Source organism: Paracoccus rhizosphaerae (genome assembly GCF_026162645.1).
GTDB classification, from domain to species: domain Bacteria; phylum Pseudomonadota; class Alphaproteobacteria; order Rhodobacterales; family Rhodobacteraceae; genus Paracoccus; species Paracoccus rhizosphaerae.
In genome coordinates this window covers 1-56,168 of record NZ_JAOTBE010000007.1, presented here as the reverse complement: position 1 = coordinate 56,168, position 56,168 = coordinate 1, and the positions used below count along the sequence as shown (strand labels likewise).

Below are 56,168 nucleotides of genomic sequence, written 5' to 3'. Positions count from 1 at the left end.
GCCTGATCGACGCGCACGAAGAAGAACGGCACACCTTTCGCGCCGGGACGCTGCATCGTCGACAGGCGGTGGGCCACCTGCTCCAGCGAGGCGCCGAACAGATGCGACAGCCGCTCCAGGTCGTGCCGCTCTTCGTGTGCGGCGGCCAGAAAGGCGCGATAGGGCATCAGGGCCGCGCCCGCAAAATAGTTCGCCATCCCCAGCCGGGCGATTTCCCGCGCCGTCTGGCTGCGAAACCGCGCAAGGTCCAGCGTCGCGTCCAGCAGGTCGGACTGACGCTCGAGCGCAACGAGATGCAACAGCTGGAACAGGCGCGTTGGCGCCTCGGCCGCGGCATTGACCAGCAGGCGATCGCCGTCGCGGCGATAAACCGAATTGGCGGGCAGTTCGGTCAGCCGCACCTGGATGCCCTTGGCCGCCAGCGCCGCAACAGCCATCTGCCAGGGATCGCCGCGCCGGCCGTCGGGGGCTGCGAAACGCTCGGCCGCGCGGTCGACCGCATCGATGTAGTTGTCGCAATAGTGGAAGAAGTCGCGGACCTCCTCCCACGGGGTCGTCAGGCTGTTCTGCCCGGCGGCGCCGATGGCCTGATCGAGGGCCGCCAGCCGTTCCTGACCTTCGCGATGCGCGCGATAGAGGTTCAGGAAGGCCCGCGCCAGAACCGGCGCATTGGTCGCGGCAAGGCGCAGATCCGCAAGGGGCGGTGCGCTGTCGAACAGCGGGTCGGCCAGTGCCTCTTGCATGTCGATGACCATGCGTTCCGCGTCGCCGGCGGCCAGCGTGGTCAGGTCGATGCCGAATTCCTGTGCCAGCCGCAGAAGCACACCGGCGCTGATCGGGCGGTGGTTGTTTTCCATCTGCGACAGGTAGGGCAGCGACACGCCGAGCGTTTCGGCAAAGCGCCGCTGCGTCAGGCCGGCACGGGCGCGGGTTTCGCGCAGTGCGCTGCCGGCATAGATCTTCTGCGTGGCCATCCCGTCCCCTCCGCTTTGCAAATCAGGCTTAGCGGTTGCAAAGGCGGGGCGGCAAGAACCTAGTGTGCGGTGATCAGCTGCGATTCGCGCCGATAGACCCAGGCAATTGCCAGAAGCGAGCCCGCCGCCGAGGCGCACATGATGGCCAGAAGCGGCGTCGCGCCACTGCCCGGCTGAAGAAGCGCACCGGCCAGCGCCGACAGCGCCGCGCCGCCCGCCACGGCCAGCGCGCCGCCCAGCCCCGACGCGGTGCCGGCAAGCTCGGGGCGCACGCTCATCATGCCGGCATTGGCGTTGGGCAGGACCATGCCGTTGCCCAAGCCCATCGTCGCAATGGCGCCGAAGAAGACGATCGGGCGCACCAGCCCCGAGAGATCCGCCAGCAGCGCCAGCGACAGCGCAAGAAAGCAGATGATTGCGCCGAAGAGGATCATCCGGTTCATGCCCAGTTGCGCCGAGAAGCGCGCCGACAGGAAATTGCCGAGGATATAGCCGATCGAGGGGGCGGCGAACCAATAGCCGACCTGCGCCGGCGTCAGGCCGAAGACACGCTCGCCCACGAATGGCGCACCGCCGAGATAGGCGAAGAAGGCGCCAGAGGACAGCGTGGCCGCCAGGCAATAACCCCAGAACCGGTGCGAGCGCGCGAGGATGGGATAGTTCACCATCTGGCGCCGGAGGGGCAGGCCACCGCCGCGCACGGTCTCGCCCATGTCGCGGAAGGCGAGGACCAGGACAAGGACGCCCAGAAGGCCCATCACGGCAAAGTTCGCCTGCCAGCCGAAGAGCTCGTCCAGAACGCCGCCGGCGACCGGGGCCATCATCGGCACCACCGCCATGCCCATCGTGACGTAGCCCAGCATCGACGCCGCCCGGTCGCCGTCATAGAGGTCCCGGACGACGGCGCGGGGCACCAGCATACAGACGGTGATGACCGCCTGCAGAAGCCGGAAGACCAAGAAGACGCCCGCGGTCGTGGCCAGAAGCGTGCCGACAGTGGCCAGCAGGAAGCCTGCCAGCCCCGCCAGCACCACGGGACGGCGACCGAAGCGGTCGCTGAGCGGGCCGCCGAGCAACTGCAGGACCGCACTGGCGCCGATATAGGCCGACACCGATAGCTGCATGACCGCGTAGTCTACCCCGAATTCCCGCGCCATGCCGGGCAGTGACGGCAGGAACACGTTCATGGAAAGCGCCGACACGCCCGAAAGGGCCACCAGCGTCAGAAGATGAGGGGGCGTGCGCATCATCGGCCTTTCGATCCCGCGGGATTGCACGATATGCAGAGCCAGGTGCCGCCGTCCAGAGCGCCCTGTCCGAAACCGTCAGTTTGCGTCCCGCGGCGGCGGGGGGCCGGCCCCCCGCACCCCCCCTAACGGTAAGGGGCTTCAGCCGAAGTCGTGGAAGATGAACTAGGCGCCGAGGCAGATCAGCGAGAAGCCGACGCCGTGCTGCCAGCCGATCTTTTCGCCCAGGTAGACCCAGGAGAAGATCGCGAAGACCGAGAGGCTGATCACCTCCTGAATGGTCTTCAGCTGCGCGGCGCTGAATTGCCCGTGGCCGATGCGGTTGGCTGGCACCTGCAGCACATATTCGAAGAAGGCGATCCCCCAGCTGACGAGGATCACGGTGATCAGCGGCGCCGCCTTGAACTTCAGGTGCCCATACCACGCGACCGTCATGAAGACGTTCGACGCCAGAAGCAGGCCGATCGTGACCAGCGGGACGGGCAGGTTCAACCGGTCAGTCCCACTGGCTCTGGCGGTCGCGGGCGAGGTTGCCGAAGCGGGTGAACTGGCCTTCGAAGGCCAGCTCGACCGTGCCGATGGGGCCGTGGCGCTGCTTGCCCAGGATCACCTCGGCCTTGCCGTGGACGCTCTCCATCACCTGCTGCCACTTGGCCATCGCATCCAGATCGCTGTCGGACGGCTTTTCGCGTTCCTTGTAGTATTCCTCGCGGAAGACGAACATCACGATGTCGGCGTCCTGTTCGATCGAGCCGGATTCGCGCAGGTCCGACAGCTGCGGTCGCTTGTCCTCTCGGTTCTCGACCTGGCGGCTAAGCTGCGAGAGCGCGATGACCGGTATGTTCAGCTCTTTCGCGACGGCCTTGAGACCCTGGGTGATCTCGGAGACCTCGTTCACGCGGCTGTCCTTGGCGGTGGCGGCCTTCAGGAGCTGAAGATAGTCCACCATCAGCACGTCGAGCCCGTGCGTCCGCTTGAGCTTCCGCGCTCGCGCCGCCAGCTGGTTGATCGGCAACGCCGGCGTGTCGTCGATATAGAGTGGGCAGTTCTGCAGCGCATGGGCGGCTTCGACGAAGCGGCGGAACTCGGCCTCGTCCATGTTGCCCGAGCGGATGCGCTCGGACGGCACCTCGGCGGCCTCGGACAGGATCCGGGCGGCCAGCTGTTCGGCCGACATCTCGAGGCTGAAGAAGCCCACGACGCCGCCCTCGACGCTGCCCTGCGTGCCATCGGGTTTCTCGCCCAGCTTGTGCGCGCGGGCAATGTTGAAGGCGATGTTGGTCGCCAGTGAGGTCTTCCCCATCGAGGGACGGCCGGCCAGGATGATCAGGTCCGAGTTGTTCAGCCCGCCCATCTTGGCATCAAGGTCGATCAGCCCGGTCGAGATGCCCGACAGCTTGCCGTCGCGCTGATAGGCGGCGTTCGCGACCTGCACGGCTCCGGTGACCGCCTTGAGGAAGCTCTGGAAGCCACGCTCGGCCACGCCGGCCTCGCCCAGCTTATACAGCGTCTGTTCTGCGGCCTTGATCTGTTCCTCGGCATCGTCGCCGACCTCGACCGTGGCCGCTCGCGAGGAGATGTCCTGACCCAGCTGCATCAGCTCGCGCCGCAGCGCAAATTCCCGAATCATCTGCGCATAGTCGCGCGCGGCATAGGCGCTGATCGCGGCCGCCGCCATGCGGGCCAGATAGGCCGGGCCGCCCAGCTCCTTCAGCCCTTCGTCATGTTCCAGGAAGGCCTTGATGGTGACCGGGCTGGCCAGCGCGTTCTTGCGGATACGCTCGGCGCAGATGTCGAAGATGCGGGCGTGGACCGGGTGATAGAAGTGATCCGACTTGATGATCTGGCTGACCCGGTCGAACACGTCGTTGTTGGTCAGAAGCGCGCCCAGCAACTGCTGTTCCGCCTCGAGCGAGAAGGGGATGGCGGGCTTGTCCTCGCCGTCCGTCTGGCCGGGGGTGATCACGCGCAATCCGCTCATGGTTCTGTCCTTTCGCTGCAAGTTGTCAGCATAAAGGAAAGGGGCAGGCGTGAAAATTGCCCGCCCCCAGATTTCGGTGCATCAAGCTGTGGACAGCCTGTGGATAAGATGCCGCTGCAGGCTGACCGACCGAAGACTCACGGCTTTGGTCTTGGCGCCCGGTAATCCTTGAGCCTGTCCCATAAAGCTGTACGAAAACCCGGCCCTACATCTGCGACGCCTGCACTTCTCCCGCAACCGGGGAGGATCAGCCCTGACGTCCTGTCCCTGTCCGCCGTGCCGAAAGCAGGCGTCAGGGATTGGCGGCCTGCCAGGCGCGGGGGTCGGTCAGGAAGGCCTCGACCTCGGCCAGGGTGGTGTCGTCGAAGGCGGCTTGGGCGCGGGCCTCGGCCAGGACATCCCACCAGGTGCAGAGGTGGTGCAGCGTCACGCCGTGATCGGCCAGCCGCTGCGTCGTCTCGGGAAAGATGCCATAGTAGAAGATCACCGCGGTATGGGCGCAGGTGGCGCCTGTTTCGCGGATCGCGTCCACGAAGGACAGCTTGCTGCCGCCGTCGGTGGTCAGATCCTCGACCAGCAGCACCCGCTGGCCCTCGGTCATCACGCCCTCGATACGGGCGTTGCGGCCATAGCCCTTGGGCTTTTTCCGCACATAGGTCATCGGCAGGCCCAAGCGCTCGGCCACCAGCGCGCCGAAGGGGATGCCTGCCGTCTCGCCGCCCGCCACGTTGTCGAAGGCCTCGAAGCCCGCGTCGCGCATGACGGTCGCGGCCATGAAGTCCATCAGCGTGGTGCGGACGCGTGGAAAGCTGATGATGCGGCGGCAGTCGACATAGGTCGGCCCCTTGAGGCCGGAAGCATAGGTGAAGGGCTGCGCCGCGTTGAAATCGACGGCCTTGATCTCCAGCAGCATCCGGGCGGTCAGGCGGGCGATCTCCTCGCGTGCGGGGAAGGTCAGGTTCATTTGTCCTCCAGGTGCCAATAGAGCGGGAAGCCGGGGTCGAAGACTGTCACGACCTCGGACCCGGCTGCGATCTGCGCGGGATATGCGGCCGGCGCGTCGCGGCGGGTCAGGGTGATGCGATCCTCGTTCGCTGGCAGGCGATAGAAGGCCGCACCGTGCAGCGCGGTGAACCCTTCCAGCCGGTCCAGGGCGCCTTCGTCTTCGAACACTTGGGCCAGGATCGACATGGTGTTCGGGGCAGTGAAGCAACCGGCGCAGCCGCAGGGCTGCAGCTTGGCCGCATCCGGATGCGGCGCGCTGTCGGTGCCCAGGAAGAACCGCGCATCGCCCGAACTCGCGGCCTCGCGCAGGGCCAGGCGGTGGGATTCGCGCTTGGCGACCGGCAGGCAGTAATAGTGCGGCCTGATGCCGCCAGCCAGGATCGCGTTGCGGTTGATGACCAGGTGATGCGTCGTGATGGTGGCGGCCAGGTCGTCCCCGCCGGCGCGGGCATAGGCGACGCCGTCGCTGGTGGTGATATGCTCCATCACCACGCGCAGGCCCGGCGTGCGGCGGCGCAGCGGGTCCAGCACACGGTCGATGAAGACAGCTTCCCGGTCGAAGATGTCGACTGTGGGATCGGTCACCTCTCCGTGGACGCAGAGGGTCACGCCAGCCTCGGCCATCGCCTCCAGCACCGGCTGGACGCGGGGGAAATCGGTCACGCCCGAGGCGCTGTTGGTCGTGGCCCCCGCCGGATAGAGCTTGACTGCGCGGATGATCCCGTCGCGGAAGGCCTGCACCACGTCGGCGGCGTCCGTCGTGTCGGTCAGGTAAAGCGTCATCTGCGGGTCGAGCGCGGCGCCAGCGGGCAGGGCTGCGCGGATGCGGTCGCGATAGGCGGCGGCCTGGGCGCCGGTCGTGACCGGCGGCACCAGATTGGGCATGATGATCGCGCGGCCGAATTGCGCGGAATGCGGCGCCACGGCAGCCAGCATCGCGCCGTCGCGCAGGTGCAGGTGCCAGTCGTCCGGACGGCGAAGGGTCAGCGTCTGTGTCATGGCCATGCCTCTATCCACGGCAGGCCGCCTTGCCAAGCGGCGCCGTCAAAGTTTCGGGAACCATGATCGAAAGCCGCCGTTGTATCGCTGCGCCGCAGCAAGCAAGCTGACACGGCCGGGCCGCAGACAGGCGGCACCGAGGAGGGACGCTGAGATGAAGCCGATGATGCCGATGTTTCTTCCCGCAGCGCAGATGCGCCTGGCCACGCAGTTCGCGCGCATGGCGATCGAGGCCAACATGGTCATCGGCCTGCGCATGGCGGGGATGATGGGCCTGATGGCCCAGGCCCCCGGAGAGCCGTTCCGCATGGTGGCGGAAAAACAGGCAGCCGTGTCCGAGTCGCTGTTCGCGATGGCGCAGGCCGGGATGCGGGGTCACAGCACCGAGCGGTTGCTGTCGGCGGGCCTGCGCCCCTACGGCCGGCGGACGCGCGCCAATTCCCGCAGGCTGTCCTTGAAACGCTAGCTGGAACGCTCGTCATCGCTGTCGGTTGTCCGTGCGAACAAAACGATCGAAAGGCGGCTGAAGATGAAGACGGCAATCGTGACCGGCGGTGCGCAGGGCATTGGCAAGGCGACGGCCATGCGCCTGAGGGCGGACGGGTGGCGCGTCGCAGTCTTCGATCTGGACGACGAGGCGCTGGGCGAAGTGGACGACGACATACTTGCCCTGCATGTGGACGTGGGGAACGAGAACGATGTCTCGGCGGCGTTTGCCTCGGTGCGTGATTGGCTAGGGGATTCACCACTGGATCTGTTGGTGTCCAACGCCGGAGTCGCCGATCCGGTCAGTGGCCCCATCGAGGAGCTGTCTCTGGAGGGATGGCGCCGTTGGCAGGACAGCCACGTGACGGGCGCGTTCCTGTGCATCCGCGCGGCGGTCCCGCTGCTGCGGGCGGGAGGGGGCAGCATCGTGACGATGGCATCCACCAGGGCCCTTCAGTCCGAGCCTGAAACCGAGGCCTATGCCGCAGCCAAGGGGGCGCTGGTGGCGTTGACGCATGCCTTGGCGGTCAGCCTTGGCCCCGAGATCAGGGTCAACACGATCCTGCCGGGATGGATCGAAACCGCCCCTGGGAGAAGCGGTCGAAGCGGCAGGATGTCGAGCACTCCGATGCTGATCGAAATCAGCATCCCGTGGGACGGGTTGGGCGGCCTGAGGACGTGGCAGGGCTGGTGGCGTGGCTTGCATCAGACGAGGCCGGGTTTGTCACGGGACAGCGCTTTGTCATCGATGGCGGGATGAGCGTCCGCATGATCTATGCCGAGTGAGAGCAGCAGCCCCCGGGGCGGGATGCGCTGCGGCAGAGCGGAGCATTCTGGACCGGTTTTTGCATCGCGGGGGCTGCCCGCCTGACGGCGGGCGGGACCGGCCGCACCCGGCCGCGCATGAAAAAAGCGGCGGGAGGACGCCCGCCGCTTCGATGCCTTGTGGGGGGGTCAGATCAGCTTGCCCATGGCGACGGCGGTGTCGGACATGCGGTTCGAGAAGCCCCACTCGTTGTCGTACCAGGTCAGGATGCGGACCATCCGGCCCTCCATCACCTTGGTCTGGTCCATGTGGAAGATCGACGAATGCGGGTCGTGGTTGAAGTCGGACGACACCAGCTGTTCCTCGGTATAGCCAAGGATACCCTTCAACGGGCCATCGGCGGCGGTCTTGATCGCCTCGTTGATCTCGGCGACCGAGGTGTCGCGGCTGGCTTCGAAGACCAGGTCCACGACCGAAACGTTCGGCGTCGGCACGCGGATTGCGACGCCGTCCAGCTTGCCCTTCAGTTCCGGCAGCACCAGGCCCACGGCCTTGGCCGCGCCGGTCGAGGTCGGGATCATCGACAGCGCAGCGGCACGCGCGCGGTAGAGGTCCTTGTGCATCGTGTCCAGCGTCGGCTGGTCGCCGGTATAGCTGTGGATCGTCGTCATGAAGCCCCGGTCGATGCCGATCGTGTCGTTCAGCACCTTGGCCACCGGCGACAGGCAGTTCGTCGTGCAGCTGGCGTTAGAGACGACCAGGTCATCCTTGGTCAGCGTGTCGTGGTTCACGCCATAGACGATGGTCTTGTCGGCGCCTTCGCCGGGGGCCGAGATCAGCACCCGCTTGGCACCGGTCGACAGGTGCGGCTGCACCTTTTCCTTGGACGTGAAGATGCCGGTGCATTCCATGATGACGTCGATGTCGCCCCAGGGCAGCTCGGCGGGGTTGCGGATCGCGGTCACCTTGATCGGGCCCCGGCCGACGTCGATGCTGGAGCCATCGACCGTGACCGTGGCCGGGAAGCGGCCGTGGACGCTGTCATAGCGCAGCAGGTGGGCGTTGGTCTCGACCGGGCCCAGATCGTTGATGGCGACGACCTCGATGTCGGTGCGACCGGATTCGATGATAGCGCGCAGGACGTTGCGACCGATCCGACCGAAGCCGTTGATGGCGACCTTGACTGCCATGGGTATCCCTCGTGTGCAGGTGACGGTTGCCATCCTCTAGCCTGCCCTCCGGGGCGATGCAAACGCCGTCTGGATGATGGCCGCTAACGGCTTCAGCGCCAGAAGGCCAGGTATTCGATGAAGTCGTCCAGCCCCCGCGCCGCCGTCAGCGGCAGCGTTCCGCCAAACCAGATCTGGTCGGCGGCGAAGACCGCGCAGATCAGCAGGAACAGGGCGATCGCGATCTGGTTCGTCATCGGGGGCCTCCGCCGGCGGGTCTATCCTGCGCGGGCGTGCAGGGGCAAGCGACCTATTCGTCGTCCTGCGGCAGGCGCAAGGTCAGCTGGCTCGTCTCCTCCAGCCGGCGGATGGCGCTGACGACCTCTGTCATCGCCTCGTCGACGTCCTTGGGGCGCAGCCTGCCAAGCGCCTCGCGTTCCTCGCGAAGGCCGTCTGCCATGCGTTGCGACAGGTTCGACAGGATGAAGTCGGCGGCGGCGACGTCGGCTTCGGCAGTTCCCGACAGCGCGCGGACGAGGACCGGCTGGTCCAGTTCGCGCACGATCCGGGGGACGTCGCGCGGCTCGATCCGGTCGGGGATATGCGCGAAGATGAAGATTGCCCGACGGACGCCGTCAGCGAAGTCCACGTCGCGTTCGTCCAGGGCGCCCAGCACCTCGTCCCGCAGATCGGCGGTGGCGAAATTCAGGATCGCCCCCATGCGGTCGGTGGCGGGGGTCGGGATCGCGGGCTTGGGCAGTGCCTCGGCCGCCTGCAGCAGGACCAGGCCCACGCGGCGCAGCGCCTCGGGCGTCACGCCCGAGGTCATCGACATCGCCTGGGCGACGGCACGGGCGCGGTCACGGGACAGGCCCATGAAGGTGGCGGACGCCGCCTCGACCGGAAGCTTCGACAGCATCAGCGCCACAAGCTCGATCGATTCGGATGTGGCGAGCGCGATCAGCGAATCCTTGGGCAGCTTGCAGAGGCGTACCCAGGGGTCGGATTTGCCCGCGATGGCTGCGGCGCGCTGCAGGCGGTCGCTGCTGTCGTCCGACAGCCGCGTGCCCAGCATTGCCAGCGTCCCGTCCAGACCCCCCGGAAAGGTGACGCCGACGGATTCGAGGCTGTCGCAGAACTCCGTGATGACGGCGTCGCGGGTGTGGCGGTCGACCAGCTGCATCCCAACCATTTCCTGCGCCAGCAGCGTCTGGTCGTCAGCGGTCAGCCGGTCGAGGCCCGACACCTCGTCATCGTCCAGCAGAAGCCGCACGATGACGGCGGCCTTCTGCCGCTGGCTGAGCCCGATCTGGTTCGACATGGCGCCCTCTGTCCTGTTCAGTCAGGGGGCACCATGCCACGACAACCCTAACGCAAGGTTGACGGGGGCCGCCTTTTACAGCGGCTGGATGTCGAAGACGCGGGCGAAGATCGTGTCCACATGCTTGGTGTGATAGCCCAGGTCGAACTTCTCCTCGATCTGGGCAGGGGTCAGGGCGGCGGTCACCTCGGGGTCGGCCAGAAGCTCTTCCTTGAAGTCGGCACCCTTCTCCCAGACCTTCATCGCGTTGCGCTGCACCAGGCGATAGCTGTCCTCGCGGCTGACGCCGGCCTGCGTCAGGGCCAGCAGCACCCGCTGCGACATGACCAGGCCCTTGAACTTGTTCATGTTGGCCAGCATGTTGTCGGGATAGATCACCAGCTTCTCGATGACGCCCGCCAGCCGATTCAGCGCGAAGTCCAGCGTGATCGTCGCGTCAGGCGCGATGCCGCGTTCGACCGACGAATGGCTGATGTCGCGTTCGTGCCACAGCGCCACGTTCTCCATCGCCGGGATGACGGTCATGCGGACAAGGCGGGCCAGACCGGTCAGGTTTTCCGTCAGCACAGGATTGCGCTTGTGCGGCATCGCCGACGAACCCTTCTGGCCGGGGCTGAAGAACTCCTCGGCCTCCAGCACCTCGGTCCGCTGCATGTGGCGGATCTCGATGGCGATGTTTTCCATGCTGCTGGCGATGACGCCAAGGGTGGCGAAGAACATCGCGTGCCGGTCGCGCGGGATCACCTGCGTGCTGATCGGTTCGGGGCGCAGGCCCAGCTTGGCGCAGACATGCTCCTCGACCGCGGGGTCGATGTTGGCGAAGGTGCCTACGGCGCCCGAGATCGCGCCGGTGGCGACTTCCTCGCGAGCGGCCTGAAGTCGGGCCTTGCCGCGCGCCATCTCGGCGTAGAAGCGGGCGAAGGACAGGCCCATCGTGGTGGGTTCGGCGTGGATGCCGTGGCTGCGCCCGATGCGGACCGTGTCCTTGTGTTCGTAGGCGCGGGTCTTCAGCGCCGCCAGCACGCGGTCCATGTCGGCCAGCAGGATGTCGGCGGCGCGCACCAGTTGGATGTTCAGCGTCGTGTCCAGCACGTCCGAGCTGGTCATCCCCTGGTGGACGAAGCGCGCCTGATCGCTGCCCACATGTTCGGCAAGGTGGGTCAGGAAGGCGATGACGTCGTGCTTCGTGACGGCCTCGATCTCGTCGATGCGGGCGACGTCGAATTCGACATCCTTCGCCTTCCACACGGCCTCGGCGTTTTCGCGCGGGATCACGCCCAGGTCGGCCTGGGCGTCGCAGGCATGGGCCTCGATCTCGTACCAGATGCGGAACTTGGTCTCGGGCGACCAGATGGCGACCATTTCGGGGCGGGCGTAACGCGGGATCATGCTGGGCTCCTTTGCGGTTGGCGGGGGCATAGCCGGGACCTGCCGCGGGGGCAAGTTTTCATGACGCCTGCCGGGGCTGCGCGGAACGATCCCATGTGCCAAGGGGTTGATCCTGCAGGACCAACCCGCCAGCCGAGGACCGTCATGCGCCCCCAGGACCCCCATTCCCCGCCGGCCGAGGCCGATCGCACCAGCCAGACGCGCTTCGGGCCACGCCCGGTCCCGGACGGGCATCTGACGGATGACCCCACTGCCCGCCGCCGCAACCTGCCGAGAGAGGCGTCGACCGCCACGAAGGTCATCGTCTGGGGCGGTATGGCGCTTGGCGTCGCGGGGCTGACGGCAGCGGCCACCATGACGGCGCGCAAGCTGATCGGCCCTAGGCATCCGGCCCCTCGCATCCACGGGCCCGTCCACGCCCCGCGCTTCGCCGAGATGACCGAGGCCGAGCGCGACGAGGTCCGCCGCCGGGTCAGGGCGCAGGCGCTTGAGGACGACCGGGAATCCGCGCGCCTGCGGGCCGGGGCGGCCGAGACGCGGCACCCCCGCGGAAACCTCGCCCAAGACCTGACGCGGACCGCGACGGAGCTGACCGACAGCCTGAACGGCGTCGCCCGGTCGATCTCGGATGCGTTTGAGTCGTTCCGGGGCGTGTCGCGGCAGGCGAATTCGATCCTTGGCGATTTCGTGGTCGCGGCCGACCAGTTGAAGGCGATCCTGAACGGCAGCCCCGGCCCGCGCCCCGTCGCGCCCGAAGACCGCCGCCCCGCACCCAAGCCCGAGGATCCAGATCGCATGCATCGCCTGTAGGGGAGGAACGATGGCGGACCGCAAGCCCAAGCCCGGTGTCCTGTCGGCGCTGTTCGACCCGCTGGATGACAGTACCCGGCGGCGCTTCGGCCTGCCTGCCCCCGAGGAAGCAACCGCCCCGCCGCGTCCGCAGGCGCGAGTCCTGAACCGCCGCGGCCGGATGCCCGGCCTGCGCGACATGCGCCGCAGGGACGTGATGAAGGTCGCACAGTCGGTGCTGACGCAGATCGGTGCTGACAGGGTCACCTCGGTCGCGGGCGGGGTCACGTTCTTCGGCCTGCTGTCGCTGTTCCCGGCGATCACCGCCTTCGTGTCGCTCTATGGGCTCTATGCAGATCCCGCGACCATCCAGACCGACCTCGAGTTGCTGAGAAATCTCCTGCCCGAGAGTTCGCTTGACATCATCCGCGGGCAGGTCGTCTCGATCGCCTCGGCCTCGAACGGGGCACTGTCGCTAGCCGGGATCGTCGCGCTGATGGTGGCGTTCTGGTCCGCAAATGGTGGCATGAAGGCGCTGCTGTCGGCGCTGAACGTCGCCTTTTTCCAGCGAGAGACGCGCAGCTTCGTGCGCCTGAACCTGGTGGCGATGCTGTTCACCCTGTCGGGGCTGGCACTGATCGCGCTGATGCTGGCGGTCATTGCCGTCATCCCCGCCATGCTGCGCCTGCTGCCGATGAGCTGGGGTGGGGAAATGCTGGTCACCGTCATCCGCTGGCCGATCATGTTCGGCGTCCTGGTGCTGGCGCTGGCCGCGGTCTATCGTTATGGTCCGGCGGCGCCCAAGTCGCGCTGGCGCTGGATCTCTCCGGGCGCGATTTTCGCCGCGGTGGCGCTGGTGATCACCTCGATGCTGTTTTCCTGGTATGCCGCGAACTTCGGCAACTACAACGAGACCTACGGCTCGCTTGGGGCGGTCGTTGCGCTGATGATCTGGCTGTGGCTGAACGCCACGATCCTGCTGATCGGCGCCGAGATCAATTCTGAGATTGAGCTTCACCTGAAGCGCATGGCAGGATTGGACGTCCCCCGTGCATCGACCGAGGCCCATTCGTGATCCAGTCCCCTTATGTCCCGCTGCTGCTGGCGATCAGCCTGGAAGTTCTGGGCACGTCGATGCTGCAGCGGTCCGAGCAGTTCACCCGACTGTGGCCCACAGTCGCCATGGCGGTCTGCTATCTGGCCAGCTTCTATCTGCTGTCCATCACCTTGAAGGTGCTGCCCCTGGGCGTCGCCTACGCGATCTGGAGCGCGTTCGGCGTGGCGCTGGTCGCCCTGATCGGCTGGGTCGCCTTCGGCCAGCGGCTTGACGGGCCGGCGGTGCTGGGTCTGGCGCTGATCGTGGCGGGCGTCGTGATCATCAACGTATTCTCGAAGACAGTCGGCCATTAGCGCGCTCGGGCGGGGTTACCGTAGCGGAATACGGCGCTGACGGGGCCGTCAGCGCTCGGTCAGCTTCAGTTCGATCCTGCGGTTCAGGGCGCGGCTTTCCGGGGTGTCGCCCCCGGCCACCGGCCGCGTGTCGGCAAAGCCGGTGGGCGCCAGGCGGCTTGCCGGAAAGCCCAGGTCGTCGGTCAGGTAACGGACCACGGCCAGCGCGCGGGCCTGGCTCAGTTCCCAGTTGTCGCGATACCGGCCCAGCCCCGACAGCGGCAGGCTGTCGGTATGACCGTCGACGCGGATGATCCAGTCGATCTCTGGCGGGATCTCGTCGGCGATGTCCTGCAGCAGTTCGGCAAGGTTCGCGACCTGCTGACGACCTTCGGCGGAAAGCGTGGCCTCGCCGGGGGCGAACAGCACCTCGGACTGGAAGACGAAGCGGTCGCCCACGACCTGCACACCTTCGCGCCCGGACAGGATCTGCGACAGCCGGCCGAAGAACTCCGAGCGATAACGGGCAAGGTCCTGCGCCTCGGCCTCGGCCGCCAGGCGCGCTTCCTCCTCGAGCGCGAGGCGGCGGCGGGTCTCCTCGGCGGTGCGGACCAGGGCGGCGTTCAGCTGCTGCCCCAGTTCCGCCACCCGCAGCTCGGCCTCTTCCTGGTCATCGCCTGCGGCATCCAGCAGCGCTTGCAGCGAGCCCAGCTGCGCCGTCAGCTGCGCCACCTGTTCGTTCAGCAGGGCGACGCGGCGCTGGCTGTCCTCGGCCAGGCCCTCCTGCTCGGCCAGCTCCTGCCGGGCGGCGATCAGCAGCGCAGCCTGGCGTTCGGCATCCGACAAGCTGTCCTGCGCCTGTGCCTCGGCCTCCTCGCGGGCAGCATTGGCGGCGGCCAGAAGCGTCAGCGTCTCCTCGGCCTCGCGGCGGCGCTCCTCCAGCGCCAGGGTCATGGCGGTCAGTTCGGCATCGGCCGTCTCCAGCCGCTCTCGCAGCAGGCGGGCGGCCTCGGCCTCGGCCAGCCGCGTCTCCTCGGCTTCGGTCAGGGCGGCGTCGGCGCGCTCGACGCGGGCTTGGCTTTCCGAGAGTGCGGTCTGGGCCTCGGCCAGCTGCGCCTCGCCCTGGCTCACCTGGGCGCGCAACTCGGCCGTCAGCGCCTCGAGCGCGTCGCGCCGCGCGGCGGCCAGGCGCGCTGCTTCGGCCTGCGCGTCGGTCTCGGACCTGGCGGCGGCCACGGCCAACTCGGCCGCAGATGCACGCTCGGTCGCATCGGTCAGCTCCGTCTGCAGCGTGGCGACCCGCTCCTCGCTGGCGGCGCGGGCGGCCAGCAGCGCAGCGACCTCGGCCTCGAAATCGGTGAGGCGGCTTTGCGCGGCCTGAAGCTCCTCCTGCCCCCGGTCCAGCTGCGTGGTCAGGCGGGTGATCTGGGCGGCCCTGTCGCGGGCCTCGGCCTCGGCCTCGGCGGCGCGGGCCATCTCGGCCTCAAGGTTGCGGGACAGGTCGGCCTCGCGTTCCTCGGATGCGGTCAAGGCCTCGCTCAGCGCGCCGACCTGCTGGCCGAGCGTGTCAAGTTGCTGCTGCTGCCGAGAGATCTGGCGCACCTGCTCGGTGATGGTGCTGTCCTGGGTGCTGATCTGTTCGCGCAGCACCGACTGCACGACCATGAAGATGGTCAGCACGAACATCAGCACCATCAGCAGCGCGGTCATCGCATCCACGAAGCCCGGCCAGATGGTCGAGGAGAACCGCTGCCCCGATGCGCCCCGCGCCAGCCGCATCCGCTAGCCCTCGCCGTGATGGGGCAGGGGTTCGCGGCGCAGTAGGTCGTCGCGGAACGGGTCGCCGAAACGCGCCGCGCGGACAGCCCGGGTCAGGACCAGGATGTCGGACCGCAGCTCGGCCACCATCTCGTCACGGCCATCATTCAGATCGGCCGCCAGGACCTTCAGCGCATGCTCCAGACGCGACAGATCGACCGGCGCGGCCGTTTCCCGCGCAAGGCGCGCCTCGTCCAGAAGGCGGTCCTGGCCGTCGGCCAGTCGGGTCAGCGCGGCGGTCAGCTGGTTGCTGCCGTCATCCGTCCCGCTGCGGTCCACCAGCGCCTCGACCGCCTGGGCCATCACGACCACGCGTTCGTCGGCCATCAGCGCGGCCTCCTCGCGCATCGCGTCGCGTTCGGCGTGATAGCTTTGCAGCCGGTCCATCTGGCCTGCCATCTGCTCCAGGAAGCCCGCCAACGCCGCCTGATCCACCCCCTCGCCGTCGCCGGCGCCGATGCTGAGCCGCGTGAAGCCCGACATCCATTCTTCCAGTTCACGGTAGAAGCGGTTCTGCCCGTGGGTCACGAACAGTTCCAGAAGGCCGACCACAAGCGATCCCGCCAGACCCAGAAGCGAGGACGAGAACGCGGTCGCCATGCCGCCCAGCTGCGCCTCGAGGCCGGTCATCAGCTGGTCGAAGACCTCCAGCCCCGTCTGGCCATCCTGCGGCGCCAATGCGCGGATCGTGTCGACCACTGCCGGAACGGTCGTTGCAAGGCCATAGAACGTCCCCAGGAGTCCAAGAAAGATCAGCAGGTTCGCCAAATACCGCGTGATGTCGCGGATCTCGTCGATGCGCGTGGCTACGGAATCAAGAATTGATCTTCCCGAACTGGCCGAGATCGCGCCGCCCAGGGGGCCGCGCGTGCCCAGAAGCGCCGCCAGCGGCGCCAGAAGGCGCGGGGCCTGGTCCTCGGGCATGCCGGGCTGGGCATCGCGGCGATGGGCGGCGAAACGCTCGATCCAGCTGACCGATCGCACCAGCTGCGCGACCTGCCAGAAGCAGGCCAGAACGCCAATGGCGAAGACCGCCAGGATCAGGCCGTTCAGCCAGCGGTTGGCCATGAAGATCGGCAGGATGCGCCCATAGGCGAACCAGCCGCCGGCCAGCACCAACCCCAGAACGCTCAGCATCAGCAGGATCTGGCGAACCGGTTGAGAGAAGCGCGGCGGCATGCCGCTGCCGATCAGCGCCTGGTCGCGGGTCGCCGCCAGGCGGCGGTTCGTCAAGGTCAGCCGCGACGGGGCCTGCGGATCGCCATTGGTCTGATCGCTCACGTGATACCCCGTTGCCGCCGTTCCTTCCGCGACTGTAGGGACCGGCCCCGCGCTTGCCAAGCATCGCGACACAAATGCGTTACCGCTGCGCCTTGCCGTTGCCTTCCTGCAGCGCCCGAACCTTGGCCGACAGCGCCTCAAGGTGGTCGTCCGCCATCCCGATGCTGGCCAGGTGCGAGGCGGTGTTGAAGAGGTATTCCGAATTCGGCCCCCTGCCGCCTTGCGCGATCGCGATGATGCGGGCTTGCTCGTCATGCGGCAGGCCGCCGGCATACTGCCAGTGATCGCGCCGCATCACATAGGCCAGCGCCCGGACCTGCCGCCCGTCTTCCAAGTCAAGCGGCAGGATGGCCTCGCGGTAGGCATCCGTGACCAGCTCGCGACGGCGCAGTTCGTCCAGGACCGTGTCGTGATCCTGGGGCGCGATGCGCAGCGCCAGGCCCTGGCAGGTCGCCCCCTCCTGCGAGTCGAGCCCCAGGACGAGGCCCGGCAGCGCTTCGGTCCCCCGGTGCTGGATCGACCGCAGGCAAAAGCTGCGGGCAAAGCCGCCAAGCCGCGCGGCGACCGTCTCGACCGGCGTGAAACCGGGATTCCAGATTAGGGAGCCATAGCCGAAAACCCAATCGATCCTGTCCATCGTCCGTCCTTCCTTTCAGGTGAAAGGTAGGCCAGCGGCCCGCCAGACGGAAGGGGACCGTGCGGGCAGTTCAGGTGGCGCGGGCGCCGGGGCGGCCGAAGTCCGGCGCCTCGGTGTCCTGGCCGGCTTCGATGATGCCGCGGCGGATGGCGCGCGTGCGGGTGAAGTAGTCGTGCAGCTGCTGCCCGTCGCCCATCCGAATGGCGCGTTGCAGGACGAACAGCTCCTCGGTGAAGCGGCCCAGGATGTCCAGCGTGGCCTCCTTGTTGTGCAGGAAGACATCGCGCCACATCGTCGGATCGCTGGCGGCGATCCGGGTGAAGTCGCGAAAGCCCGCGGCGGAATACTGGATCACCTCCTCGCCCGACACCCGCCGCAGGTGATCGGCCACGCCGACCATGGTATAGGCGATCAGGTGCGGCGCGTGGCTTGTCACCGCCAGGACCAGGTCGTGATGCGGCGCCTCCATCCGGTCGGTCTTGGCGCCCAACGCGGTGATCAGCCGGTCCAGCCGCGCAATGGCGTCAGCATCGCTGTCGGGCAGGGGGGTCAGCAGCCACCAGCGGTTGCGGAACAGCGACGCAAAGCCGGCGCGCGGCCCAGAATGTTCGGTGCCGGCCAGCGGGTGGCCGGGCACGAAATGCACGCCCGCCGGCAGATGCGGGGCGACCGCGTCAATCACCGATTGCTTGACCGACCCGACATCGGTCACCGTCGCCCCCGGCGCAAGATGCGGCGCGATCTCGGCCATAACGTCGCCCATCGCGCCGACCGGAACGGCCAGTACGACCAGGTCCGCGCCTGCCACCGCCTCGGCCGCAGTGTCGCAGACGGTGCAGAGGTCGATCTCGCACGCGACGTCGCGTGTGGCCTGGCTGCGGGCAAAGCCGGTGACCTCGCGCGCCAGCCCGCCTTCGCGGATCGCCAGCGCCATTGATCCGGCGATCAGGCCGAGCCCGATCAGCGCCACGCGGTCATAGATCACGCTCATGCCCGGCGCCTTGCCATGAAGCGGCCCAGGCTGTCTAGCACGCGGTTGACGCCGTCCTCGTCCCCCACGGTGATCCTGAGGGCGGCCGGCAGGCCATAGCCGCCCACTCGACGCACCAGAATGCCGTCCTCGCGCAGCGCCGCGTCGGCCGCCGCGGCGGTGTCGGCGCTGTCGAAGCGGGCCAGAACGAAGTTCGCAAAGCTCTCGTCGCAGGCGATGCCCATCTGGATCAGCGAGTTTCTCATCCGGTCGCGCATCCGCGCATTCAGGTCGGCGCAGCGCGCCGTGAAGTGAGTATCGCGGATCGCCGCCTCGGCGGCGGCCATCTGGGCGTTCGACAGGTTGAAGGGCTGGCGGATGCGGTTCAGCACCTCGATCATCTCGCGGCTGGCATAGCCCCAGCCGATCCGCAACCCGCCCAACCCGTGGATCTTGGAAAACGTCCGCGTCATGATCACGTTCGGATGCCGGTCGACGATCGACGCCCCGCCGTCGAAACCTGCCGCAAACTCGGTATAAGCGCCGTCATGGACCAGGATGACCCGCGGCGGAAGGTCATCGACCAGGCGCTGCAGCTCGGCCTCGGTCATCATCGTCCCGGTCGGATTGGCGGGATTGGCCAGGAAGACGACGCGCGTGCGCTCACCCACCGCCGCCAGGATCGCGTCCACATCGATCCGGCGCTCGGCCTCGGCCACGGTCACGGGCGTGGCCCCGACCATCCGCGCCAGGATCGGGTACATCGAGAACCCGTGTTCCGTGGTGATCACCTCGTCGCCCGGTCCGGCATAAGCCTGAACGACGAATTGCAGGACCTCGTCCGACCCCACCCCGCAGATGATGCGGTCGGGATCAAGCCCGTGAACCTCTCCGATCGCCACCCTCAGCGCCCGGTGGTCCGTCGCAGGATAGCGGTGCAGCTGGGCCGAGGCCTCCTTGAAAGCGTCGATCGCCGCAGGGCTGCACCCCAACGGGTTCTCGTTCGAGGAAAGCTTCAGCACATCCTCGCGCCCCGCCAGCGCACTCTCGCCGCTGACATAGAGCGCGATGTCCATGATGCCGGGCTGCACGGGTATCTGGGTCATCGGTTCATCCTTGTCTGCGCCCCATGTAGTCCGGCGCCCGGCGCAAGAAAACCGGAAACGCTCGACAGCCTGCTTTGGTCGTCAAATATCCTCTGGGGGTCCGGGGGGCGAAGCGCCCCCGGCGGCCGCGGGACGCAAAAGGGCCGCATCGACTGATGCGGCCCCCGAAGGCAAGCACTGTGGCGAAGATCAGTTCTTCGCGTAGAATTCGACGACCAGGTTCGGTTCCATCTGCACGGCATAGGGGATGTCGCCCAGGGCCGGGGTGCGCACGAAGGTCGCCGTCATCTTGTTGTGGTCGACGTCCAGATAGTCGGGAACGTCACGCTCGGTCAGGCCGACGGCTTCCAGAACGATGACCAGCTGGCGCGAACGCTCGCGGATCGAGATGACGTCGCCTTCCTTCACGCGGTAGGACGGGATGTTCACGCGCTGGCCGTTCACCTCGATATGGCCGTGGTTCACGAACTGGCGGGCGGCCCAGATGGTCGGGACGAACTTGGCGCGATAGACGACGGCGTCCAGGCGGCGCTCCAGCAGGCCAACCAGGTTCTCGCCGGTGTCGCCCTTGACGCGCTCGGCCTCGGCATAGATGCGGCGGAACTGCTTCTCGGTCAGGTCGCCGTAATAGCCCTTCAGCTTCTGCTTGGCGCGCAGCTGGGTGCCGAAGTCCGACAGCTTGTTCTTGCGGCGCTGGCCGTGCTGGCCAGGGCCGTATTCGCGGCGGTTGACCGGGGACTTGGCGCGGCCCCAGATGTTTTCGCCCATGCGGCGGTCGATCTTGTACTTGGCAGACGTGCGCTTGCTCACGGCTGATCTCCTTCTTGCGTTGTCGAAGGGCGTTGTCCTTTGGCCGCGACACAGGATCGAGGCCCGACAGGCTTCCCCTTGCGGGGACCACCAACACCAATGAAGTGCGCGCTTATAAAGGGCCTGCGCCCCGCGTCAAGCGGTTTCAGTCCCTCAGGTGGCGCATCAGGAACCAGGCCAGGCCCGAACAGATGAGCGTGGCGGTCATGGCCGGAATGGCCGTGCCGTCATACATCAGGCCCACCGGCGCCGCGATCATCACCGCGCAGAGGGTCGAGATCGCCGCGATGATCGACGCGGCCATGCCCGCGATGTGCCCCATCCGCTGCAGCGCAAGCGCGTTCAGGTTGCCGAAGGTCACGCCGGCCATGAAGAACACGCTGACCGCCCAGAAGAAGAAGACCGGGAACTGCAGGGCTGGTGGCAGCACGCCGCTCAGCAGCAGCGTCAGCACCGTCGCCGACACGATCGTCTGCATGACGTAGGCCCACTTGGCGATGCGCCGCATCCCAAAGCGGATCACGAAGGTCGCGTTCAGGACCGTCCCGCTGCCCGACAGCAGCGCCATGGCGGCGAACCACAAATGGAAGCTCTCGCCCTTGCCATAGGTCTCGCCGAACAGCTGCTGCGCCGAGGAGAGCAGCCCGAACATCTGTCCGAATCCCAGGGTCAGGACCAGCGTCGTCATCATGACTTGCCGGTCCGACAGGACCTCCTTCGCCGCGGCCAGAAGCGGGGTGAACTGCAGCGGGCGGCGAAGCTCTGGCGGAAGCGTCTCGGCCTGGCGGATGTTCAGCCACAGCCCCCCGATCAGCGCGAAGCCGACGAAGGCCAGGAAAACCCCGTGCCAGCCCGCGACGGCGATGATGCCCGCCCCGATCGTCGGCGCAATGGCCGGGATCATGATGAAGATCATCATGACGAAGCTGGTGATCCGCGCCATCTCACGCCCCTCGTAGAGGTCGCGAACCAGCGCAAGCCCCACGATGCGCGGAGCCGCCGCCCCCAGCCCCTGCACGAAACGCGCCAGCAGCAGCGATTCGAGCGAATCCGCATAGACCGCCCAGATCGCCCCGGCGACATAGATCGCGAAGCCCATGGTGATCGTCCGCTTGCGCCCCAAAGCGTCCGAGATCGGGCCCGCGAACAGCGTGCCGAGCCCCATCCCCGCCATGAAGCCCGTCAGGATCAGCTGGGCGCGGTTCACGTTGTCGGGTGTCAGGCTCTCGGCGATCTCGGGCAGCGCCGGAAGCATGGCGTCCATCGAGAAGGCGATGGTGGCGAACAGGAAGGCCAGCATCGCGATGAATTCGGGCAGCGGAAGGCGACGCTGCGGCGTCACCCCGGCAAAGGCAAGATCGGTCATGGGGGTCACCTGTCGGTTCCAAGTCCGCCACATAGGATAACTTTGCACAGTCTGCAAGTGCGGAGGCCCTCCGACATGGGCCTATCATGTCATCGAGCGCCGCCTCAGCGTGCTGCAGCCATGATCTCGTCGATGACCTGCTGCCACAGCGCGGCAGGTTGCGCCCCGCTGACGGCATGGGTGTCGGCCACGACGAAGGTCGGGACCGAGTTGATGCCTCGCTGGCGGGCATGGGCTTCGCGGCTGGCGACCTCCTCTCGGTCGGCGTCGCTGTCCAGAAGCCGCGCCACCACCGCGCCGTCCATCCCGGCGGCCGTAGCGATGGCGGTCAGCACGTCGGTGGTGCCGATGTCCTGCGCTTCTTGCCAATGCGCGCGCAGCAGACCCGACATGACGCGGCCCTGCGCGCCTTCAAGACCGGCCCAATGCATCAGGCGATGCGCGTCTGTGGTGTCGGGTTCGCGCGGCGACGGGTTCAGCGTCAGGCCCAGGCTTGCGGCGCGCTGTGCCACCGCCTGGCCCGCGGCTTCGGCGTCGTCGCCCAGCTTGGCGCGAAGATAGGTGACGCGGTCCATGCCCTTGGGCGGCATCTGCGGGTTCAGCCGGAACGGGTGCCAGGTGATCGCGAAGGGGTGGTCGGGGCGGGATTCCAGCGCGCGGTCAAGTTCGACCTTGCCGATCAGGCACCACGGGCAGACGGGATCGGCGAAGATGTCGAGACGGGTCATGAGCACCTCCTGCGGTTGCCGTTGGCCCAGTCCTAGCAGGGTGGGACGGCGCAGGGCCACCCCTGACGGTCGCCGAATAAAAAACGGCCCGCGACAGGCGGGCCGTCCAAGTCAGCTTCTGATGGATCAGAGCAGGCGCAGATCGCTGGCCGAGGCGCGGCCGTCGCGGCCCGACTGCAGCTCGTAGCCGATCTTCTGGTTGTCCTGCAGCCCCGTCAGGCCCGCACGTTCCACGGCCGAGATGTGCACGAACACATCCTTGCCGCCATCGTCGGGCGCGATGAAGCCATAACCCTTGGTGGCGTTGAACCACTTTACCGTTCCGGTCGCCATAACCGTTTTCTCCTTCAAGTCATCCCGACGCAGGATTGCGCCAGGCCGTGCAGCCCGCTTTCGGTCTTCCGGCTGCCCAAGAGGGAGGCGGTAGAAAGTCTTCGCTCACGCAAAAGCGAGGATGCCCGAATCGCGTTAAAACGCAAGCAGGAAGTTCGCGCGCGGCCAGGGTCGCGCGCGAAGCTTTGGTGACATCGGCAGATTTCAGCGAAGGTCCGGCGGCGTCGCCTCGGCTTTCAGCATGGCGACCGCTTCGGCCAGGGTCATCGTGCGGCTGCCCTGGCTGTCCAGCCGGCGCATCGAGACAGTCCGCTCCTCGACCTCCTTCATGCCGATTGCCAGGATCGCCGGGACCTTGGCCACGGAATGTTCGCGGACCTTGTAGTTGATCTTCTCGTTCCGGGTGTCGGCCTCGGCGCGGATGCCGGCGCGGCGCAGTTCCTCGACGACCTGGGCGACATAGCCGTCCGCATCCGACACGATCGAGGCGACGACAACTTGACGCGGCGCCAGCCAGAAGGGCAGCTTGCCGGCGCTGTTCTCGATCAGGATGCCGATGAAACGCTCGAAGCTGCCCAGGACGGCGCGGTGCAGCATGATGGGCCGGTGCTTGTGACCATCGGCACCCACGTATTCCGCGTCCAGGCGCTCGGGCAGGTTCGGATCCACCTGCAGCGTGCCGCATTGCCAGTCACGGCCGATCGCGTCGGTCAGTACGAATTCCAGCTTGGGGCCATAGAAGGCGCCTTCGCCCGGAAAGATCGTGAAATCATGCCCGGCGGCCTTGCAGGCGTTGCCAAGAGCGGCCTCGGCCCGGTCCCAGCTTTCCTCGGACCCGATGCGCTTTTCAGGGCGCGTCGACAGCTTGATGCGCCAGCCTTCGAAGCCGAGGTCGGCATAGATGCCCGCCAGGAAGTCGATGAACTTTTTGGTCTCGGCCTCGATCTGGTCCTCGGTGCAGAAGATATGCGCGTCGTCCTGCGTGAAGCCGCGAACCCGCATGATGCCGTGCAGCGCACCTGAGGGCTCATACCGGTTGCAGGACCCGAACTCGGCCATGCGCAGGGGCAGGTCGCGATAGGATTTCAGGCCGTGGTTGAAGACCTGCACATGGCAGGGGCAGTTCATCGGCTTCAGCGCGTTGATGGTCTTGGTCTTGGCGTGCTCCTCGTCGACTTCGACGATGAACATGTTCTCCTGGTAATTGTCCCAGTGGCCGGACTCCTCCCACAGTTTGCGGCTGACGACCTGGGGGGTGTTCACCTCGACATAGCCGTCGGCGCGCTGCTTGCGGCGCATGTAGTCCTGCAGCGTAACATAGATGTTCCAGCCGTTCGGGTGCCAGAATATCTGGCCTGGCGCCTCTTCCTGCATGTGGAACAGGTCCATTTCCCGGCCCAGCTTGCGGTGGTCGCGCTTGGCGGCCTCCTCCAGCATGTGCAGGTGGGCCTTCAGGTCGTCGCGGTTGCGGAAGGCCACGCCATAGATGCGCTGCAGCATCGGGCGGGACGCGTCGCCCAGCCAGTAGGCGCCGGCGATATGGGTCAGCTTGAAGGCGTCGGCGGGCAACTGGCCGGTGTTCTGCAGGTGCGGGCCGCGGCAGAGATCCTGCCAATCGCCGTGCCAGTACATCCGCAGATCCTCGCCCTCGGGGATGCGGTCGATCAACTCGACCTTGAAGGGCTCGCCGCGGTCCTTGTAATAGCTGACGGCGCGCTCGCGGTCCCAAACCTCGGTGCGGACGGGATTGCGAGCGTTGATGATCTCCTTCATCTTCGCCTCGATGGCACCCAGATCCTCGGGGGTGAAAGGCTCGGCGCGGTCGAAATCGTAGAACCAGCCATAGTCCCGCACCGGGCCGATGGTGACCTTTACGTCCGGCCAAATTTCTTGCACGGCGCGGGCCATGACGTGGGCGAAGTCGTGGCGGATCAGCTCCAGCGCCGGCGCCTCGTCCTTCAGGGTGTGGATGGCGATGGCGCCGCTGCTGTCGATGGGCCATTGCAGGTCGATGTGCCGGCCGTCAAGGCTGGCCGAGATGGCGCGCTTGGCCAGGCTGGGCGCGATGCTCTCGGCGACCTCGGCCGCCGTCACGCCGGCGGGATAATCGCGCGAATTGCCATCGGGAAAGCTGAGTGAGATCTGGGACATGCTGTCCTCCTCGTCGGTTTGGCGCCCACGGAACGCCCGGCTGCGGGTTATGTCGGCCCGCAGGCATGGACCCCGGCGGCAAAACTGTCAAGATAAGCGCGACGCGAAGTTGCAGGAGCCGAAGATGACCGACATGCTCGACACGCCGCAAGGGCGGCGGCTGGCCTATCAGCGGACCGAAGGGCAGGGGCCCGGCGTGGTCTTCCTGGGCGGGTTCCGTTCTGACATGCAAGGGACAAAGGCAGTCCACCTGCAGGATTGGGCGCGGGCGCGGGGCAGGGCCTTCCTGCGGTTCGACTATTCCGGCCACGGCGAAAGCGGCGGGCGGTTCGAAGACGGCTGCATTGGCGATTGGAGCGAGGACGCGATCAGCGCCATCGAGGCGCTGACCGAGGGGCCGCAGGTGCTTGTGGGGTCATCGATGGGCGGGTGGATCAGCCTGCTGATCGCGCGGTCGATGCCGCAGCGGGTGGCGGGTCTGGTGACAATCGCAGCCGCGCCGGACTTCACCGAGCGTGGCTTCTGGGCGGGGTTTTCCGTTGATCACAGGGCGGCACTGATGCGTGATGGTCAGGTGCCGGTCCCCAGCGAATACGGAGAGGCGCTGGTGATCACCCGACGCCTGATTGAGGATGGGCGGCGGCATCTGGTGCTGGACCAGCCGCTGCATCTGCCGTTCCCGGTGCGGATGCTGCAGGGAACGGCGGACGAGGATGTGCCGGTGTCGTGGTCTCAGGACCTGCTGCATCACGTGACCGGGCCCGACATCCGGCTGACGCTGGTGAAGGGCGCCGATCACAGGTTCTCGACGCCCGACTGCCTGCGCCTGATCCCCGACAGCGTCGAGGCGCTGATTCAGAAGGTCAGCGAATAATGGTCGCCCATGTCGGGCTTGGCGCCGGTGACCTTCGACTTGGCGATCTCGAACAGGAAGCGGATGTTGCCGCCGGTGGCCCAGACCTCGGCCTCTGACAGGTCCATGCGCAGCAGCTGGACGTCGGGATCGTCCTCGCCATCCTCAAACCAGCTGGAGGCGACGGCGTTCCAGATCTCGTCCAGCTTGGCGCGGTCGGTGGACAGGGCCAGCCGTCCGTGGATGCGGGCATAGAGCCCTTCGCCGCGGTCGCTGACGACGTGGATGGCGGGCTTCGATCCGGTCAGGCTGCGCGCCAGATCGGTGCCCTTGGCGGTGATGAACCACAGCGTCCGGTTTTCCCGGTCGACATAGTGCGACATCGGCACCAGGCGCGGATCCTCGGTCAGCCCGAGCATTCCCGAATTGATGTCGTCGAGGCGGTCCCAGAACGTATCGGCGTGGTCGGTCATGGTGGTCCTTTCCTGCCGCGACAGGCGGCGTTCGGGACCTTAACGACCGCCCTTCTGAGCCGGTTCCTTGCGCCTCAGACGGCGATCTTGTCGCTGTCCACCGGGTCGTTCTTGCCGCAGTCGGCCGTAGATCCGCCCTGCATCCGCCGACGCGGGGGCCGGGCCTCGCCGGGCAGCGCGGCGTTGTCGTCGATGAAGTCCAGCACCAGCGGACGGATGTTCAGGCGCCAGGATTTGCCGGCAAAAATGCCATAGTGTCCCGCGCCCGGTTCCAGGTGCTGCACCTTCTTGTCGTCGGGAACGCCGGCGCAGAGATCCAGCGCCGCCACGCACTGACCGGGGGCCGAGATGTCGTCATTCGCCCCCTCGACCGTCATCACCGCGACGTCGGTGATCTTGCCGATGTCGATGGCGCGGCCGTCCACCGTGAAGCGGTTCTGCGCAATCTCGAGGTTCTTGAAGATCCGCTCGACCGTGGAGAGATAGAATTCCGCCGTCATGTCCATCACGGCAAGATATTCGTCATAGAAGCGGTTATGCTTGTCGCCGTCAGACGCCGTGCCCCGCGCCTCGGCAAAGATCTGGTTGATGAAGGCGCGGGTGTGGCTTTCGGCGTTCATGCCGATGAAGCTGCCCAGCTGCGCCAGTCCCGGATAGACCATACGGCCGGCGCCGCGATACTTGAAGCCCACGGACTGGATCACGAAATGCTCCAGCTCTCCCATGGTGATGCGGTTTCCGAAGTCGGTGACCTCGGTCGCGGCGGCGTCGGGGTCCACCGGGCCGCCGATCAGCGTCAGGGTGCGGGGCTGCGCCGCCGGGTCGTCCTCGGCCAGCATGGCGGTCGCGGCCAGGGCCAGTGGCGCGGGCTGGCAGACGGCGATCACGTTCACGTCAGGGCCCAGATGGCGGATGAAATCGACGAGATATTTTGTGTAATCCTCGACGTCGAATTTGCCCTCGCTGACGGGAATGTCACGGGCGTTGTGCCAGTCGGTGACATAGACCTCGCAATCCGACAGCAGCGAGGTGACGGTCGACCGCATCAGCGTCGCATAGTGCCCGGACATCGGCGCGACCAGCAGCACCTTGCGCGGCATCGGGTCCCGGCGGGCGACGCGGAAGTGGATCAGGTCGCCAAAGGCGCGCTTCACCACAGGCTCCACATAAACGACGTGGTCCTGGCCTTCGGCGCCGGCGATTGGCGGGATTTCCCAGTCGGGCTTGATCACCATGCGGGCGAAGCTGCGTTCGGTGACGCGGCCCCAGGCGCTGAGCATCCGGAAGGTGGGGTTCGGGACCAGCGCAAAGGCGGGATACGACCCCATGGCCCGCGCCGTCGCGCCCAGCCATTCGTTGGTGTTCCGGATCGTCTCCATCGCGTCATAGGACAAGACGCCCTTGAGTCCTTTTGACGGCATGTTGCACCCCTTGCTGCACGGCGGCATCTAAATCACGCAGGGGATCGTCAGGGTCGGAACGTAACAAAAGCCGGGTTTACGCCTTGCCTGCCCTGCGCATATCATCAAGTCATCAATAGGGGGGAATCCAGGTCATGGCAAGGCAGCCGGACGGGGCGGGTAAAACTGTCCGCAGATCGCGCACGACCAAGGCGCAGTGCGACAAGACCGCGGCCGACGGGGGCGCGGACGCCGGATCGCTGCCCGATCCGGCCGCACAGAAGCCCCGCCGTCGCACCAAGGCGGCCCAGGCAAGTACGCCCCCGCAGGCGGCTGACCCCGCGCCTGCCGCCCAAGAGCCCGCTGCTATCAAGCCCGCTGCCACCGTGCCGCAGCCGGACGAGGCGGCGTCCGGTCAGCAGGACAAGACGGCCGATGCGCTGTCGCGGCTTGTCCAGGCAGGCCATGCGCCGACCGCGAAGAAACTGGCCCAGAACATCGACCGGATCGAGACCCTGGGTCACCGTCTGATGGCCGCTTTTGCCGAACGCAACCTGCCCAATCCGGGGGTCGAGGGACCGGGACCGGATCTTTACCTGACGGCGGCCGCGGGCTTCGTGAAGTCGCTGACCGAACAGCCGGCCCGGATGATCGAGACCCAGGTCAGCTTCTGGGGCGAGACGCTGGCCAACTATGCCCGCGCCCAGCAGGCGCTGGCGCAGGGCCAGCTGACCGCGCCCGAAGACGACAGCCCCGCCGACAAGCGCTTTGCAAACCCGCTGTGGCAGAGCCACCCCTATTTCAACCTGATCAAGAAGCAGTACCTGACCAACGCCCGCGCGCTGCGCGAGGCGGCGCAGGGGCTGGAACTGCCGGACGACGTCGCCCGCCGCCGCGTCACCTGGCTGACCAACCAGATCGTCGACATGATGGCGCCCACGAACTTCCTGGCGACCAATCCCGACGCGCTGGAGAAGGCCATCGAGACCGAAGGCGAAAGCCTTGTCCGCGGGCTGGAGAACCTTGTCCGCGACGTCGAGCAGAACGGCGGCGAAATGGTCGTGACGCTGGCCGACCGCAGCGCCTTCACCGTCGGAGAGAACATCGGCACGGCCCCAGGCTCTGTCATTCACCGCAACGAGCTGTTCGAGCTGATCCAGTATGCGCCCGCGACCGACAAGGTGCATGCCCTGCCTCTGATCATCTTTCCGCCCTGGATCAACAAGTTCTACATCCTTGACCTCAAGCCGCAGAACAGCCTGATCCGTTGGCTGGTGGGGCAGGGGCATACGCTATTCGTGGTCAGCTGGCGCAACCCGACCTCGGACTTCGCCGACACCGGGATGGAGCATTACGTCGGCGCCTATCTGGAGGCCATGGACCGCGTCCGCGACCTGACCGGGCAGCGGCAGCTGAACGCCGTCGGCTATTGCATCGCCGGCACGACGTTGGCGCTGACGCTGGCGATGCTGAGCCAACGCGGCGACGACCGCGTGAACGCCGCGACGCTGTTCACCACGCTGACCGACTTTTCCGAGCAGGGCGAGTTCACCAGCTTCCTGCAGGAAGATTTCGTCGCCGGCATCGCCGAAGAGGTGCAGCGCCACGGCCTGATGCGCGCGCAGCTGATGGCCCGCACGATGAGCTTCCTGCGCGCCAACGACCTGGTCTGGGGACCGGCCATCCGCAGCTACATGATGGGCGAGACGCCGCCCGCCTTCGATCTGCTGTTCTGGAACGGCGACAGCACGAACCTGCCCGGCCGCATGGCGATGCAGTATTTGCGCGGTCTGTGCCAGCGGAACGACTTCGCCGGCGACGGCTTCGAGCTGCTGGGCCACAGGCTGCGGCTGTCCGACGTCACCGTGCCGCTCTGCGCCGTAGCGTGCGAATCGGACCACATCGCGCCCTGGAAGGACTGCTGGCGCGGCGTGGCGCAGATGGGGTCGCGCGACAAGACGTTCATCCTGTCGCAGTCGGGTCATATCGCCGGCATCGTGAACCCGCCTTCAAAGAAGAAATACGGTCACTACCTCAGCGATCACGGGTTCGCCGGCGGCGCCGAAGCTTGGCGCGACCATGCCGCGTTCTCCGAGGGCAGCTGGTGGCCGCATTGGGGTGAATGGCTGGCGGAACGCGCTGGGCCGATGGTCGATGCGCGCGACCCGGACGAGGGGCTGGAGCCTGCGCCCGGCCGCTATGTCCACGACCGGGCAGCGTGATCCTGCCCGGTCAATGGCTTATGCTGAACGCGCTGTCAGGGCAGCGAAATTTCTGCACCGCAGAAGAAAATCCTTGAAATGCTGCGGTGCAGCATTCATATTGGGTGCACCGAAATAAAGCGGCGACGTTTCATCAACCTGCGGACCGCTGCACCTCTAGGAGTGAATGACATGGCAAAGACCCCCGATTTCGCCAAGACCATGCAGGACATGATGGCGAACTTCCCGATCGACACCAGCTCGATGAAGGACGCGATGAAGTCGCAGACCATGCTGGGCGAGCGCCTGACCCGCGTGGCGCTGACCGCCGCCGAGCGTTCGACCGAGATCTCGGCCCAGTGGGCCAAGGACTCGATCGCCCGCATGGGCGAGCTGGCCGCCATCAAGGAAGAACCCGCAGATTATGCCAAAGCCATGAGCGATTTCGCCTCGGCTTCGGCGGAAATGGCGGCCGAGCACATGGCGTCCTACGCCGAAGTCGCCAAGAAGGTCCAGATGGACACCGTCGACCTGATGCTGAAGGCCGGCAAGGACATGACCTCGGAAGGTCAGAGCATTGCCGAGAAGGCCGCTGCCGACAACGTCGCTACGGTCAAGAAGGCCGCCGCGACCGCCGCGGCGAAGTGATCTGATCGCGATCCTTTCCGAAGGGGCGGCCTGGCCCAGCCTCTTGCAGTAGTTGGTGCAGCCGCCGAGCGATCGGCGGCTGTTCTTTATCATCATTCGAACACCTCGTTCATTCGAAGCTTTCCGCGCGCAGGGGCGTTGTTGCAGAACTCACACCTAAGACATGAGGTCCCCTTGCCCGCTGATGTCAGGCCACGCGAACGATCTCGGCGGTGCCGAGGGCTGAGAAGCGGTTCATGAGAGCGACGCAGATATGGATCTCGGCGGTTTGGCGGTCAGGATCTCTTGCGGCGATGCGCTCGCCGAATGCCCTGAGGCATCGCATCTTCGCCTCCAGGCGGCTCCTGGTGTGGCTGCCCCTTTCGCATGTGGGGTCGGACGGTTTTCCTTTGCCTTTCGCCACCGCAGCATCCATCATGGTCCAAATGCATCGCAAGGACCTTGTAATGGCTGCATCGACTGCGCCGCTGCTGATCAAGCGTTACGCCAGCCGCCGTCTCTACAACACCGAAACCAGCGACTACGTCACGCTTGAGGACATCGCCGCGTTCATCCGCGAGGGGCGAGAGGTGAAGATCGTCGATCTCAAGTCCGGTGACGACCTGACGCGGCAATATCTTCTGCAAATCATTGCCGAACACGAAAGCCGGGGCGAAAATGTCCTTCCGCTCGACGTGCTGACGGACCTGGTCCGCAGCTATGCCGGGAACGCGCAGTCCGTGGTCCCGCAGTTCCTGGCCGCCAGCTTCGAGATGCTGCGCGAGGGGCAGTCGAAGCTGATGGAGAACATGTCGGCGATCCCGAACCCGATGGCGACCATGCCCGGCTTCGAGGCACTGCAGCGTCAGCAGCAGATGTTCCTCAAGGCGATGATGGGTGGGTGGCGCGGAGGCGCTTCGAGCCACGAGCCCGAAGATATCACCGCGGAGGCCGGTACGCCATCGCCGGACGACAAGCGCGACATGGCCGAGATCCGACGCCAGCTTGCCGAACTGCAAAAGCGTGTTTCCAAGCTTTGACATCCGACTTGCACCGCGCGGCGCACCACGCTAGACCCGCCGTACGGAGCGGTGGCCGAGTGGTCGAAGGCGCACGCCTGGAAAGTGTGTAGGCGGGAAACCGTCTCGAGGGTTCGAATCCCTCTCGCTCCGCCAGACCACCACAGTGACTAATTGAAATCTTTAGGTTTATCGACGCGGAGGGGATTTTGTTCCCCCTTCCTTTCCCCCAATAAGAACTGGAACGGGGGGGAATATGCTGGAACATGATGGCAGGGCAGCGGAGCTGGCAGAGGGTGAAGCGCCACGTCTTAACGGCTTCTTAGAATGACCTTGAGCTTTAGACAGTTTTGGCTGAGCCCCCTTCGCAGCGAGGCTAAATCCTGGCTTGCGCATAGTTTCTCCTGGGCAGGTGGAGTAACGCTAATCATCGGCTTTCTTATGCTGTTGGTGGACTGGCCTGGACAGGCCAAGACAATCTTCCCCGCTTTGTGCGGCCTTTTTTCTTTTGTGGCAGTGCTGGTAATATCCGCGGGGAGGGACCTAGCTTGGCACCCATATGCCGTGTATCGCGCCTCAGACGAAGAACGTCGCCGTCTTCATCTCACGCTACAGCCAAAAATTTCGGTCCGTCTCCCCGACGAGCCGGTCGGAAGCTTACGGCAAGGCTCCACTGTGGAAACTTTGGGGGCGACGCTTTATTCAGCGGTAACAAATTGGGTTCCCACTGCTGTCTCTTTCATCTGTCAGAATGACGGGGCCCTCCCGTTGCTTGGCGTGAGCGCAAAGGTCGTGCGCTTTTCTGTGGACGGCGTTGCCTCACCACTCATGGATGCCATTCCGCTTTCAGCGACGCCCAGAGGTGACGAAGAGCTCGTGGTGGATTTAAGTCCAGGAGAAGCCAAACGGTTTTGGCTAGGACGGGCGACGCATGCAGGTGCATTTTTTCTTCTTCGAAATCGGGCGCATTTGATATTTGACCACCAGCGGGCCTTTTCAGAAAACCCGGGTCATATCGAGATCGAAGTACTGGTTTCCGCTCCGGGCACGGCGGGAACGATCGCTGTCTTCTCCGTGGCGACTGCCCCGGATGATCGTACAGGTGACGGGATAAGAATGGGAAAGGTATCTGCTGAGCTACTCGGTTCAAGACCTGCAGTAGCGTAGTGCGAGCTCCTGTGCTGCGATAACATGATGGCGCGCATCGTTGTGAGCCTTCCTTGGCTGCTCAAACAACAAAGCCCCGGCTAGGCGGGGGCTTTGCGGCAGACGGGCGGTTAGATCTGGCAGCTACTTACGCTTCCGCTTGGTCGATCCACGCCATTGCACAGGCAGTTGCCTTTTCTGCCATGGCTGACAGGACAAAAGCCGGATGGTCGCGGTCTTGGTAAGCGTATTCTGCTCCCCACCTTCCGACTTGCATCCTGATCGGTTCATTGGACTGGGATGATTGTTGGAGTGGAGTTTCTCCATGGAGCCTGCATTGGAGTTTCTCCCGGCTGACGGCCGCAGCCGTCGGAATCGGAAGTGGCCGGATGAGGTGAAGGCACGCGTTGTGGCGGAGACGCTGATGCCGGGGGTCACCGTGAATGAAGTGGCGCGGCGGCACGGCATTCCTGCGAACCATGTTTCCTCCTGGCGGACACTGGCACGGACAGGGCGGCTGGTGCTGCCAGCTCCGGAAGACCCGGTAGAGTTCGCCGCCTTGATGGTGGGTCCTGCCGAGCCTGCGCCGCGTGCCGATGGTGGTGCCACGGTCCGGCCGGAGATTGTCACGGGCGGAGTGGTGATCCGTCTGGAAGTGGGGGCCTCTGCCGAGCGGATTGCGTCGGTCATGCGCGCCCTGGTGGCCAGCCCATGATCTTCCCATCCAACCGGGTGCGCATCCTGGTGGCAACAAAGCCCATCGACTTCAGGAAGGGCCATGATGGTCTGAGCGCGATGGTGTCGTCGGTGCTGCGCAAGGATCCGTTCACTGGCACGGTGTTTGTGTTCCGTCCGCGTCGGACGGATCGACTGAAGCTGCTCTATTGGGATGGCAGCGGTCTTGTGATGGCTTACAAGCGGCTGGAGTCTTCAACCTTCACCTGGCCCGCCGTCAAGGACGGGGTGATGGCGCTGAACCATGCCCAGTTCGAGGCGCTGTTTTCCGGGCTTGACTGGCGCAAGGTCAAGTCGCTGGAAATACGTCCACCGGCTACTGCAGAGTAAATCAACCGGCTGTTTATACGTGTTTTTGCTGGGCTTTTATGATAGCTTTGGCCCATGCAAGCCGCCCCTGTCCTCGATCTTTCCGCCATCCCTGCCGCGCAGCGTGCGGCGGTTCAGGCGCTGATGGAAGAGGTGGCTGCGCTCAAGGACATCACCCGGCGGCAAGAGCATCTGATTGCCGAATTGAACCATGCCCTGCATGGCAAGCGGTCGGAAAAGCTGTCCGAGGACGAGCGGCAACTGGCGTTTGAGGATCTGTCCATCGCCCTGGCCGAGGTTGAGGCGGAAAAGGAAAAGCGCGCGGCCAAAGCAGGTGACGGAGCAACCAGACCCGCTCCCAAGCGCACCATCGGCAACCTTCCCATCACACTTCCTCGCATTGAGGAGGTCATCGAGCCCGACAGCCTGAACTGCCCCTGTGGCTGCGGTGTCATGCACAAGATCGGCGAAGACCGCACAGAGCGACTGGACATTGTCCCGGCGCAACTGCGTGTCATCGTCACCGTGCGCCCCAAGTATGCCTGCCGGACCTGCACCGATGGGGTGACCCAGGCACCGGCGCCCTCCCACCTGATCATGGGTGGCTTGCCCACGGAGGCGACCCTCGCCCATGTGCTGGTGAGCAAATATGCGGACCATCTGCCCTTGTATCGCCAAAGCCAGATCCTGGCGCGGGCCGGCCTTGAGCTGCATCGTATCGTGCTTGCCGATTGGGTCGGCAAGGCCGCGTTCCATTTGAAGCCGGTGGTGGACAGACTGGCGGACCATCTGAAGCGGTCCGGCAAGTTGTTCATGGACGAAACCGCCGCGCCGGTTCTGGATCCGGGGCGCGGCACGACAAAGACAGGATATCTCTGGGCTCTCGCCCGAGATGATCGGCCTTGGGGCGGCGATGACCCGCCCGGCGTGGTCTACTTCTACGCCTCCGGTCGCGCGGGAGAGAATGCCGAGACCTTCCTGTCAGGCTTCGATGGCATTCTGCAGATCGATGGGTATCCCGGCTACAACCGGCTGACGCGGTCCTCGCGCAAGGGCGGTGCCCCTGTTCATGTGGCGCATTGCTGGGCTCACGCACGACGCAAACTGAAGGAAGTCTTTGACAGAGACGGATCAGAGATCGCCGCCGAGGGCTTGCGCCGCATTGCTGAACTCTATGCCGTTGAAGCCGATATCTGCGGCATCTCAGCCGGTCAGCGCCTGTCAGCCCGCCAGACCCGCACCGCGCCGCTGGTCGCCGCCTTCGGAGAGTGGCTGCAAGCTCAGCGCCGCAGGATCTCCGTCAAATCCCGGCTCGGCGAGAAGCTCGCCTATATCCACAACCATTGGGACGGGTTGCAGACCTTCCTGGCCGACGGTCGCGTCGAGATCGACTCCAATCGGGTCGAAAATCTGATCCGTCCTATTGCCCTCAATCGCAAGAATGCACTCTTCGCAGGCCACGACGAAGGCGGCATCGCCTGGGGTCGCATCGCTTCGCTGATCGAGACCTGCAAGATCAACGGCATCGAGCCATTCGCCTACCTCAAGGCAACCCTGCAGGCCATTGCCAACGGTCATCCGCAAAGCCGGCTCGACGATCTGCTGCCTTGGAACTTCAAGACGTCAAGCTGAACAGTAGGTGCTGTCCAGCTAACGCTTACCGGTCTTGCGCTGTCGACGGCTCTGCGGACGAATGTTGGACGAGTTCATCAGCCAATGCGCGCCAAGCTCCGGCTCCGTTAAGCAGGTTATAGCATCTATGGAGCTTGTCCGATGGCTCAGCTGCCGGACTTTCCGGCGCTTCTTGCTGCGCCCCGTCCTGCGAGTGCCTCTCCTCACGAGCTTTTCAATGACCTGTCAAGAAGCTGCGCACGGATCGCGGCGCTGTCGGCGGCGAGATCCACAGTGGCGAAACGGATGCCGTGGCCATGTACTTTGATCGCCTCGTCGACCGTTTCGCCGATGGCGGGGTGCAGCAGCAGGCCCTCGGCGCTGTCGGCCAGCGAGTCGCCACGCCCGGTCTGCGACCGGAGGTAGGCGTAGATCTGATAGAGGTAGGCGCTGCGCAGCGTGGTTTCGCGCCGCCAGCCGGCCGTGACGATCCCGGTGAACTTGGTGTCGATCACGATGCGCCGGCCCGCGACCAGATCGTCCAGCACGACGTCGGTCCGCATGCCCGGCAAGATGTCCCGCGCGCCGCCGGTGCACCAGTCGAGCGGCCAGTCGAGCGGACGGCCCGTGCGCACCTCCCAGCGCGAAGGCGGCAGCATCGCGCGGTAGAAGCCGCCCACCGCCCGCTCGAACAGCCGTCGCGCCCATTGCTCCTCCCGATCCGGCATCGGCAGGGGTCTTGAGCCCGCCTGCTCGGTGGGTAGGACGAGGTCCATCGCCAGCTTCGCCGCCGCCAGCATCTCGCGATCCGCCGCGTCGTGTCGCCCGATGCGGTCGGCACTGAGTTCGCTCCGCGACGGCATCGCACGCGAGACACCCAGCGCCTGCATGTCCGCAGCGAGGCGACGGCAGCGATGGCGCAGCTCTGGGTGCGACACCAGTCGCGCCACCGTTTCCAGCGCACCGCGAACGAAGCGGTTGCGTGGCGTGTCGGCGCTAAGTTCGACGTAGCGACAGGCCACCGTGCCGCGCGCGAGCAGCTGACGGCGCTCGGTGCGCAGGACGTCGATCCGGCCCCGCACGCGCGAGAGGTCCGCGCTGCGTGGCCTATAGCCGAGGCTCAGCTGCCGGCGTTGTCGCTCCTCCACAGCCTGTGTCAGCAGCCGCGCGACGAGGTCGGCGATCTCGTCGGGGTTGCGTTCCGCGTCGACCAGCGCGCGCTCCGACGTTTGCAGCAGATCCGACGCGTAGAGCATCAGCAGCCAGATGTTGCGCACGGGGATGCGCCCGATGAAGCCCGTGGCCCCGGCAGCCCCCTGCAACAGATCTGCCGCGGCGCTCACCATCCCTGCAGCAGCTTCTCGACGGCCTCGCGCGCCAATTTCGGGGCATCGAACCAGTATTCTTCGAGCAGCGGGCCGATTTCCGTTTCGGCCACCTGGCGGAACCACTCCCGCGTCGTCCCCGGTTCAAGCTTCGCGGTCGGCGTGACGTAGCTGTGCCCGATCTCGAACTGTCGGCCGAAGCTCTCGGCGATCCGGGCGTTCAGCGCGAGGATGCGCTTTTCGATGTCGTCCGCGAGGGCTGGCTCGACACCCCCCTTCTCGGTCACCCAGCGCCGCCAGGCCGGCCCGAGACGCGGCTCGAGCCCGATGAAGGCGAAGCGCCTGCGAAAGGCGAAGTCGACGAGCGCCAGCGAGCGGTCGGCAATGTTCATGGTGCCTATGACGAACAGGTTCTCCGGCACATGCACCGGGCGGCGCACGCCGTCGCCGTCGGGATAGCAGAGTTCGAGCGCCTCGCGCGGCGTGCGCTTGCCTGCCTCCAGCAGGGTCAGCAGCTCCCCGAAGATCTGTGCGGGGTTCCCGCGGTTGATCTCCTCGATGATCACGACGAAGCGGGCCTCAGGCCGGCTAAGCGCTGCGTGGATCGCCTCCATGAAGACGCCGTCGGCGAGGGTCAGCTTGCCATCGCCGCCGGGACGCCATCCGCGCACGAAATCCTCGTAGGACAGGTTCGGGTGGAACTGGACGGCCCGGACGCGCGCCTCGTCGCGCTCGCCCATCAGTGCGAACGCTAGGCGCTTTGCGATCCAGGTCTTGCCCGTCCCCGGCGGCCCCTGCAGGATCAGGTTCTTGCGCATGCGCAGACGTTCCAGAAGACGCTCGATCTCGGCGCGCTCCAGAAAGCACCCGTCCCGCTGGATGTCATCGACGTCATAGGGCTCCACAGGCGCGGGTAACTGGACGGGCTCAACGGCGGCCTCGTCCTCATCCCCGGTCACAGCCGGCGCCCCCTCGTCGGGCGCATGCTGCATATCCTCGGGCGACTTGTGGTGCCAAGAGGCCAGCGAAAGCTCGGGAAAGCTGTGCACGGGATAGCTTTCCTCGCCGAAGCGCGCATTCAGCTCGTCTACGAGCTTGAGGTAGGTCGCGCCGCTGCAGGGCTTCTGCGGCCCCATAACCGGGATTTTCAGCTGGAGCCGATCCGTGAGGAAGGTGCGCGAGTTGCTGTCCAGGGTCGGGAACTCCCAGGGGTGCGACCAGTAAAGACCCGTCGAGAGGTTCCACGAGGCCCCCCAGACCTGCACTGCAGCGTCGTAGGCCTCGATGAACGCCGCACGAAGCTCCGGCTGATCGGTCTCCACGAGGGCCGCGGCCGCCGCGAACACATCCCATAGCCGATCGATGTCGCCTTCGCCGCGTTTGTCGCCGTAACGGAAGAACCAGGACCGCTGGTTGTTCAGGATAGGAATGCCCTCGAAGGAAGCGGGCGGCTCTTCCTCCACGCCGATCAGCTTCGCCAGCGCTCCTGCAATCAGGCGCCGGTTGGCGTCTGTCATCGAGCGGTTGAACGTGCCCATCGCCGTGAAGGGGCAGATGTCGCGCAGTGGCCCGGTTCCGCCTTCGGGATAGCGGTCCTGCAGATAGCTGAGACCTGCCGTGTTTTTTGCGATGGCATGGATGCCCTCGATCAGCGGACGCCGGTCTGCCCGGTAATCGAGCAGCTTCGCCGCGACCGCGCGGTAGAACCCCGTCCAGCAGAACCGACGCTCGACGTCGATGTCGCCGAACCGCTCGCGCCAGAAGGGCTCGTTCCGGAAGCGGTCGATGTCCTGGGGCCGGGCGTCGAAAGCGAAGGCCAACAGCCCGTCCTCCATCCAGCCCCCCGGCGCGACCCGCCAGACCGTCGCGCGATTGGTGTAGAAGTACCATTCGCGGGGCGACTCGGCCGGCGTCCAGTCGACCCGCACATGCTTGCCGTCGTCGAGGTTCGAGGTAATCGTTCCGATCGCCTTGATGGCCATCACCGAGACGGTGGAACCGCGGTTATCGAAGGGCAGGCCGTGCTTGCGGGTGTAGGAGGACTTGATCGCGATCCTGTCCCCCGGCCGCATGGCGCGCACCAGGTCGCCATATGACCCGTCATCGTAGCCGTTCTCCCAGATGCCCTCGGCAAGAAACCGGGGCGTCTGGTCCTCGGTTCGGTTGTAGGCGGCGCCGACAAACCAAGCAGGCCTTGTTCCTGAGTCTGCTGGCATCACTCCCACTCCAATGCTGCGGCGATCAATTTCACCGTGAAACTGTTCGTTCTCGTCATTGTATGCTATGCTTATCGTGGGAGGCTTCGATTCCGGATCCTTAGCATATAAGCTCTAACCGTCGCTGCGCCTGCGCCCTGCAGCTGCGCAGAGCTAAGGTGAATGTCGTTGGCGGCATCGGTCATTCTGTGACTACTCTCCCGGCGGGTCGGCGGATGTCGCGTTCTTATTCCTTCCGTTGTCCTAGTTCGCCTCCCAATTGGCATAGGTACGTCCGTCCGGTAATTTCCACAGAATGCGCCCGTTTGCGCTCGCGCCAACTACTGTTGCGGCGGCAGCAGATGCCGACGTGAAGCTATAGTCGCTCGTGAACAGCAGGAAGTCGCCGTCTTCGCGCAGCACCGCAGTATCCAGCAGGGTGCGGCGCATCGCGATCGTGCCGCGCGGAATGGTAGTCGTTGTCCTCACCCTAGCCCTTGACCCCGCCAAGACCACGAAATCGCCTGATGCGCCCAGCTTCATCTCAGCGGAGAATCCCTCGCCACGAAAGAAAAATCGAAGTTCATCCGAGTTAGCTATTGGGGGAACAGACTGCGGAGGCTCTGCCGCCTCTGCAGGGCGTCCGCGCATCTCGCGAAAGAGGTCCCACCCAAGAGCGCCCACCAGCGTCTTTGTCTGATCAACGAACTCGTCCATAGCAGCGCGGTCCGGCAGGGGAAGCTTTCCGGCATCCTCGGATGGCCGCTTCAGGTTAGGGATCGTCCAACGCGGATTGCTTCCCACACCCCTGATCAGGCAGGCTTCGACGTAGCGCGCATGGCTCTTCGTGAGGTTCTCATCCTTGCTGATAAGGACCACTGTGTCAGTCCAGAAGCTTTTGGCGTCGCGACCCGTCTCGTTCGAGTTATGATAGGACAGCCTCGCACCCACACCCTCCGACTCGCCGATATAAGCGAGCTGGCGGTCAGGCTCGTTCTCGTCTCCGCCGATCAGCACATACACGCCGGGCCGCTCGATTTCGGGGAACGCATTGCAGACACGTTTAAGTTGGTTTCGCCGGAAGGCAATTGCTTGGATCGTCGACATTGAGATTTGTGCCACCCGAATGCCATTTGGGTCGCCATCAAGAAGGAAGATGTTGATCGAACGAGGCTTCAACTTAAGTAACGTCTTTCACGTAGGGATGCGCAGGGAGGCGTCAAGTTTCCTGATGTTTTGAGCTTTTTCCGAGCTGTTGAGCTTGCGATAAGCCTCCGAAGACAGCCAGCCCGTAACGACCTTCTGGAACGATTTGTCGTTCATGAACCGCGCGAAGATCTCCTCGTTCTGATCCATGCGTTCAACAAACAGTGCCTCAAGCAGGTTCTTAAACACGAGTTCGAACTTGTCGCCAGGATTGACGGCCGCCGCTTGCCTCAAGGCTGCATCGAGGGTCGCTGCTTCTATGATTTGGTCGAAGAAGAGCTGATCCGCCTGATTGAAGTCAGTGCCGAACCGGTCGTTGACGACATCGATCAGCCGCGACAACGAGACCGCTTCTTCGTGCAGCACGCCGGTACCGACTTCGGACGGGCCATCAAGCCTATTAGCCTGACCGTCGCTAAGGTTGATCGAGCCTTCGCTGATTTTCTGTAACCGGTAATACTCTAGCCGTACTTCGTCATCAAACTGGTAGGATGGGCCGACGCTGAACTTCGGAAGCTTGGACGCGAGATGCCGAAGGAAAACATACAGGCGTTCGAGATCCGTGTCTTGATAGGGAATGATCTGGCTGACAAAACCATAGAGGCCGCAGAAGGCCATCAGCTTGCCGCGCCACAGCTCGGCCTCGTCGGGCTTCTCCTCCAGAAGCTCTTTGAAACGCGCGACGCAAGGATCGATCGCAGCATTCATCAACTGATGATCGTTCGGGCTCTGGCGCTGGCGAGGCTTGAAGTATACCGCACTAAAACGCTCAAGGTCGGCGACGCCGTATACACCTTCCGCGTCGAGCTCGCTCTTGATCTCATACATTCGAGCAGGGTCGACGTCTTCGCCGACCTCCGCGCCTTCGTAGTATCTCTTGAACGCCTCGCGAATTTCATCGCGATCGTTGACGAAATCGAGGACGAACGTGTCCTCCTTTAACGGGTGGATACGGTTCAGGCGAGACAGCGTCTGCACCGCTTGGATGCCGGCGAGCCGCCGATCGACATACATGGTGTGCAGCAAGGGTTGATCGAAGCCGGTCTGGTACTTCTCGGCAACGAGGAGCACCTGATATTCCTGCGTGGCGAAGACCTCCGGCAGTTCCTTCTCACGCACGCCGAGGTTCATGCCCTCCTCAGTGTAGGTGACATCCTTAAGCTTGTCATCCGTGACTACGCCTGAGAAGGCGACCAGCGATTTGATAGCATAGCCTTTCTCCTTCACGTAGCGATCGAAAATCTGTTTGTAGCGAACAGCTTCGAGGCGCGAACCTGTCACCACCATTCCCTTGGCTCGGCCACCGATCTTATGCCGCGTCGCAGCGTGGAAATGCTCGATCATCACCTCAGTTTTCTGAGCGATGTTGTGAGGATGCAGCTTGAGGAACCGCGCCAGAGCGCGTGCCGCCTTCTTCCGCTCGACGTTCGGATCGTCCTCGCTCGCCTTGAGCAGCCGGAAATAGGTGGCGTAGGTCGTGTAGTGCTTCAGCACGTCGAGTATGAAGCCTTCCTCTATCGCTTGGCGCATTGTGTAGCGATGGGCGGGCTTGCCGTCGCGCCCGAACACCTTGAGCGTCTTGTGTTTCGGCGTGGCCGTGAACGCGAAGAAACTCAGGTTTGCTTGCCTTCCGCGTTTAGCCATGGACCGATATAATTCGTCCATGTCGTCCTCGTTATTGGCGACCATTGCTCGAGCAGCCTCTTCGCGAAGGGTTTGCCCGCCAAGAACTTCCTTGAGGTCAGTTGCCGTCTCGCCGCCCTGCGAGCTGTGCGCCTCATCGATGATCACCGCACAGCGGCGCATCCTTAGCACACCTCCGTCGGCCTCTCCTCGTTCTTCGGCAATCTTGGCCAACTGACGCGAGACGAATGGAAACTTCTGAAGGGTGGTGATGATGATCGGCACGGCACTTTCGAGTGCTTCCGCCAGCTGACGCGAGTCCTCGTCGATCTTCTGGACAACGCCGTGCTTATGTTCGAGCTGGTAGATCGTGTCCTGAAGCTGCTTGTCTAGGATCACGCGGTCAGTGATGACGATAACACTGTCGAAAACACGCGAGTTGGCATGATCATGCAGCGATGCAAGCCTGTGCGTCAGCCAGCCGATGGTGTTGCTCTTTCCGCTGCCAGCCGAGTGCTCGATCAGATAGTTGTTGCCAACCCCATCTTTTAGCGTTTGATCGATCAACGACCGGACCGCTTCAAGCTGGTGGTAGCGCGGAAAGATCATCGTTTCCTTCCTGACCCTTCGTCCTTGGTCGTCGCGCCTATCTTCGACTTGGAGATGGATAAAGCGCGCGAGGAGGTCGAGCAGGCTGTCTCGCTGCAGCACCTCCTCCCACAGATACGCTGTGCGGTAGCTTCGTCCCTCGGGATCGGGCCCATTGCCGGCGCCGCCGTTGTTGCCTTTGTTGAAGGGCAGGAAGTGGGTGGCCGCACCGGCAAGCCGGGTGGACATGAACACTGTGTCCGTGTCGGCGGCAAAGTGGACCAGCATACGCCGCTTAAACTCAAAGATGGGCTCGCGCGGGTCGCGATCATGCCGGTACTGGTGCAGGGCGTGCTCGACGGTCTGTCCAGTCATCGGGTTCTTGAGCTCGACCGACACAACTGGAATGCCATTGACGCTCAGTACGACGTCCAGGGACCTTTCGGAGCTCCTCGAGAAGTGCAGTTGCCGCGTGAGCCCGACGCGGTTAGCGGCGTAGCGGGCCTCCAACTCCGGGTTCAGCCCGTGCGCAGCCTTGAAAAATGCAACGCGCAGAGTCTTGCCATAGCACTTGAAGCCGTGACGCAAGGTGGCCAAAGAGCCCTCCCGGTCCATCCACTTGGTCAGATCGGCAAGAACTTGGGCGCCGGTCTTTTCCCCATGGAGTGCCTCCAGCGCCTTCCATTCCTTCGGCTGTGTGTTGCGGATGAAGGAGAGAACGCTCTCAGGAAAGATGGCACGATCACGGTCGTACCCCGATGCAGGTTCCCTTAGCGCGCCATTTGCCAGCAATGTGGCTTCGATGACGGTCTCGAAGGCTCCTTCTGAATGCCGAGCATCGTCCATTACTTTTTCTTTTCTCTGATTTTTTTAAGCCGGGCGATATGCTTCTTCAGCGCGTCGATAAGCGCAACGGAGAATGCCTCTAACTCGTTCGATGTCCTCTCTTTCTGTTGCAAGTCTTCAAGTCGTCGCCGTGCCGTTTTTACATCTAAATCACGGCCCCGCAGTTTAATCGTCCCTTTGATAGCAGCGTGCCGAAACTTGATAAGAGTATTGTGATTCAAACCCAAACGCTTAATGGTCTCGTCTGCGGCACTATCCGTTACATTGCTTGCCGAGATTTTACCGCTGAAGCTAAATGAGAATCTGGCCGAACAACCAATTGAAAGTGGTGAAACAAATAAGGTGGACTCGTCCGGCGAAGGCCAATTGTCCTTCAAATGTGCTCCATACGGGAACTTTATTCCTGTATTAGGCTTCGGTACGGCCGCAGCAAGATTTGAGTAGGCTACGTCTTCTAGGGCACTGCAATGCTTTTGCGGCTTCAAATGCTCGATGTGGCAAGTATCGACATCAATCTTGCAACCAGTGTACGCGCAGAGTCCACCCTGCTCGGATACAAGCGCTTGCCTGATGATCTGCCGCAAATCCCCTCCAATTGAGTCATAGTTGCAATTGGGGCCATTTCTGTTGGCGGCGATCCACTCCGTAAGCTCGGGTGGCGGTGCGCTCTTGCTAATCTGCCTCATCTGTCAGCGCTTCTAGATTGTTTATTTCGGCCTCAAACCCAACCGTAGTCGGGTCATCTCCATGTTGAATCTTACGCAAAATTGACAACTTTTCCCGCGCCAGATCTAAGTCTCCAATTTCCAGCGCACTCTCCACTTCATCGATCGCAGCTTTTACGGGTTTCGACCGTGAAGGTGTTTCCATGACCTGTTCGAGCACATAGTTTGTATCTAGGCCATAGGATTGACCACACGGCTCAAGGGAAATATGTCCATCAACCCGTTTTAAGAGAGTAATCTTATCCGGCTGTACTTCCCCAATGATCTGCGGTGAATGGCTAGTGGCAATGAATTGGCAATTCGGGAACGTTTTTTCGAGATTGCCCACGATTTTCCGCTGCCATTGCGGATGAAGGTGAAGGTCGATCTCGTCGATGAGGATCACGGCTTCAGCGTTGGTCAACGGGTCATTTAGCTGAGGGTTAGCCTGCGCGAGACGTTTCGCGATATCCAGAACGAGCACCAACACGCTGCGCTGGCCGTCCGACAACTGGCGTACATCAAGAGTCGTTCCGTTGTTGTCGATCTCAACACGTGAAGTGTTTTCAGCTGTTGGTCGCAAGTTTGAATAGCCAGGCAGAAAAAGCTCAAGCGCAGAGTTTATCCTATCTAAAAGATGCCCCGAGGCGGGGAGTTCAGAAGCCATTGCACTTAGTGCGCGCACCCAGACGGCGAACTGGCGGATGCTAAGGGCGTTCGACTGAAGTGCGTTCACATAGGCAGCACGCCAGTCTCCAATTGCCTGCGTTCGTCCTGCCTGCTCGTTCATGATCGATCGTGCGGTTGAGTAGTGGATCATTAACGGCATGCTTCCTTTACTGATCGCCCGAGCCATTAGGTCATGCTTTGAGGGGTGAAAGAAGACGGGTTCCGCCGGCGAGATGGTTTCCTGTAACTCGCGCAACTGGGTACGCAGTCGATCCCTTGGGCGCTCTGTTTCGAGGATCTCACGACGCAAACGTTCCACGTTCTCTGTGGCCTCGGCAGCGACCTGCTCCCGCCATTCGCGCAGGCGGACAAACGCATCCGCATTGCCATTGTGATGCAAATACAACGCGGCCTCGGCGAAAGGCGCGCTGCCGTGAATATCATTGATACCAAAGCCAAACGCCCTAAGAGGCATCTTTTTCTCAAGATTTGAAAGCAGGTGGGAGCCACAGTATCTGATGGCATCGAGTACTGTGCTTTTACCGGCGCCGTTGATACCGATAATCAGGTTGAAGCCAGGATTGAAGGTGAACTCCGCCTCTTTGAATGCTCGAACATTGGCGAGCGACAGCCTCGCGATCTTCATGCCGCCTCCGGAATCTCGAGCTGGCCCGTCACGGCCGCTGCGATCAAGGCTGCGCGGCGCTCTTTCAGCAGGGCTATGGAGTTCTCGATTGCGGTTCGGAGGCGGTCGATCTTGGCTGTTTCTGCTGAGATGTGCTCAACGATCTGTTGCTGTTCATCGAGCGGCGGCACGGGCCACCAGGTCTCGAAGAAGCCCTCGGGGTAGAGCCGCAGGCGGGAGGACCAGACGCCCTTGGAGTAGCGGGTCACTTCCTGCGCGAAGACGGGGATGCGGACCAGAGCATCGACGTAATCGGGCAGCAGGCGCGGACCCGGGGTGTAGACGTTGTAGGCGGGGCTGACGATGCCAGCGACGCGGGCGGTGCCCATGGCGCCCATCCACGCCCAGAGGGTGTTGATGGCGAGGTCCCCGGCGAAGCACAGCTTGTAGCCAGCCGTGCTTTCGGCCTCGAACATGTTCACGTCCTTCTCGGACCGGGGGGTGACGCCGGTCAGGTGCGAGACCGTCAGCATTTCCTCTTCGCCGGTCTGGGATCGCTGGTCACGTTCGGTGAACAGCCAGCGGGAGCGCTCCACCTCCCATTGCGCAGGGATATCGCCAAGCCAGTTGATGCCTGAGGGGCGCAGGGGCGCGGAAGGGTCGAGGCCACACATGACGGCCTCGGTCACAATGGCGCACCGCTTCTCGGTCATTAGGTCGAGCAGCTTCTGCTTGGCAGAGATCAGGGCGTCGACCTCGGCGGTCTCGCGATTGAGAAAGCTTGAGATCTGCTTCTGTTGAGTGACAGGTATGCAGGGCGCTTGAATCGCCTTTATCTCATCAGAACTGAGTTCCATAAATGTGGATCCCCGCCCCAATACTTGCAGATATCCGATTTGAACGCTCAACCAATAATAAAAGAAGTCATTATCGGCATTATTTTTTGGCTCCAAAAGGAAGCAGCCCTGATTGCAGCAAAGTTCCACATTTGAAATCACCATCTGCCCGATCGGTGCGCGTTTGGTGAGCACAATCGTGCCGGAAGGTGCCATCTTTGCGCTGCAGCTTGCGAAGCCTTCTTCTGTTATCTTTCGTTTCGTTGATGAGAGGGTCTTCGAGCTGCCACTAACATCTTCGGGCGTTGCCCAATTGATGTCGCCGTCCCAGAATGCAGAGTTCCCACTCTCTGGTGTGGCGCCGCTCGAAATCGAAAACAAGAATCTGAGCTGCTTATGAGTAAAAGCGGTCATTCCGTTACCTCGCGCAAAAGCCGCAAGATTTCGTCCTCTGCCCTCTTCAGGTCTGCGTCGATGTCGGCCAGCCTGCGGGGCGGCGTGAACTGATAGAAGTGGCGGTTGAAGTTAATCTCGTAGCCAACCCTGTGTTTGCTTCGGTCCATCCAGGCATCCGGAACATGCGGCAGAACTTCGCGCGCGAAGTAGGCGTGGATATCCTCTTTCAGGGGCACGTTCTCGAAGTCGCGCAGGTCGGGGTCGGCCTCGAATCCCTCGCCCTGCTTGACCTTCTCGGCATCCGCTTCCTTCTTGGTGAACACGTTGCGGAACAGCTTGACCTCTGGCGCGCGCCAGCGGGACCCTCGCTTTTTCAACAGCTCCTCGATACTGCTCCAGACCTCGTTCCAATCTAATTCCAGCTCGCGTCCCAGCGCCTGGTCGATCGCCTGGATGTCGTCGAGCAGGTGCGGTGCCGCGTCGAGGAACCGGGCTTTGTCCTCGACCGTCATCCGGTAGCTCAGCCGCAGCGGACGATCGACGGTGACGCGGGTAAAGCCGAAGTCGGCATTGTCGAAGATCTTGGACTTGGCGCTCTGGGCATACCCGCCGTAGAGGCGCACGATCTCGGCAATCTGATCAGGTTCGTCCGGGCGATCATCCCCTTCGGGGGCCTTGCCCGCGCCGATCTTGCGGCGCTTGTCTCCCTGGCTGCGGCCCATGGGCATCCAGATGTCGCGCGCGTCGACCAGCTGGATTGTGCCCTTGCGGTGGTCAGGCTTGTTGTTTGTAACGATCCAGATGTAGGTGCCAATCCCGGTGTTGTAGAACATCTGCTCAGGAAGGGCGACGATGGCCTCGAGCATGTCGCGCTCGATGATCCACTTGCGGATGTTGCTTTCGCCACCGCCTGCGCCCCCGTTGAACAGAGGTGAGCCTGAGAACACGATTGCCGCCCGCGAGCCATATTTCTGCGACTTCGGATCGACGTCCTCGAACTTCGAGATCATGTGCTGCAGGAACAGCAAGGAGCCGTCGTTCACGCGCGGTAGGCCTGCGCTCCACGGGCTGTCCTGCGGGGCCTTCTCGTGCCGCCGGACGATTTCCTTTTGCTGCTTCTTCCAGTCCACGCCGAAGGGCGGGTTGGCGATGAAGTAGTCGAAGGTCTGCCCCTCGAACTTGTCGTCGGTGAAGCTGTCGCCGTACTGCACGTTCTCACCGCCGCCGTTGTGGTCGACCTGCTTCATGAGCATGTCGGATGCGGCCGTCGCGAAGGCGCGCTTGTTGTAGTCCTGGCCGTAGACGTAGAGCTTCGCCTCCTTGTGGTGATCGCGCATGTAGCGCTGGGCCTCGGCGAGCATGCCCCCCGTGCCGCACGCCGGGTCGAGCATGCGCATCACGGTGCCTGGCTTGCTGAGCACGTCGTCGGCTTCCATGAACAGGAGATCAACCATGAGGTGGATCACCTCTCGCGGCGTGAAGTGATCGCCGGCGGTCTCGTTTGCCAGTTCGTTGAAGCGTCGGATCAGGTTCTCAAAAATGAGCCCCATCTTTTCGTTCCCGACGCCCCGGTCAGGATGAAGGTCTACCTTCAGGAACTCCTTCAGCACGAGGTAGAGGATGTTCGCCTCGTTCATCTTCTCGATTTCGTTGGTGAATTCGAAGTACTCGAAGATCCTGCGAACGTTCGCCGAGAAGCCGCTGATGTAAGATTGAAGGTGCCCCGCGAGGTTTGGGGTGTCGCCAATCATCGTCTGGAACGTCATTGGCGAACGATTGTGGAAGCGGTGTCCGGATGCCTTGTTCAGAATCCGGTCGAGAGCATCGTCCTCCAGCTTCCCGCCCTTGCGCCGCGCATACTCTGCCAGAACCTGGTCCTTGGTGTTGGCGAGCACGCAATCGAAGCGGCGCAGAACGACAAGCGGCAGCATGACGCGCTCATACTGTGGCGGACGATAGGGCCCGCGCAGGACGTCCGCGATCTGCCAGATCAAGTTCGCCAAGTCCGAGTGGCTAGGCATGTTGTTCAGTCTCCTGCCGGTTTGTCCGGTCTGTTTTCCTGTTGGATCAGTCGCCTTGCCCCGGGCACTTGCCCGATGCCGCAGAAACCATCTGCTTCTTCGCTTTGGCCGTCAGCCGCTCGAACTCTTCAACTGCAAGCACCACGACAACAGACCGGCCATACTTTTCAATGGCAACAGGCTCTGCCCTCGCCATGTCAATCAGCCGCCCGAAGGCGTTTTTTGCATCGCGCGCCGACATGCTCTGCATGGCGAGTTCCTTCCCAAGTTGGAGCCACTTTAGCCAAGATGTGAGGTGATGGACAGACGCTAGAGTGCTGAGACGGATGCCAAAGATAACGCTCATTCCGCGTCCCGTTCCGCTGCAAGATCGGCTTGCAGGGCGGCCTTCAGGAACTCCGTTCTCGTGCCGCCCCTAGAGCACGCCCTCCACGAGGTAAGGAGCCCAAAAAAAGTTGGGCGGAGATGTGCGCGAGGTAGGCAGCCAAAACCCTCTCCCTTCGCGCAAGTTCTAAACCAGTCGAAAATCTATAAGTGGCAGGAGTTGCTTCCAGCGGAGGGACTGAGCATGTGCCTTGAGGATCGTTGCAGATGCTCAACCGCGGGACAATCTGTTTAGTGGCACGAGCATCTCCTTCCACTCGCGTCGCCTCACGATGCAGAGCGGGATAGGAATGCTTGCCGTGTCTGGGACCTGCGTGATCCAACTCATTCGGTGGCTCCGACATCGGCAGTGACTTCGTGCGCCAGTGTCGCCAGTCCTTCGATGCGCAGGCGAAGGATTAGCCCGCTAGTGCTTGATTCAACCCGCTCGACGAACAGCGCCAAGATGCGCGACTGCTTGGCCGGGAAGAGTTCATTTCGCAGAGGGTCGAGCTACTGTGCGGCTCGGGCATCAGATTCGGTGATGTCGTCAGAGGCGGCACGTGCCGCCTTCAACGTCCTTACGTCAATCTCAGGCTGGCGGAGCACGACGCGAAGTTGTTCGATGACCGCGGCCTTGTTCTTCCTGCTGGTACACGGCCCACCGGACATGACCCATCGCCGTGCTTCAGGACCTCTTGCAGTATAGGCGCCCTTCCATGCGAGTTTGCGTCGGCGAGAAGGTCGCGCCATCTGGTCCGAACAGCAGCCTTTCCCGCAACGCGGCGTCTCCGCGCGGGTGACGGTGCCCTGTTTGTCTGACACTTCCATACTGTAATACCCCATGAAAGGGGCTTCAAATAGCCGGAGTGTTAACGGTCTAATCACGGTCCTACCCGGCAGCCTAATTGCACGAAATAGTGAGCGCCTGATGGGGCCTGAATAGGCGGGATACCATTCCAGATGCTAAAGCTTGCCAGAACTTGCCGGTTGAAGCGATTCGCCATGAAAGACGATACTGCCGCAGCGCTTAGGTCAATAGCTGTGAGCTTCGGCGCGAGCTTCACCGGCAGTCGTCGCCGGTTATTGCCTTCGTTCCCAGCGCCATCTTGCCCAGCGCCTGCACTGAGCCTCTGCAATCCGAGCCTTACCTTCAGCAGTCTTTGCTCCCGTAGATTTGCCGCCGTGAAATTTGCAGCGCCGTTTTCCTGGCTCTGATCTCATCCGGCAAGCTGCGCCTTTGCGCGTCTTGGCTCCGCATCGTACCCGCCGGTTGGCCCTGATGGCCTTCACTTGGTCTTCAACCGCCTGCAGCATTGCGAGCACTGCGGCATCTTGATCCGCTGTTCCATGCTGTTGCCGCTCTACGAAGGAGATCCTGAGTGGAACGATCACGGGCGCATCCGGCAGGGCCAGCACCTGGGCCATACGTTCTACGGCCCAAGCGCCGCGTTCCACTTCTCGTTTGCATTCCCAATAGCTGACGGCATGGCGGCCTATGCCAACGCGCCCAGCCAGTTCGGTCTGCGACAAACCTGCGGCCTTACGGATGGCCGCCAGTTCAGCCCCGGTCACGCAGCACCCCCCTTGCGCCGTCCAGCGCCCCGACCGCCCGTATTGGTCATCGCGGATAACCCATCGGTAGACCAGCCGCTTAGCCGGGCCTTGCCGGTCCCATGCTCAAAGCTGCCGCCATTCGTCCAAACGCAAGTCGCGACCTGTAAAAGTGTGGCGATCGCCATAGGGCACTTGCAGCGTCGAGGGGGGAGGGCGGCATCCGAAACTGCGCATAGGCGGACACGATAGTGGTTCATGGCGGCGACATGCCTCCATCGGATCTTGTCTGAGCTGCTCTCGAAATAATTCGCGCCGAGGGCGACGAGGCGTACTAGGATATTGCCAGTCTCAACCTTGGCAGCAATGCATTGCCGGCTCATGCCGTACCTTATCATCTCGATCAGGATCCGCTTGATGGTGGCAAATAAGACGCTCAGATGCTGCGCGATCTGCGGCTGCATAGCGCCTCGGGCTTTGAACTTGTTCAAGTTGAGTGCCTCGGCTTCGGTCAGATCGGGTCAACGGACAGGTCAGCCTCCCAGGATGACACGGCGGCGCGCTGCGCGCTGCTCGCGGGTGGTATTGGGTGATAGAGTGGTCTTGTCGTGCGGGGTGGCTTTAGCGCGAACTAGGGCTGCCATGCCGGTTGTGAAATATCGCCAGCTGGACGGGATGAACTCGGGGTCTTTAATCCGGGCCCTAGCGAGCATGTCGCGGATGATGCTGTCCTGCTCGGCTTCGGACAGGCCCATTTCGTTCCAGTGTCTGACCTCGGCCATGTCAGCGGTCGTGCCGGTGAAGCGTAGCTCCTTGGTGACGCCGCTCGGGTCGCATCCGATGATGGTCAGGATTTTCTCTCGTCGCGTACGCATCGCATCGTCATCTGCTGATGATGACTTATTCTTGACTGGTTCATTGATATATTCGGGTGCATCTGCTGCGGGGTTTTGGCGCAGCAAATGCGGTGTTTCGTGCATTTGCTGCGGACTTTTGTTGTCACGAAGGGTGTTTTTGCTGCGAGGTTTTCCCTCCTTGAAGGGTGCATCTCCTGCGGGGTTCAAGGCGCTCGGAATGATGGTGTAGTAGCTCGCCCCGCCGCGCCCCCCACCGGTCCTGACGACCAGCGCGCCGCGTGCTTGGAGGCGTTTGATCGCATTCTGGACAGCTCTCTCCTTAAAGCGCGACAGCTGGCAGATGCGCGCGATTGACGGGTAGCAGGACCAGAATCGATCTGCGTGGGAAGCCAGCGCAATCAGCACGTTGAACTCAGTCGGATCGGTAATCGCGCTGGCTAGGACTATGTCGACCTGCTTATAACCCATCACTCCCCCCAGACGCTGTTGGTGGACAAAGCACACATGCAGCGCGCGGTGCCGGTGCTGCCCATGCGCTGCTTTGCGACGATGATTTCGAGACGGCCGCGCGCCTTGTTCATGGCGAGTTCCCAGTCGGCCAGGTCATCCAGGTCGGAGGAATCCGGTTGCTCCTGTTGCAAGTAGTATTCCGGCCGGAAGCAGAACAGCACGTTGTCAGCGTCCTGCTCAAGTTGACCGGACTCGCGCAGATCCGACAGGACCGGGCGCTTGTCCTCGCGGCTCTCGATGCCGCGGGAGAGCTGGGATAGGGCTAGGACCGGGATGTTGAGTGACATCGCCATACCCTTGAGTGCGAGACTGATGGCCGTGACCTGCTGGTAGCGGTCGCGCCCCTTGGCGCGAAGAAGCTGCGCATAGTCTACGATCAGGAGGCGCAGGTTGTCGGTGGCGCGGGTGATCTGGCGCACACCGCCGACCAGCGCGTCCACGTCGCTGTAGGACCGCGACAGGAAGGTAATGGGCAGCTGCGCCACGTCCTGCGCGACCTCGACCACTGCACGCATCTCCTCCTCGCTCATATCGCCGCGCCGCATGGCCTGATAGGGGACCGCGCGGCCCGCGTTGGCGGTTGCCTCGGACAGGGCGCGGTGAGCCATGGCGGCGGGCGTCATTTCCAGCGATGCTATCGCCACGCCACGCCCCGCGCGGGCCGCGTTCAGGGCCATGGTCAGGGCGACAGCAGATTTACCCATGGCAGGACGCCCGCCCAGAAGCGTCAGTTCGCCGGGCTGGAGGCCGGGAATGATGGCGTCGAGCGGCGGGATGCCGAAGCTGACAGCGGCGCTCGTCTCACCGCGATACGCTTGGTTGGCCAATGTGACAGCCTCATTGACGGCTGCCAGCATGGACGTGGGCTGGTCGGTGGCGACGGTAAAGGAATGGGCGACCAGCGCCCCCTCAAGCCGGTTCGCGATGTCGCTTGCGGGCATGTCGCCGCGCGCCAATTCGGCTAGCGTCTCAGATGCCGCCGAATGGATTGCGCGCTTGCGGGCATATTCGGCCAGCATGTTGGCCATGCTGGTCAGTGCCGGGACGGTGATATAGATCGCGCTGCCGGCCAGTCGCGCGAGATAAGCGGGGCCGCCAACCGGCTCTAGATCCTCAAGGCCTTCGAAAGCGGCCTTGAGGGTGATCGGGCTGACCAGCTCGCCCGCCTGATGGCGTACCTCGATAGCCTGATATATTTTGGCGTGAACCTTAGTGGCGAACAGGCTGACGCCACCGTGCTGCATTACAATCGGGACCAACTTGTCGGCCATGATGAGCGAGCCAAGCACTTGCTGCTCTGCCTCGACATTCTGAAAAACCGCGTTGGGCGGGGTGAGGGTTACGACGGTCATTTGCGGTACCCGCTTGCCCGCATGAGCAAATTGCCAGCGAGACCGGCGATGTGCTTCCAGGGGTTGGGCTGCGGGGCGTGGTGGGAGCCCGTCCCACGGCTGACTTGTACTAGTGCGGTCGCTTGCTGGTCTTCGCCCAGATGGGTCGCATCTTCCCCCCCATCCGATTGCAGGCCGGCTGCTTTCATGTTTGCGTACTTCGGCGCTTCGTCCATATTGTGCCTCTAGACTTGCGGCCAAGGCAGCTGGGCGGTACATCTCAGAGTGATCAAACCATGAAAAAACCGCACCGCCGCCCTAAACCGGGTGGCGGTTTTCTTATTCCGAGTTGCTGGGGCGGCTGTTCAACCAGTCGGCAATGGCAGTCTCCGGCCACCCAACGGCTTTGCCGGTGAGCTTCACGGGGCGCGGGAACAAGCCCTTGCTCATCAGGTCGTAGATCGTGCTGCGGCTCAGGCCGGTGACATCCTGAACCGCCCGGCGGCGGAGGTGCTTTTCCGCGACCAGCCTCTTCATAATTTCTGCCATGTCGGCTTTCCTCTGCATGATTAGGTACATGCAGGTATGCCAACATCCGTGTCGGCAGGTCGTCCGACTAATTAAGTCCGTTTCGTTTCGGACAGGAACGCCAGCAACTGCTCAGCAAGGCCCTCCGCAAGATCCTTGCCTCCCGCACCGGCTTTCACCGTGTCTTGATTCTCCCAGATTCTTGCTACGCCATCGTAGGAAAGGCTTTGGCCACATTTCCCAAGAGCTTCGGCCACTACATCACAGGCGCTGATGTTTGGTGACGCTTTGTTCCTGTAAGCCTTGAAGCCGAGAGATTTCAGCCGTTTGATGGCGGTGCAGATCGCGGAGTCACGCGAGAAATTGACGTTAGGGTGCTGCCCCCGTCTAGCTGGTGGTTTAGCTGCTCCTAAAAACACCTTCCGTTGCCAATCCGCTAGCGCCGGATACTGGCGCAAGTTGATTGGGTTCAGAGCGTGATATTCCAGCTCTTGAAAGCTGCGAAAATCGGTCTCTGACTTCGTGATCAGCTGTTCGAAGCTCTCGTTTGTGCGCTGGGTTTCTTCAGAACGTAACAGCGTCGGTAGCACCTCTAGAAATGCACGACCGATCTGATCTCCACTTGGCTTCGCCCACAATGCCGACTCAAGCATGGGAGTGACGGCTTTGACGGCTCGCTGAAAGTATCCGTCTTCGCCGAATCTAATCTCACTGAAGGCCGCTTTTTGAGCGACTATGCGTGCGCTCCAGTTAGCCATCACATCACGCATCGGGTCACTAGTTTCAGCCATTGGTTCGTTCCTTCGCCTCCGTTTTGCGCAAGTAGCTCGCCCAGGCATCCATCATCCTGCGGCGCTTCTCGAAGACATCACTGCGGGCATAGGCGCGTTCGACCGAATCGCCAGTCAGATGTGCTAGCGCCGCCTCAGCAACCTCGCGCGGATAGGACGTGCGTTCCTGTGCCCACGTGCGGAAGGACGTGCGGAAGCCATGAACATCTGCAGCAAAGCTCAGTTCCTTGATCAGCTTGGAAAGAGTCATATCGGACAAGGGGCGCCCGGTTTTCGTGCCAGGGAACACCAGCCCAGACCCATCGTCCAGCGCCTTGGCCTGCGCCAAAATGGCAACGGCCCGCGGCGACAGGGGAACGCGGTGCGAGCGCTTCATCTTCATGCGCTCAGAAGGGATTTCCCAAACCTGCCCGGCTAAGTTGATTTCCGACCAGCGCGCTTCCCGCACCTCGCCTGAGCGCGCGGCGGTCAGCACCAAAAATTCGAGCGCTAGCTTAGTGGAAAGGCCGGCACCCGATGCCTTCACTGCCTCGATACAGCCCGCTACCTCGGCATAGGGAAGCGCCTTACGGTGTTCCGGCGCTTTCGAGATCTTGGGAAGCGCCTTGCTGATGTTCTCCGCGGGGTTGTCCTGGCGCCAGCCTTGAGCAATCGCCCATTTCATCACGGTCCCAATACGCTGCCGCACCCGGCGCGCGGTCTCGGGAATGGTAGTCCAGATGGGCATGAGAACGCCCAGAACATCGGCGGTGGTCACGTCCTGGACCTTTAGGCGGCCCATCTTGGGGAAGGTGTAAGTTTCTAACGTCGCCAGAAATTGCGCCGCGTGTTTTTCGTTCTTCCAAGTCGGCTTGTGGAGCGAATGGACCTTGCGAGCGGCTTCCTCGAAGGTCAGGACCGCTTGCGCTTCACGCTTCGCTTGTAATGGATCGCCTCCTGCGCGGGCTAGCTTGCGGTTTTCCAGCGCCTTGGCGCGCGCCTCGGCCAGGGACACCAGCGAAGGCGCCCCTAGACCCAGTTCGCACCTCTTGCCGCGAATTGTGATACGCTGGATCCAGAAGCGCGACCCGTTCGCGTCGACGCGCAGGTAAAGACCATGCCCGTCAAAATACTTGCCCGGCGCGGTGGCGGCTTTCACGGTTTGGGCGGTCAATGCCTTTTCAGGTCGGCGGGTCAGGTGACTAGCCATAGCTTCCCCCCTTTCTTCCCCCAATATCGCTGAGCTTGGGACGGAATATGCCGGACAATGACGGATAAGGGAAGCCGCTAAATGCCTGCACTTGCTAGATTGTAGGGAAGGGCGCGGAACACCGCGGATTGTAGAACGGCGGACTCTCGCTCCGCCACTTGCCTTAGACAAACCAGTCTCCACATCCGACGCAGGTTGGATTTTCTCGTTGGTTTCGAGGGTTAGGTGAGTGAAGCTGTTCACCAGCCGCGACGCATGGAGGCCTCACTTTGGTCTCCAACTGCCATATTTCTCCGAAGCTGATGACTGCGCCGAAACGGTGAATAGCCTTCAAAACCCTGAAGTCGTGAAACAATCTTCAAGGCCTTTTCGGTGTTGGATCTGAAGCCGTTCTGCGGCTGAAGGACCTGCGATCGAACCGCATCCGTTCAGCACGACATTGATCGACAGCGAAAGTGGCCACTTCCCGGCGAAGATGACTGTGGCCTAACGCCTACGCATCCAGAGGATCTACCGACCGCTGTCTGGGACGGGAGACGATGCGATACCAGCAGAGACGCGAAGGGCGGAAAGCTGACGGATGGCGGTGCGGCATGGCGGCTGCAGAAATCTTGGGAAAGCGGTCATCCGCGCGCGGTGCAGCGATCACCCTGCTTTGCGTCCAGCCCGTGCGCTGCGATCGGCTTCTTCGCGCAGAAGCGGTCGCGAGCACTCGCGGCATGGTAGGGCAGCCGGGCGCTGGGAGCGGACATAGCTTGCCGAGTAAAAGTTCTGGCGCAAGACGACACTAACGGCTCAGAGCTGATGTCAACGGCGGTGCAAAACCCGGCCACGCGGCGGCGTAAAATCAGGCCAGGTGACGATGGCCGGCGCCATGGCGCGCGCGCTTACCATAGAGCTGGCGCGTGCCATGGCGCATTGG

At 63.7% G+C, this 56,168-nt stretch carries 51 protein-coding genes, 1 tRNA gene and 2 pseudogenes (1 of these 54 running past the window's edge); 15 read left to right on the top strand and 39 right to left on the bottom strand.

What is annotated here, in order from left to right; translation table 11 throughout:
• From OC184_RS04720 to pyrC, 6 genes are all read right to left on the bottom strand, one after another.
• On the bottom strand, positions 1 to 974 hold the 5' portion of the coding sequence (locus OC184_RS04720; protein ID WP_265506039.1) for a helix-turn-helix domain-containing protein. Its footprint begins 424 nt before the window's first position; 974 of the gene's 1,398 nt are visible here — the first part of the coding sequence; the start codon lies at positions 972 to 974; its stop codon lies off the left edge, out of view.
• A gap of 59 nt (positions 975 to 1,033) precedes the next feature.
• A complete protein-coding gene (locus OC184_RS04715) occupies positions 1,034 to 2,221 on the bottom strand; it encodes a multidrug effflux MFS transporter (protein WP_265506038.1) in 1,188 nt (395 codons plus the stop codon).
• Between the two features lie 165 nt (positions 2,222 to 2,386).
• A complete protein-coding gene (locus tag OC184_RS04710; protein WP_265506037.1) occupies positions 2,387 to 2,713 on the bottom strand; it encodes a DMT family protein in 327 nt (108 codons plus the stop codon).
• 4 nt (positions 2,714 to 2,717) lie between these two features.
• Positions 2,718 to 4,202: a replicative DNA helicase gene (locus tag OC184_RS04705; protein WP_265506036.1), complete on the bottom strand. Its 1,485-nt coding sequence runs from the start codon at positions 4,200 to 4,202 to the stop codon at positions 2,718 to 2,720.
• Positions 4,203 to 4,494: 292 nt separating this feature from the next.
• Entirely contained in the window at positions 4,495 to 5,166 is a 672-nt protein-coding gene (locus OC184_RS04700; protein WP_265506035.1) for an orotate phosphoribosyltransferase, read from the bottom strand.
• Positions 5,163 to 6,206 (bottom strand): dihydroorotase, encoded by a 1,044-nt coding sequence (pyrC, locus tag OC184_RS04695; RefSeq protein WP_265506074.1) that lies wholly within the window; start codon positions 6,204 to 6,206, stop codon positions 5,163 to 5,165. The genes OC184_RS04700 and pyrC overlap by 4 nt, the downstream gene beginning before the upstream one ends.
• A gap of 154 nt (positions 6,207 to 6,360) precedes the next feature.
• On the opposite strand from pyrC, the gene OC184_RS04690 reads away from it, so the two are divergent.
• The 3 genes and pseudogenes from OC184_RS04690 to OC184_RS04680 all read left to right on the top strand — a co-directional run bounded on the left by OC184_RS04690 (position 6,361) and on the right by OC184_RS04680 (position 7,478).
• Positions 6,361 to 6,672 (top strand): antibiotic ABC transporter, encoded by a 312-nt coding sequence (locus OC184_RS04690; RefSeq protein WP_265506034.1) that lies wholly within the window; start codon positions 6,361 to 6,363, stop codon positions 6,670 to 6,672.
• 63 nt (positions 6,673 to 6,735) lie between these two features.
• Positions 6,736 to 7,221 (top strand): annotated as a pseudogene (locus tag OC184_RS04685) (SDR family NAD(P)-dependent oxidoreductase); the annotation flags it as partial.
• A gap of 41 nt (positions 7,222 to 7,262) precedes the next feature.
• A complete protein-coding gene (locus tag OC184_RS04680) occupies positions 7,263 to 7,478 on the top strand; it encodes an SDR family oxidoreductase (RefSeq protein ID WP_265506033.1) in 216 nt (71 codons plus the stop codon).
• A 168-nt stretch (positions 7,479 to 7,646) separates the two neighbouring features.
• Here the strand turns inward: OC184_RS04680 and gap are convergent, their stop codons facing one another.
• From gap to purB, 4 genes are all read right to left on the bottom strand, one after another.
• Positions 7,647 to 8,648: a type I glyceraldehyde-3-phosphate dehydrogenase gene (gene gap / locus OC184_RS04675; protein ID WP_265506032.1), complete on the bottom strand. Its 1,002-nt coding sequence runs from the start codon at positions 8,646 to 8,648 to the stop codon at positions 7,647 to 7,649.
• Between the two features lie 92 nt (positions 8,649 to 8,740).
• Positions 8,741 to 8,884, bottom strand: coding sequence for a hypothetical protein (locus tag OC184_RS04670; RefSeq protein ID WP_265506031.1), 144 nt, complete (start codon positions 8,882 to 8,884; stop codon positions 8,741 to 8,743).
• A gap of 53 nt (positions 8,885 to 8,937) precedes the next feature.
• On the bottom strand, positions 8,938 to 9,948 hold the full coding sequence (locus OC184_RS04665) for a FliG C-terminal domain-containing protein (protein WP_265506030.1): 1,011 nt from the start codon (positions 9,946 to 9,948) through the stop codon (positions 8,938 to 8,940).
• Positions 9,949 to 10,023: 75 nt separating this feature from the next.
• A complete protein-coding gene (gene purB / locus OC184_RS04660) occupies positions 10,024 to 11,337 on the bottom strand; it encodes an adenylosuccinate lyase (RefSeq protein ID WP_265506029.1) in 1,314 nt (437 codons plus the stop codon).
• Between the two features lie 144 nt (positions 11,338 to 11,481).
• On the opposite strand from purB, the gene OC184_RS04655 reads away from it, so the two are divergent.
• The 3 genes from OC184_RS04655 to OC184_RS04645 are packed head-to-tail and all read left to right on the top strand — an operon-like array spanning position 11,482 to position 13,536.
• Positions 11,482 to 12,147 carry a hypothetical protein gene (locus OC184_RS04655; RefSeq protein WP_265506028.1) on the top strand — a complete coding sequence of 222 codons (666 nt, stop codon included), beginning with the start codon at positions 11,482 to 11,484 and terminating at the stop codon, positions 12,145 to 12,147.
• A gap of 10 nt (positions 12,148 to 12,157) precedes the next feature.
• On the top strand, positions 12,158 to 13,201 hold the full coding sequence (locus tag OC184_RS04650; RefSeq protein WP_265506027.1) for a YihY/virulence factor BrkB family protein: 1,044 nt from the start codon (positions 12,158 to 12,160) through the stop codon (positions 13,199 to 13,201).
• Positions 13,198 to 13,536: an SMR family transporter gene (locus OC184_RS04645; protein WP_322630175.1), complete on the top strand. Its 339-nt coding sequence runs from the start codon at positions 13,198 to 13,200 to the stop codon at positions 13,534 to 13,536. The genes OC184_RS04650 and OC184_RS04645 overlap by 4 nt, the downstream gene beginning before the upstream one ends.
• Positions 13,537 to 13,584: 48 nt before the next feature.
• Here OC184_RS04645 and OC184_RS04640 read toward each other — a convergent pair whose 3' ends face one another.
• From OC184_RS04640 to thrS, 10 genes are all read right to left on the bottom strand, one after another.
• Positions 13,585 to 15,294, bottom strand: coding sequence for a peptidoglycan -binding protein (locus OC184_RS04640; RefSeq protein ID WP_265506026.1), 1,710 nt, complete (start codon positions 15,292 to 15,294; stop codon positions 13,585 to 13,587).
• A gap of 3 nt (positions 15,295 to 15,297) precedes the next feature.
• On the bottom strand, positions 15,298 to 16,512 hold the full coding sequence (locus OC184_RS04635) for a biopolymer transporter ExbB (protein WP_265506072.1): 1,215 nt from the start codon (positions 16,510 to 16,512) through the stop codon (positions 15,298 to 15,300).
• 181 nt (positions 16,513 to 16,693) lie between these two features.
• Complete coding sequence (locus tag OC184_RS04630; RefSeq protein WP_265506025.1) at positions 16,694 to 17,251, bottom strand: gamma-glutamylcyclotransferase; 558 nt, start codon at positions 17,249 to 17,251, stop codon at positions 16,694 to 16,696.
• A gap of 70 nt (positions 17,252 to 17,321) precedes the next feature.
• Positions 17,322 to 18,242, bottom strand: a complete 921-nt coding sequence (locus tag OC184_RS04625; RefSeq protein ID WP_265506024.1) for a prephenate/arogenate dehydrogenase family protein — start codon at positions 18,240 to 18,242, stop codon at positions 17,322 to 17,324.
• Positions 18,239 to 19,327 carry a histidinol-phosphate transaminase gene (gene hisC / locus OC184_RS04620; RefSeq protein ID WP_265506023.1) on the bottom strand — a complete coding sequence of 363 codons (1,089 nt, stop codon included), beginning with the start codon at positions 19,325 to 19,327 and terminating at the stop codon, positions 18,239 to 18,241. The genes OC184_RS04625 and hisC overlap by 4 nt, the downstream gene beginning before the upstream one ends.
• A 189-nt stretch (positions 19,328 to 19,516) precedes the next feature.
• Positions 19,517 to 20,137 carry a 30S ribosomal protein S4 gene (rpsD, locus tag OC184_RS04615; protein WP_265506022.1) on the bottom strand — a complete coding sequence of 207 codons (621 nt, stop codon included), beginning with the start codon at positions 20,135 to 20,137 and terminating at the stop codon, positions 19,517 to 19,519.
• A 145-nt stretch (positions 20,138 to 20,282) separates the two neighbouring features.
• Positions 20,283 to 21,503 carry a multidrug effflux MFS transporter gene (locus OC184_RS04610; protein WP_265506021.1) on the bottom strand — a complete coding sequence of 407 codons (1,221 nt, stop codon included), beginning with the start codon at positions 21,501 to 21,503 and terminating at the stop codon, positions 20,283 to 20,285.
• A 104-nt stretch (positions 21,504 to 21,607) separates the two neighbouring features.
• Positions 21,608 to 22,231 carry a DsbA family oxidoreductase gene (locus OC184_RS04605; protein ID WP_265506020.1) on the bottom strand — a complete coding sequence of 208 codons (624 nt, stop codon included), beginning with the start codon at positions 22,229 to 22,231 and terminating at the stop codon, positions 21,608 to 21,610.
• A gap of 126 nt (positions 22,232 to 22,357) precedes the next feature.
• Positions 22,358 to 22,564: a cold-shock protein gene (locus tag OC184_RS04600; protein ID WP_265506019.1), complete on the bottom strand. Its 207-nt coding sequence runs from the start codon at positions 22,562 to 22,564 to the stop codon at positions 22,358 to 22,360.
• A 204-nt stretch (positions 22,565 to 22,768) separates the two neighbouring features.
• Positions 22,769 to 24,715, bottom strand: a complete 1,947-nt coding sequence (gene thrS, locus OC184_RS04595; RefSeq protein WP_265506018.1) for a threonine--tRNA ligase — start codon at positions 24,713 to 24,715, stop codon at positions 22,769 to 22,771.
• A 124-nt stretch (positions 24,716 to 24,839) separates the two neighbouring features.
• Here thrS and OC184_RS04590 point away from each other — a divergent pair, with 124 nt between their 5' ends.
• Entirely contained in the window at positions 24,840 to 25,589 is a 750-nt protein-coding gene (locus OC184_RS04590) for an alpha/beta hydrolase (RefSeq protein ID WP_265506017.1), read from the top strand.
• Here OC184_RS04590 and OC184_RS04585 read toward each other — a convergent pair.
• Together OC184_RS04585 and phaZ are read right to left on the bottom strand one after the other, a co-directional pair.
• A complete protein-coding gene (locus OC184_RS04585; protein ID WP_265506016.1) occupies positions 25,571 to 26,041 on the bottom strand; it encodes a pyridoxamine 5'-phosphate oxidase family protein in 471 nt (156 codons plus the stop codon). The genes OC184_RS04590 and OC184_RS04585 overlap by 19 nt on opposite strands.
• 74 nt (positions 26,042 to 26,115) lie before the next feature.
• Positions 26,116 to 27,462 carry a polyhydroxyalkanoate depolymerase gene (phaZ, locus tag OC184_RS04580; protein ID WP_265506015.1) on the bottom strand — a complete coding sequence of 449 codons (1,347 nt, stop codon included), beginning with the start codon at positions 27,460 to 27,462 and terminating at the stop codon, positions 26,116 to 26,118.
• Positions 27,463 to 27,596: 134 nt separating this feature from the next.
• Here phaZ and OC184_RS04575 point away from each other — a divergent pair, with 134 nt between their 5' ends.
• Both OC184_RS04575 and OC184_RS04570 read left to right on the top strand, forming a co-directional pair.
• Entirely contained in the window at positions 27,597 to 29,663 is a 2,067-nt protein-coding gene (locus OC184_RS04575; RefSeq protein WP_265506014.1) for a PHA/PHB synthase family protein, read from the top strand.
• Between the two features lie 171 nt (positions 29,664 to 29,834).
• Positions 29,835 to 30,290, top strand: coding sequence for a Phasin (locus OC184_RS04570; RefSeq protein WP_265506013.1), 456 nt, complete (start codon positions 29,835 to 29,837; stop codon positions 30,288 to 30,290).
• Between the two features lie 187 nt (positions 30,291 to 30,477).
• Here OC184_RS04570 and OC184_RS04565 read toward each other — a convergent pair.
• Positions 30,478 to 30,648 (bottom strand): annotated as a pseudogene (locus OC184_RS04565) (IS5/IS1182 family transposase); the annotation flags it as partial.
• Between the two features lie 88 nt (positions 30,649 to 30,736).
• On the opposite strand from OC184_RS04565, the gene phaR reads away from it, so the two are divergent.
• From phaR to tnpC, 6 genes are all read left to right on the top strand, one after another.
• A complete protein-coding gene (gene phaR / locus OC184_RS04560) occupies positions 30,737 to 31,309 on the top strand; it encodes a polyhydroxyalkanoate synthesis repressor PhaR (protein ID WP_265506012.1) in 573 nt (190 codons plus the stop codon).
• A 45-nt stretch (positions 31,310 to 31,354) separates the two neighbouring features.
• Positions 31,355 to 31,444: transfer RNA gene (locus OC184_RS04555), tRNA-Ser, on the top strand.
• 171 nt (positions 31,445 to 31,615) lie between these two features.
• Complete coding sequence (locus OC184_RS04550) at positions 31,616 to 32,455, top strand: hypothetical protein (RefSeq protein ID WP_265506011.1); 840 nt, start codon at positions 31,616 to 31,618, stop codon at positions 32,453 to 32,455.
• 304 nt (positions 32,456 to 32,759) lie between these two features.
• Positions 32,760 to 33,149, top strand: a complete 390-nt coding sequence (tnpA, locus tag OC184_RS04545) for an IS66-like element accessory protein TnpA (protein ID WP_265506010.1) — start codon at positions 32,760 to 32,762, stop codon at positions 33,147 to 33,149.
• Positions 33,146 to 33,499 carry an IS66 family insertion sequence element accessory protein TnpB gene (tnpB, locus tag OC184_RS04540; RefSeq protein WP_265506009.1) on the top strand — a complete coding sequence of 118 codons (354 nt, stop codon included), beginning with the start codon at positions 33,146 to 33,148 and terminating at the stop codon, positions 33,497 to 33,499. The genes tnpA and tnpB overlap by 4 nt, the downstream gene beginning before the upstream one ends.
• A 123-nt stretch (positions 33,500 to 33,622) precedes the next feature.
• Positions 33,623 to 35,110, top strand: a complete 1,488-nt coding sequence (tnpC, locus tag OC184_RS04535) for an IS66 family transposase (RefSeq protein WP_378926461.1) — start codon at positions 33,623 to 33,625, stop codon at positions 35,108 to 35,110.
• Positions 35,111 to 35,313: 203 nt separating this feature from the next.
• On the opposite strand, the gene mcrC is transcribed toward tnpC, so the two are convergent.
• From mcrC to OC184_RS04455, 16 genes are all read right to left on the bottom strand, one after another.
• Positions 35,314 to 36,435 (bottom strand): 5-methylcytosine-specific restriction endonuclease system specificity protein McrC, encoded by a 1,122-nt coding sequence (gene mcrC / locus OC184_RS04530; protein WP_265506007.1) that lies wholly within the window; start codon positions 36,433 to 36,435, stop codon positions 35,314 to 35,316.
• The gene (locus OC184_RS04525; protein ID WP_265506006.1) at positions 36,429 to 38,486 is read right to left on the bottom strand and encodes an AAA family ATPase; all 2,058 of its coding nucleotides are present in this window, start codon (positions 38,484 to 38,486) and stop codon (positions 36,429 to 36,431) included. Before OC184_RS04525 ends, mcrC begins: the two co-directional genes overlap by 7 nt.
• Positions 38,487 to 38,873: 387 nt before the next feature.
• Positions 38,874 to 39,788 (bottom strand): GIY-YIG nuclease family protein, encoded by a 915-nt coding sequence (locus OC184_RS04520; RefSeq protein WP_265506005.1) that lies wholly within the window; start codon positions 39,786 to 39,788, stop codon positions 38,874 to 38,876.
• A gap of 15 nt (positions 39,789 to 39,803) precedes the next feature.
• The gene (locus tag OC184_RS04515) at positions 39,804 to 42,872 is read right to left on the bottom strand and encodes a type I restriction endonuclease subunit R (protein ID WP_265506004.1); all 3,069 of its coding nucleotides are present in this window, start codon (positions 42,870 to 42,872) and stop codon (positions 39,804 to 39,806) included.
• Positions 42,872 to 43,558 (bottom strand): retron system putative HNH endonuclease, encoded by a 687-nt coding sequence (locus OC184_RS04510; protein WP_265506003.1) that lies wholly within the window; start codon positions 43,556 to 43,558, stop codon positions 42,872 to 42,874. Before OC184_RS04510 ends, OC184_RS04515 begins: the two co-directional genes overlap by 1 nt.
• The gene (locus tag OC184_RS04505; protein ID WP_265506002.1) at positions 43,545 to 44,891 is read right to left on the bottom strand and encodes an AAA family ATPase; all 1,347 of its coding nucleotides are present in this window, start codon (positions 44,889 to 44,891) and stop codon (positions 43,545 to 43,547) included. The genes OC184_RS04510 and OC184_RS04505 overlap by 14 nt, the downstream gene beginning before the upstream one ends.
• On the bottom strand, positions 44,888 to 46,120 hold the full coding sequence (locus tag OC184_RS04500) for a restriction endonuclease subunit S (protein WP_265506001.1): 1,233 nt from the start codon (positions 46,118 to 46,120) through the stop codon (positions 44,888 to 44,890). The genes OC184_RS04505 and OC184_RS04500 overlap by 4 nt, the downstream gene beginning before the upstream one ends.
• Entirely contained in the window at positions 46,117 to 48,123 is a 2,007-nt protein-coding gene (locus tag OC184_RS04495; protein ID WP_265506000.1) for a type I restriction-modification system subunit M, read from the bottom strand. Before OC184_RS04495 ends, OC184_RS04500 begins: the two co-directional genes overlap by 4 nt.
• 46 nt (positions 48,124 to 48,169) lie before the next feature.
• Positions 48,170 to 48,373, bottom strand: coding sequence for a type II toxin-antitoxin system Phd/YefM family antitoxin (locus OC184_RS04490; RefSeq protein ID WP_265505999.1), 204 nt, complete (start codon positions 48,371 to 48,373; stop codon positions 48,170 to 48,172).
• Positions 48,374 to 49,569: 1,196 nt separating this feature from the next.
• Positions 49,570 to 50,061 (bottom strand): HGGxSTG domain-containing protein, encoded by a 492-nt coding sequence (locus OC184_RS20440; protein ID WP_378926437.1) that lies wholly within the window; start codon positions 50,059 to 50,061, stop codon positions 49,570 to 49,572.
• The gene (locus OC184_RS04480; RefSeq protein ID WP_265505998.1) at positions 50,058 to 50,531 is read right to left on the bottom strand and encodes a hypothetical protein; all 474 of its coding nucleotides are present in this window, start codon (positions 50,529 to 50,531) and stop codon (positions 50,058 to 50,060) included. Before OC184_RS04480 ends, OC184_RS20440 begins: the two co-directional genes overlap by 4 nt.
• A 42-nt stretch (positions 50,532 to 50,573) precedes the next feature.
• Positions 50,574 to 51,365, bottom strand: coding sequence for a helix-turn-helix domain-containing protein (locus OC184_RS04475; protein WP_265505997.1), 792 nt, complete (start codon positions 51,363 to 51,365; stop codon positions 50,574 to 50,576).
• Positions 51,365 to 52,759: a replicative DNA helicase gene (locus tag OC184_RS04470; RefSeq protein ID WP_265505996.1), complete on the bottom strand. Its 1,395-nt coding sequence runs from the start codon at positions 52,757 to 52,759 to the stop codon at positions 51,365 to 51,367. The genes OC184_RS04475 and OC184_RS04470 overlap by 1 nt, the downstream gene beginning before the upstream one ends.
• A 318-nt stretch (positions 52,760 to 53,077) precedes the next feature.
• On the bottom strand, positions 53,078 to 53,287 hold the full coding sequence (locus OC184_RS04465; RefSeq protein ID WP_265505995.1) for a helix-turn-helix transcriptional regulator: 210 nt from the start codon (positions 53,285 to 53,287) through the stop codon (positions 53,078 to 53,080).
• A gap of 71 nt (positions 53,288 to 53,358) precedes the next feature.
• Positions 53,359 to 54,057, bottom strand: coding sequence for a hypothetical protein (locus OC184_RS04460; protein WP_265505994.1), 699 nt, complete (start codon positions 54,055 to 54,057; stop codon positions 53,359 to 53,361).
• Positions 54,050 to 55,246, bottom strand: coding sequence for a tyrosine-type recombinase/integrase (locus OC184_RS04455; RefSeq protein WP_265505993.1), 1,197 nt, complete (start codon positions 55,244 to 55,246; stop codon positions 54,050 to 54,052). Before OC184_RS04455 ends, OC184_RS04460 begins: the two co-directional genes overlap by 8 nt.
• Positions 55,247 to 56,168 lie beyond the last annotated feature (922 nt).

Excerpts from the sequence above, each read along its gene's own strand:
- OC184_RS04715 (WP_265506038.1), bottom strand. The coding sequence starts at position 2,221 with ATGCGCACGCCCCCTCATCTTCTGACGCTGGTGGCCCTTTCGGGCGTG.
- OC184_RS04705 (WP_265506036.1), bottom strand. The coding sequence starts at position 4,202 with ATGAGCGGATTGCGCGTGATCACCCCCGGCCAGACGGACGGCGAGGAC.
- OC184_RS04700 (WP_265506035.1), bottom strand. The coding sequence starts at position 5,166 with ATGAACCTGACCTTCCCCGCACGCGAGGAGATCGCCCGCCTGACCGCC.
- pyrC (WP_265506074.1), bottom strand. The coding sequence starts at position 6,206 with ATGACACAGACGCTGACCCTTCGCCGTCCGGACGACTGGCACCTGCAC.
- OC184_RS04690 (WP_265506034.1), top strand. The coding sequence starts at position 6,361 with ATGAAGCCGATGATGCCGATGTTTCTTCCCGCAGCGCAGATGCGCCTG.
- OC184_RS04680 (WP_265506033.1), top strand. The coding sequence starts at position 7,263 with ATGGATCGAAACCGCCCCTGGGAGAAGCGGTCGAAGCGGCAGGATGTC.
- gap (WP_265506032.1), bottom strand. The coding sequence starts at position 8,648 with ATGGCAGTCAAGGTCGCCATCAACGGCTTCGGTCGGATCGGTCGCAAC.
- OC184_RS04670 (WP_265506031.1), bottom strand. The coding sequence starts at position 8,884 with ATGACGAACCAGATCGCGATCGCCCTGTTCCTGCTGATCTGCGCGGTC.
- OC184_RS04665 (WP_265506030.1), bottom strand. The coding sequence starts at position 9,948 with ATGTCGAACCAGATCGGGCTCAGCCAGCGGCAGAAGGCCGCCGTCATC.
- purB (WP_265506029.1), bottom strand. The coding sequence starts at position 11,337 with ATGATCCCGCGTTACGCCCGCCCCGAAATGGTCGCCATCTGGTCGCCC.
- OC184_RS04655 (WP_265506028.1), top strand. The coding sequence starts at position 11,482 with ATGCGCCCCCAGGACCCCCATTCCCCGCCGGCCGAGGCCGATCGCACC.
- OC184_RS04650 (WP_265506027.1), top strand. The coding sequence starts at position 12,158 with ATGGCGGACCGCAAGCCCAAGCCCGGTGTCCTGTCGGCGCTGTTCGAC.
- OC184_RS04640 (WP_265506026.1), bottom strand. The coding sequence starts at position 15,294 with ATGCGGCTGGCGCGGGGCGCATCGGGGCAGCGGTTCTCCTCGACCATC.
- OC184_RS04635 (WP_265506072.1), bottom strand. The coding sequence starts at position 16,512 with ATGCCGCCGCGCTTCTCTCAACCGGTTCGCCAGATCCTGCTGATGCTG.
- OC184_RS04630 (WP_265506025.1), bottom strand. The coding sequence starts at position 17,251 with ATGGACAGGATCGATTGGGTTTTCGGCTATGGCTCCCTAATCTGGAAT.
- OC184_RS04625 (WP_265506024.1), bottom strand. The coding sequence starts at position 18,242 with ATGAGCGTGATCTATGACCGCGTGGCGCTGATCGGGCTCGGCCTGATC.
- hisC (WP_265506023.1), bottom strand. The coding sequence starts at position 19,327 with ATGACCCAGATACCCGTGCAGCCCGGCATCATGGACATCGCGCTCTAT.
- OC184_RS04610 (WP_265506021.1), bottom strand. The coding sequence starts at position 21,503 with ATGACCGATCTTGCCTTTGCCGGGGTGACGCCGCAGCGTCGCCTTCCG.
- OC184_RS04605 (WP_265506020.1), bottom strand. The coding sequence starts at position 22,231 with ATGACCCGTCTCGACATCTTCGCCGATCCCGTCTGCCCGTGGTGCCTG.
- OC184_RS04600 (WP_265506019.1), bottom strand. The coding sequence starts at position 22,564 with ATGGCGACCGGAACGGTAAAGTGGTTCAACGCCACCAAGGGTTATGGC.
- thrS (WP_265506018.1), bottom strand. The coding sequence starts at position 24,715 with ATGTCCCAGATCTCACTCAGCTTTCCCGATGGCAATTCGCGCGATTAT.
- OC184_RS04590 (WP_265506017.1), top strand. The coding sequence starts at position 24,840 with ATGACCGACATGCTCGACACGCCGCAAGGGCGGCGGCTGGCCTATCAG.
- OC184_RS04585 (WP_265506016.1), bottom strand. The coding sequence starts at position 26,041 with ATGACCGACCACGCCGATACGTTCTGGGACCGCCTCGACGACATCAAT.
- phaZ (WP_265506015.1), bottom strand. The coding sequence starts at position 27,462 with ATGCCGTCAAAAGGACTCAAGGGCGTCTTGTCCTATGACGCGATGGAG.
- OC184_RS04575 (WP_265506014.1), top strand. The coding sequence starts at position 27,597 with ATGGCAAGGCAGCCGGACGGGGCGGGTAAAACTGTCCGCAGATCGCGC.
- OC184_RS04570 (WP_265506013.1), top strand. The coding sequence starts at position 29,835 with ATGGCAAAGACCCCCGATTTCGCCAAGACCATGCAGGACATGATGGCG.
- phaR (WP_265506012.1), top strand. The coding sequence starts at position 30,737 with ATGGCTGCATCGACTGCGCCGCTGCTGATCAAGCGTTACGCCAGCCGC.
- OC184_RS04550 (WP_265506011.1), top strand. The coding sequence starts at position 31,616 with ATGACCTTGAGCTTTAGACAGTTTTGGCTGAGCCCCCTTCGCAGCGAG.
- tnpA (WP_265506010.1), top strand. The coding sequence starts at position 32,760 with ATGGAGCCTGCATTGGAGTTTCTCCCGGCTGACGGCCGCAGCCGTCGG.
- tnpB (WP_265506009.1), top strand. The coding sequence starts at position 33,146 with ATGATCTTCCCATCCAACCGGGTGCGCATCCTGGTGGCAACAAAGCCC.
- tnpC (WP_378926461.1), top strand. The coding sequence starts at position 33,623 with ATGGAAGAGGTGGCTGCGCTCAAGGACATCACCCGGCGGCAAGAGCAT.
- mcrC (WP_265506007.1), bottom strand. The coding sequence starts at position 36,435 with ATGGTGAGCGCCGCGGCAGATCTGTTGCAGGGGGCTGCCGGGGCCACG.
- OC184_RS04525 (WP_265506006.1), bottom strand. The coding sequence starts at position 38,486 with ATGCGGCCGGGGGACAGGATCGCGATCAAGTCCTCCTACACCCGCAAG.
- OC184_RS04515 (WP_265506004.1), bottom strand. The coding sequence starts at position 42,872 with ATGGACGATGCTCGGCATTCAGAAGGAGCCTTCGAGACCGTCATCGAA.
- OC184_RS04510 (WP_265506003.1), bottom strand. The coding sequence starts at position 43,558 with ATGAGGCAGATTAGCAAGAGCGCACCGCCACCCGAGCTTACGGAGTGG.
- OC184_RS04505 (WP_265506002.1), bottom strand. The coding sequence starts at position 44,891 with ATGAAGATCGCGAGGCTGTCGCTCGCCAATGTTCGAGCATTCAAAGAG.
- OC184_RS04500 (WP_265506001.1), bottom strand. The coding sequence starts at position 46,120 with ATGACCGCTTTTACTCATAAGCAGCTCAGATTCTTGTTTTCGATTTCG.
- OC184_RS04495 (WP_265506000.1), bottom strand. The coding sequence starts at position 48,123 with ATGCCTAGCCACTCGGACTTGGCGAACTTGATCTGGCAGATCGCGGAC.
- OC184_RS04490 (WP_265505999.1), bottom strand. The coding sequence starts at position 48,373 with ATGCAGAGCATGTCGGCGCGCGATGCAAAAAACGCCTTCGGGCGGCTG.
- OC184_RS04475 (WP_265505997.1), bottom strand. The coding sequence starts at position 51,365 with ATGGGTTATAAGCAGGTCGACATAGTCCTAGCCAGCGCGATTACCGAT.
- OC184_RS04470 (WP_265505996.1), bottom strand. The coding sequence starts at position 52,759 with ATGACCGTCGTAACCCTCACCCCGCCCAACGCGGTTTTTCAGAATGTC.
- OC184_RS04465 (WP_265505995.1), bottom strand. The coding sequence starts at position 53,287 with ATGGCAGAAATTATGAAGAGGCTGGTCGCGGAAAAGCACCTCCGCCGC.
- OC184_RS04460 (WP_265505994.1), bottom strand. The coding sequence starts at position 54,057 with ATGGCTGAAACTAGTGACCCGATGCGTGATGTGATGGCTAACTGGAGC.
- OC184_RS04455 (WP_265505993.1), bottom strand. The coding sequence starts at position 55,246 with ATGGCTAGTCACCTGACCCGCCGACCTGAAAAGGCATTGACCGCCCAA.